The 57,671-nt window shown below is 63.4% G+C and carries 49 protein-coding genes (1 of these 49 running past the window's edge); 14 read left to right on the top strand and 35 right to left on the bottom strand.

Going from position 1 to position 57,671, the window contains the following annotated elements; translation table 11 throughout:
- A protein-coding gene (locus ROR02_RS03155) for an OmpP1/FadL family transporter (protein ID WP_147162554.1) crosses the window boundary here: on the bottom strand, window positions 1–1,225 show its 5' portion. It extends 59 nt beyond the left edge of the window; the window shows 1,225 of its 1,284 coding nt (coding positions 1–1,225); it begins with the start codon at window positions 1,223–1,225; its stop codon lies beyond the left edge, outside the window.
- A 355-nt stretch (window positions 1,226–1,580) separates the two neighbouring features.
- On the opposite strand from ROR02_RS03155, the gene ROR02_RS03150 reads away from it, so the two are divergent.
- Window positions 1,581–3,257: a putative transporter gene (locus ROR02_RS03150; RefSeq protein ID WP_147162553.1), complete on the top strand. Its 1,677-nt coding sequence runs from the start codon at window positions 1,581–1,583 to the stop codon at window positions 3,255–3,257.
- A 135-nt stretch (window positions 3,258–3,392) separates the two neighbouring features.
- Here ROR02_RS03150 and ROR02_RS03145 read toward each other — a convergent pair whose 3' ends face one another.
- The 12 genes from ROR02_RS03145 to ROR02_RS03090 all read right to left on the bottom strand — a co-directional run bounded on the left by ROR02_RS03145 (window position 3,393) and on the right by ROR02_RS03090 (window position 18,288).
- Complete coding sequence (locus tag ROR02_RS03145; RefSeq protein WP_147162552.1) at window positions 3,393–4,391, bottom strand: hypothetical protein; 999 nt, start codon at window positions 4,389–4,391, stop codon at window positions 3,393–3,395.
- Between the two features lie 40 nt (window positions 4,392–4,431).
- Window positions 4,432–5,976 (bottom strand): hypothetical protein, encoded by a 1,545-nt coding sequence (locus ROR02_RS03140; RefSeq protein WP_147162551.1) that lies wholly within the window; start codon window positions 5,974–5,976, stop codon window positions 4,432–4,434.
- A 163-nt stretch (window positions 5,977–6,139) separates the two neighbouring features.
- Complete coding sequence (locus ROR02_RS03135) at window positions 6,140–6,991, bottom strand: IS5 family transposase (RefSeq protein WP_147162565.1); 852 nt, start codon at window positions 6,989–6,991, stop codon at window positions 6,140–6,142.
- A 102-nt stretch (window positions 6,992–7,093) separates the two neighbouring features.
- Entirely contained in the window at window positions 7,094–7,438 is a 345-nt protein-coding gene (locus ROR02_RS17535; RefSeq protein WP_407672566.1) for a glycine zipper domain-containing protein, read from the bottom strand.
- Between the two features lie 132 nt (window positions 7,439–7,570).
- Window positions 7,571–7,906, bottom strand: a complete 336-nt coding sequence (locus tag ROR02_RS03125; RefSeq protein ID WP_147162549.1) for a hypothetical protein — start codon at window positions 7,904–7,906, stop codon at window positions 7,571–7,573.
- 66 nt (window positions 7,907–7,972) lie between these two features.
- The gene (locus tag ROR02_RS03120) at window positions 7,973–8,914 is read right to left on the bottom strand and encodes a helix-turn-helix transcriptional regulator (protein ID WP_170244929.1); all 942 of its coding nucleotides are present in this window, start codon (window positions 8,912–8,914) and stop codon (window positions 7,973–7,975) included.
- Between the two features lie 251 nt (window positions 8,915–9,165).
- Entirely contained in the window at window positions 9,166–10,002 is an 837-nt protein-coding gene (locus ROR02_RS03115; protein WP_170244928.1) for a GGDEF domain-containing protein, read from the bottom strand.
- 168 nt (window positions 10,003–10,170) lie between these two features.
- Window positions 10,171–12,282, bottom strand: coding sequence for an NAD-dependent DNA ligase LigA (gene ligA / locus ROR02_RS03110; RefSeq protein WP_147162546.1), 2,112 nt, complete (start codon window positions 12,280–12,282; stop codon window positions 10,171–10,173).
- 178 nt (window positions 12,283–12,460) lie between these two features.
- Window positions 12,461–14,143: a DNA repair protein RecN gene (gene recN, locus ROR02_RS03105; RefSeq protein ID WP_147162545.1), complete on the bottom strand. Its 1,683-nt coding sequence runs from the start codon at window positions 14,141–14,143 to the stop codon at window positions 12,461–12,463.
- 119 nt (window positions 14,144–14,262) lie between these two features.
- Entirely contained in the window at window positions 14,263–15,090 is an 828-nt protein-coding gene (locus tag ROR02_RS03100) for an outer membrane protein assembly factor BamD (protein WP_147162544.1), read from the bottom strand.
- A gap of 244 nt (window positions 15,091–15,334) precedes the next feature.
- Window positions 15,335–17,461: a putative bifunctional diguanylate cyclase/phosphodiesterase gene (locus tag ROR02_RS17350; RefSeq protein WP_281290993.1), complete on the bottom strand. Its 2,127-nt coding sequence runs from the start codon at window positions 17,459–17,461 to the stop codon at window positions 15,335–15,337.
- A gap of 92 nt (window positions 17,462–17,553) precedes the next feature.
- Window positions 17,554–18,288: a substrate-binding periplasmic protein gene (locus tag ROR02_RS03090; protein WP_170244927.1), complete on the bottom strand. Its 735-nt coding sequence runs from the start codon at window positions 18,286–18,288 to the stop codon at window positions 17,554–17,556.
- A 367-nt stretch (window positions 18,289–18,655) separates the two neighbouring features.
- On the opposite strand from ROR02_RS03090, the gene ROR02_RS03085 reads away from it, so the two are divergent.
- Window positions 18,656–20,209, top strand: a complete 1,554-nt coding sequence (locus tag ROR02_RS03085) for a methyl-accepting chemotaxis protein (protein ID WP_147162542.1) — start codon at window positions 18,656–18,658, stop codon at window positions 20,207–20,209.
- A 75-nt stretch (window positions 20,210–20,284) separates the two neighbouring features.
- On the opposite strand, the gene ROR02_RS03080 is transcribed toward ROR02_RS03085, so the two are convergent.
- Both ROR02_RS03080 and rlmN read right to left on the bottom strand, forming a co-directional pair.
- Window positions 20,285–21,736 carry a short-chain fatty acyl-CoA regulator family protein gene (locus ROR02_RS03080; protein ID WP_246135374.1) on the bottom strand — a complete coding sequence of 484 codons (1,452 nt, stop codon included), beginning with the start codon at window positions 21,734–21,736 and terminating at the stop codon, window positions 20,285–20,287.
- 33 nt (window positions 21,737–21,769) lie between these two features.
- Entirely contained in the window at window positions 21,770–22,930 is a 1,161-nt protein-coding gene (rlmN, locus tag ROR02_RS03075; RefSeq protein ID WP_147162541.1) for a 23S rRNA (adenine(2503)-C(2))-methyltransferase RlmN, read from the bottom strand.
- A gap of 366 nt (window positions 22,931–23,296) precedes the next feature.
- Between rlmN and ROR02_RS03070 the strand changes: the two genes are divergently transcribed.
- Entirely contained in the window at window positions 23,297–24,121 is an 825-nt protein-coding gene (locus ROR02_RS03070) for an OmpA family protein (RefSeq protein WP_147162540.1), read from the top strand.
- Window positions 24,122–24,336: 215 nt separating this feature from the next.
- Here ROR02_RS03070 and ROR02_RS03065 read toward each other — a convergent pair whose 3' ends face one another.
- The 3 genes from ROR02_RS03065 to ROR02_RS03055 all read right to left on the bottom strand — a co-directional run bounded on the left by ROR02_RS03065 (window position 24,337) and on the right by ROR02_RS03055 (window position 28,443).
- The gene (locus tag ROR02_RS03065) at window positions 24,337–25,329 is read right to left on the bottom strand and encodes a hypothetical protein (protein ID WP_147162539.1); all 993 of its coding nucleotides are present in this window, start codon (window positions 25,327–25,329) and stop codon (window positions 24,337–24,339) included.
- 254 nt (window positions 25,330–25,583) lie between these two features.
- A complete protein-coding gene (locus tag ROR02_RS03060; RefSeq protein WP_147162538.1) occupies window positions 25,584–26,795 on the bottom strand; it encodes an MFS transporter in 1,212 nt (403 codons plus the stop codon).
- Window positions 26,796–27,078: 283 nt separating this feature from the next.
- Window positions 27,079–28,443, bottom strand: coding sequence for a glutamine synthetase family protein (locus tag ROR02_RS03055; protein WP_147162537.1), 1,365 nt, complete (start codon window positions 28,441–28,443; stop codon window positions 27,079–27,081).
- Between the two features lie 508 nt (window positions 28,444–28,951).
- Between ROR02_RS03055 and ROR02_RS03050 the strand changes: the two genes are divergently transcribed.
- Window positions 28,952–29,185 (top strand): hypothetical protein, encoded by a 234-nt coding sequence (locus ROR02_RS03050; RefSeq protein ID WP_147162536.1) that lies wholly within the window; start codon window positions 28,952–28,954, stop codon window positions 29,183–29,185.
- Between the two features lie 155 nt (window positions 29,186–29,340).
- The gene (locus tag ROR02_RS03045) at window positions 29,341–29,955 is read left to right on the top strand and encodes a bacteriohemerythrin (RefSeq protein ID WP_147162535.1); all 615 of its coding nucleotides are present in this window, start codon (window positions 29,341–29,343) and stop codon (window positions 29,953–29,955) included.
- A gap of 29 nt (window positions 29,956–29,984) precedes the next feature.
- On the opposite strand, the gene ROR02_RS03040 is transcribed toward ROR02_RS03045, so the two are convergent.
- From ROR02_RS03040 to ROR02_RS03015, 6 genes are all read right to left on the bottom strand, one after another.
- Complete coding sequence (locus tag ROR02_RS03040) at window positions 29,985–30,821, bottom strand: MBL fold metallo-hydrolase (protein WP_147162534.1); 837 nt, start codon at window positions 30,819–30,821, stop codon at window positions 29,985–29,987.
- Between the two features lie 121 nt (window positions 30,822–30,942).
- Window positions 30,943–31,698 carry an SAM hydrolase/SAM-dependent halogenase family protein gene (locus ROR02_RS03035; protein WP_147162533.1) on the bottom strand — a complete coding sequence of 252 codons (756 nt, stop codon included), beginning with the start codon at window positions 31,696–31,698 and terminating at the stop codon, window positions 30,943–30,945.
- 252 nt (window positions 31,699–31,950) lie between these two features.
- The gene (locus ROR02_RS03030; protein WP_147162532.1) at window positions 31,951–32,838 is read right to left on the bottom strand and encodes an alpha/beta fold hydrolase; all 888 of its coding nucleotides are present in this window, start codon (window positions 32,836–32,838) and stop codon (window positions 31,951–31,953) included.
- A gap of 163 nt (window positions 32,839–33,001) precedes the next feature.
- Window positions 33,002–33,568 carry a DUF4276 family protein gene (locus ROR02_RS03025; protein ID WP_147162531.1) on the bottom strand — a complete coding sequence of 189 codons (567 nt, stop codon included), beginning with the start codon at window positions 33,566–33,568 and terminating at the stop codon, window positions 33,002–33,004.
- On the bottom strand, window positions 33,565–34,746 hold the full coding sequence (locus ROR02_RS03020; protein WP_218032753.1) for an AAA family ATPase: 1,182 nt from the start codon (window positions 34,744–34,746) through the stop codon (window positions 33,565–33,567). Before ROR02_RS03020 ends, ROR02_RS03025 begins: the two co-directional genes overlap by 4 nt.
- Before the next feature lie 176 nt (window positions 34,747–34,922).
- The gene (locus ROR02_RS03015; RefSeq protein ID WP_147162530.1) at window positions 34,923–36,350 is read right to left on the bottom strand and encodes a type 2 periplasmic-binding domain-containing protein; all 1,428 of its coding nucleotides are present in this window, start codon (window positions 36,348–36,350) and stop codon (window positions 34,923–34,925) included.
- 270 nt (window positions 36,351–36,620) lie between these two features.
- On the opposite strand from ROR02_RS03015, the gene ROR02_RS03010 reads away from it, so the two are divergent.
- Together ROR02_RS03010 and ROR02_RS03005 are read left to right on the top strand one after the other, a co-directional pair.
- Window positions 36,621–38,117, top strand: a complete 1,497-nt coding sequence (locus ROR02_RS03010; protein WP_147162529.1) for an aldehyde dehydrogenase family protein — start codon at window positions 36,621–36,623, stop codon at window positions 38,115–38,117.
- An 85-nt stretch (window positions 38,118–38,202) separates the two neighbouring features.
- A complete protein-coding gene (locus ROR02_RS03005) occupies window positions 38,203–40,701 on the top strand; it encodes a penicillin acylase family protein (RefSeq protein WP_147162528.1) in 2,499 nt (832 codons plus the stop codon).
- A 221-nt stretch (window positions 40,702–40,922) separates the two neighbouring features.
- Here the strand turns inward: ROR02_RS03005 and ROR02_RS03000 are convergent, their stop codons facing one another.
- The gene (locus ROR02_RS03000) at window positions 40,923–41,405 is read right to left on the bottom strand and encodes a flavin reductase family protein (protein ID WP_147162527.1); all 483 of its coding nucleotides are present in this window, start codon (window positions 41,403–41,405) and stop codon (window positions 40,923–40,925) included.
- A 193-nt stretch (window positions 41,406–41,598) separates the two neighbouring features.
- Here ROR02_RS03000 and motA point away from each other — a divergent pair, with 193 nt between their 5' ends.
- The 7 genes from motA to siaD all read left to right on the top strand — a co-directional run bounded on the left by motA (window position 41,599) and on the right by siaD (window position 48,809).
- Window positions 41,599–42,456: a flagellar motor stator protein MotA gene (gene motA / locus ROR02_RS02995; protein ID WP_147162526.1), complete on the top strand. Its 858-nt coding sequence runs from the start codon at window positions 41,599–41,601 to the stop codon at window positions 42,454–42,456.
- Window positions 42,457–42,535: 79 nt separating this feature from the next.
- Entirely contained in the window at window positions 42,536–43,636 is a 1,101-nt protein-coding gene (locus ROR02_RS02990) for a flagellar motor protein MotB (protein ID WP_147162525.1), read from the top strand.
- Window positions 43,637–44,063: 427 nt separating this feature from the next.
- Complete coding sequence (locus tag ROR02_RS02985; RefSeq protein ID WP_147162524.1) at window positions 44,064–44,843, top strand: arginyltransferase; 780 nt, start codon at window positions 44,064–44,066, stop codon at window positions 44,841–44,843.
- A gap of 143 nt (window positions 44,844–44,986) precedes the next feature.
- Window positions 44,987–47,017 carry a biofilm regulation protein phosphatase SiaA gene (siaA, locus tag ROR02_RS02980; RefSeq protein WP_147162523.1) on the top strand — a complete coding sequence of 677 codons (2,031 nt, stop codon included), beginning with the start codon at window positions 44,987–44,989 and terminating at the stop codon, window positions 47,015–47,017.
- A gap of 75 nt (window positions 47,018–47,092) precedes the next feature.
- Window positions 47,093–47,653, top strand: a complete 561-nt coding sequence (gene siaB, locus ROR02_RS02975; protein ID WP_147162522.1) for a biofilm regulation protein kinase SiaB — start codon at window positions 47,093–47,095, stop codon at window positions 47,651–47,653.
- Between the two features lie 8 nt (window positions 47,654–47,661).
- Entirely contained in the window at window positions 47,662–48,048 is a 387-nt protein-coding gene (gene siaC, locus ROR02_RS02970) for a biofilm regulation phosphoprotein SiaC (protein ID WP_147162521.1), read from the top strand.
- Window positions 48,045–48,809, top strand: a complete 765-nt coding sequence (gene siaD, locus ROR02_RS02965) for a biofilm regulation diguanylate cyclase SiaD (protein ID WP_246135373.1) — start codon at window positions 48,045–48,047, stop codon at window positions 48,807–48,809. Before siaC ends, siaD begins: the two co-directional genes overlap by 4 nt.
- Before the next feature lie 358 nt (window positions 48,810–49,167).
- Here siaD and ROR02_RS02960 read toward each other — a convergent pair whose 3' ends face one another.
- The 10 genes from ROR02_RS02960 to ROR02_RS02915 all read right to left on the bottom strand — a co-directional run.
- Window positions 49,168–49,821: a non-canonical purine NTP pyrophosphatase gene (locus ROR02_RS02960; RefSeq protein WP_147162520.1), complete on the bottom strand. Its 654-nt coding sequence runs from the start codon at window positions 49,819–49,821 to the stop codon at window positions 49,168–49,170.
- Window positions 49,818–50,573 (bottom strand): SIR2 family protein, encoded by a 756-nt coding sequence (locus ROR02_RS02955; protein WP_147162519.1) that lies wholly within the window; start codon window positions 50,571–50,573, stop codon window positions 49,818–49,820. Before ROR02_RS02955 ends, ROR02_RS02960 begins: the two co-directional genes overlap by 4 nt.
- A 77-nt stretch (window positions 50,574–50,650) precedes the next feature.
- Complete coding sequence (locus tag ROR02_RS02950) at window positions 50,651–51,199, bottom strand: class I SAM-dependent methyltransferase (protein ID WP_218032752.1); 549 nt, start codon at window positions 51,197–51,199, stop codon at window positions 50,651–50,653.
- A gap of 62 nt (window positions 51,200–51,261) precedes the next feature.
- A complete protein-coding gene (locus ROR02_RS02945) occupies window positions 51,262–52,833 on the bottom strand; it encodes an HTH domain-containing protein (protein WP_170244926.1) in 1,572 nt (523 codons plus the stop codon).
- A 281-nt stretch (window positions 52,834–53,114) separates the two neighbouring features.
- On the bottom strand, window positions 53,115–53,459 hold the full coding sequence (locus tag ROR02_RS02940; protein WP_246135372.1) for a tyrosine-type recombinase/integrase: 345 nt from the start codon (window positions 53,457–53,459) through the stop codon (window positions 53,115–53,117).
- Window positions 53,460–53,512: 53 nt separating this feature from the next.
- Entirely contained in the window at window positions 53,513–53,842 is a 330-nt protein-coding gene (locus tag ROR02_RS02935; RefSeq protein ID WP_246135371.1) for a helix-turn-helix domain-containing protein, read from the bottom strand.
- Window positions 53,766–54,050 (bottom strand): type II toxin-antitoxin system RelE/ParE family toxin, encoded by a 285-nt coding sequence (locus tag ROR02_RS17530; RefSeq protein ID WP_147162559.1) that lies wholly within the window; start codon window positions 54,048–54,050, stop codon window positions 53,766–53,768. The genes ROR02_RS02935 and ROR02_RS17530 overlap by 77 nt, the downstream gene beginning before the upstream one ends.
- Before the next feature lie 168 nt (window positions 54,051–54,218).
- A complete protein-coding gene (gene serA, locus ROR02_RS02925) occupies window positions 54,219–55,796 on the bottom strand; it encodes a phosphoglycerate dehydrogenase (protein ID WP_147162515.1) in 1,578 nt (525 codons plus the stop codon).
- Window positions 55,797–55,834: 38 nt separating this feature from the next.
- Window positions 55,835–57,004, bottom strand: coding sequence for a phosphoserine transaminase (locus ROR02_RS02920; RefSeq protein ID WP_147162514.1), 1,170 nt, complete (start codon window positions 57,002–57,004; stop codon window positions 55,835–55,837).
- A gap of 85 nt (window positions 57,005–57,089) precedes the next feature.
- A partial coding sequence (locus ROR02_RS02915; RefSeq protein ID WP_147162513.1) for a murein hydrolase activator EnvC family protein occupies window positions 57,090–57,671 on the bottom strand: 582 nt, incomplete at its 5' end.

The following is a 57,671-nucleotide window of genomic DNA, read 5'->3' as shown; positions in this document are numbered from 1 at the left end:
GCAAGGTGCCGCCGGCGGCGGTGGTTTCGTTGATCGACACCGAATCGGCGAACAGGTGGGCGTACCCGGCGTTGACCTTGATCCCCCCCTCGGTTTCGTAGGAATAACCCAGGGCCACCCAATAGCGATCGCTGTCGGGAATGCGGGCGGTGCGGTATTTATCGTAAACCGGGGCCTGGTCGTAGGCGGCGCCGAAGCGCACCTTGTGGTTCTTCTTCTCGCCCAAAGCCACTTCGGTGCCCAGCGAGAAGAACCAGGTGTCATGCCACTTTTCAGTGGTCACGCTGGCGTCGCGGCCGTCTTCGTACTTGATGCGCAGTTCGTCGAACGTCGACCAGTTGGTCCAGGCGATATCCGACATCACCGCCCACCCGGGCATGATTTCGTGATACAGGCCCAGCGAGACGGTATCGGGGGTCGTCAGGTCCGCCGTCACCTCGCCATTGCGCAAGGTCGGCACCAGGGCGGACACGGCGGCCGGCACCCGGTACTTGGCGTCGCCTTGCAAGGTGTAGCTCATCTGCGAACGCCAGTTGAGGCCGGCGCGGGTAGTGGGCGTGAACTCGTAAAGCAGGCCCAGGTCGACACCGGCGCTCACGTCGTGGCCCTTGACCGTGACCCGGCCATCGGACATCCCCAGGGCCGACAGGTTCAGGGCCTGCGACAAGGTGGCTTCGGTGTAGGCAACCTGGACGCCGCCGCCCACCGACAGCTTGTCGTTCACCCGGTAGGCAATGGACGGGGTCAGGTTCAGGTTGGTGACGCTGCTTTCAAGGGCGTGGTAGCGGCCCACCCAGTCCTTTTCGTACTGGGAACGCAACCCGAACGGGGCGGTCAGTCCCAGGCCGAAGCGCAGGTCCGGCCTGGCATCCCACATCAGGAAGGCCGAACCGACCATGGCATCCTCGATCGCGTCGCCGCCCTGAACGCCGGTGGTGGCCACGCCGCCCCGGCTGGCCGAACCGCTGAACTGGGCCGAGGGGGAAATCCACGTCGACGAGCCCCCCGACTGGCTGCCATTCAGGCGCGTCATGCCCGCCGGGTTGTAGAAAATCGTTGAAAGGGTGTCGGCCCGCGCCGTCGATCCGGCAAAGGCGGTGCCCAGCCCTTCCGCGCTTTGCTCGCGCAACTGAAAACCCGAGGCCTGCGCCTCGCCGCCCGGAATCAACCCCACGGCGATGGCCAGGGCGCCCGCCCCAAGCCCCTGATAGCCCACTTTTTTCATGAACATTCCTCTCCCACGCTCGGCCGTCCTGGCCTTTAATCACCCTATTATCCGCACTGCCATACAACCCTTCTTAACATTGTTGGAAGTGACACGAAACGGACATAATCCGCCTGTCCGACCAAAGGTCGGACAGTCACGCCACCATCACCTGACAGGCGAGCCGTTGTAGGGTACACCGGGATCGCCAAAGGACGAGCATCACACGCAAATCGAGAATAACACCCAAAATCATCTGCAACTATTGCTCCCTCTTGCGCTCCCACCACCCGGCGCGCTGTTGTGTCGGCTCGTCCATGGGAGGATCTGGTCCCCTCCCATGGCTCCCATCTCCTTCGTGTATCGAGGAGGGCTCATGCTCGACCTGTTCAACGGTCTTCCCGAAATCGCCCGCCTGATGATCACGCTCAGCGTCATCGCGGTGGCCGGCCTTGGTCTTGGACAAATCCGCGTGAAGGGGATCGGTCTGGGCATCGGGGGCGTGCTGTTCGCGGGCCTTGGCGTTGGCCACCTGGCGGCCACGGCCGGCGTTGGGTTCAGCGCCCCGGTCCTGGGCTTCGTGCGCGAGTTCGGATTAATTTTGTTTGTGTACACCATCGGCGTGCAGGTCGGCCCCGGCTTCGTGGCCGCCTTTCGCCGCGAGGGCCTGGGCCTCAACCTGATGGCCGTGGCCATCGTCGTTCTGGGCGCGCTGACCACCGTGGTCTTGCACCTAGCCACCGGCTTTTCCCTGCCGGCCCTGCTGGGCGTGTTCTCGGGCGCGGTCACCAACACGCCGGCCCTGGGCGCGACCCAGGAAATCCTGGCCGGGGTCCATGCCACCGCCGAGCAGCAGATGCTGCCCAGCCTGGGCTATGCCGTGGCGTATCCCTTCGGCATCGCGGGCATTTTGATTGCGATGATCCTGGTTCGTGTTGTCCTGCGCCTGGACACGAACCGGGAAGCCGAGGCGTTCGAGCGCCAGCGTCAGGCGGAAAACGCGGCCCTGGAAACCATGGACGTGGCCATCCGCAACGCCAACCTGGATGGCGCCACCTTGCACGAGATCGGGCTGGCCGGCGAAGGGGGCGTGATGGCCTCGCGCCTGCTGCGCAACGATCACCTGGAGGTGCCCCACCCCGGCACCCGCATCCAGACGGGCGACGTGCTCCACCTGGTCGGGCCCCGCCCCGAGCTCGACCGCCTGAAGCTGTTCCTGGGCCAGGAGATTGCCACGCCGGTGACCACCAAGGGCACGGATGTGCGCTGGGAACGGCTGGTGGTGACCAACGACACCGTGCTGGGCAAATCGATTGGCCAGTTGAACCTGGCCGACGCCTACGACGTGGTGGTCAGTCGGGTGAACCGGGCCGGCATCGAACTGGTGCCCCACCCGGCCCTGGCCTTGCAGTTTGGCGACATCTTGAACGTGATCGGCAAGCCCGAGAACCTGGCCCGCGCCACCACCGTTCTGGGCAACTCGCACCGGCGCTTGCAGCAGGCTGATTTCGCGCCGGTGTTCATTGGCATCCTGCTTGGCGTGATCGTGGGCTCGATTCCGCTGTTCCTGCCCGGCATGCCGGCCCCCCTCAAGCTGGGGCTGGCGGGCGGGCCCTTGATCGTCGCCATCGTTTTGTCGCGGATCGGGCGGATTGGCCCCCTGGTCTGGTTCATGCCCCCGGCCGCCAACCTTGCCTTGCGCGAGGTCGGCATTGTCTTGTTCCTGGCCGTGGTCGGCCTGACCTCGGGGGGGCATTTCCTGGATACCCTGGTCAATGGCGACGGGCTGGCCTGGATGGCCTGCGGGGTCGTCATCACCCTGGTGCCGTTGCTGGTGGTGGGCTTTTTCGCGCGGCTGGTCGGGAAGCTGAACTACCTGAGCGTATGCGGCCTGCTGGCGGGCAGCATGACCGACCCCCCGGCACTCGCCTTCGCCAACGCGCTCAGCCCCTCGGAAGCCCCGGCCCTGTCCTACGCCGCCGTCTACCCCCTGGTCATGTGCCTGCGCATCCTGGTCCCCCAGATCCTCGTCCTGGCTCTGTGGCCGGGCTGAGGAGGCTTCTCTTGGAGATTCTTACGCCTCTCTCTCCCCAGGGGGGAGAGAGAGGCCAACCAAAAAGGAGCGCACCTCCGAATCTATAATTTGCACAAAAAACGGTATACTATAACACATCCACACCACAAAGGTTCATTTCTCCAAGCACTCTTTGACACCATTAAAATTAAAAAGGACACCTTCGGCTAGAGAACCATCTTCGCTCAGGATTGGGGTATCGATAACCAGTTTAGTCAATTGAGCATATTTGACTGCCATAAAAATAGAATCTTTCGCGCCATTCGGATACGTCGAATAATCAACACCAAAAATCTTCGTTAATTCGCGTAATGCAACGTTTGAATCATAAAGTCTCGACCTCAAATCCTCAAGAAGCTTCCATCCAACATCGGTAACTTCCAAAATAGCCTTAAGCTTTTCCAAAACAACCTTGACTTCAGCCTCGAAGGTTCTTGCTTTCTCCAGATTAGCACGCGCTTCGTCAAGCTTTTTCGACGCTTGAGCCCCCAGAATGCTACCAAGCACAAGAAGCGCCGGACCCGCAACCAAGCTGCCGAGGACCAGAGTCCCTCCGGCGATGCCGTAACCTCCAGCAGCAAGCGTACCGCCTCCCAGCCAAGCGAGAGTGGCGTTCGTAGCAGCAGCGCCGCTAAGAGTGCCGATCGCTGTTCCAGTGCCAGCGGATGCCAACATCATCGTGCCGCCATAGGCACCAAACGCTGTGATCGCTCCGGCGCCTGCGCCCGCAGCCGCACTCACCGCAAAATCATCAGCAAACGAACACGAATGCTTGAGAGACTGAAGAGATACTTCCGTGAAATCCCCGACGTTAAGACGCTCCAACTCAGGGCTATGTTCAATTGAAACATTTTTCAAGCGGGAAAAAATTGATATAAAATCCCTAATTTCTTTGTCAATTATGCTTAATTTCTTTTCACCATAACTTTTAAGACCATAATTACAGGCGTTTCGCCCACTATCACGCGCCTCCTCTGCATTCTTTACTAATTCTTCCGCATTGTTATTAATTTCATCTGCGTCACTGTTGTTTACGGCAGCTTCAATGGTCTTACCCACACCAAACAACCCGCCTAACACTGTAGGAATAAGAACAATCAGTGGAAAGGGCATGACATACCTCCCAAGTTGCAGTTTTATAGAGAATTCATAGTCAAAGGACCAAATCTCCATCCGTGGTCATAAAAACGTCGAATTCATTTTTGTTTGCGAATTGTAAATTCTTGCCCATGCACGCGGCCAGATCACCCGCAACTAAGGCAAAATCATCCATCCTCCCATCCCCGGCGGCAGCATCCATTTTTGAAATGCACTCTGTCAGTTCGCTTCTTCCTTTCTCAAGCCACGCCACAAACGACGCCCGAAATTGAAGGCGATAGGCCTCCATGCTCGCACGGGCTTCCTCGCAAAGAGCCTTGGTACGGAGATATTCCGCGCGTGCGACTTTCGCCTCTTTGAAAGCGGTAAGAGAAACGCCGTAAAGCATTGAACTAAGAGTATAGCCGACCATACCCCCGATGAGGCCGCCGACGACAGGGATCGGTATGGCAATCTGCCCAAGAGTGGCACCAAGACCACCAGCCAACATCCCACTGCCCTTTTCACCAATCACTTCCAGGAATTCGACTCCGTCTATTTCTCCTCTTGCATAACGAGCCACAGCATCTGCCAATTCCAGACAAATTGCCACTACCATAGAAGGAAGAGACGTCTTTGAAAGAGCTCTCACGCATTTTATACTAGATTGCTGCATCAAACCTTTCACCACCGATCCTGCAAATGCGGTTCCATACCCAACGGCTGCTGCTTTTCCGGCGCCTACGGCAGTATCCAAAAGAGCCTGCTTCAATTCCTTATCGTCCTGACATACGGCGATCATGTTCGTTACCATCGAGATCGCACCGCCAATCACGACGCCACATTTAGCCCCTTCAACCCCAGCCCCATGGCTGGTTTTTCCAATATCCATAGCCGTGGCGAGCGCCGGATGCTCTTTGTAAAAGCGTGCCTGTTTGGTTGTAATACCGCTATCGCGGATATTTCCCCGCACTTTCTCGTAATTCTCTGCTTCCGTGCGCTTACGGTTCGCAAGTTCTGTGTCTCCTTTGGCTTCCAATACGTCAGCTTGCTGACGTAACACTTGTGACTGCTTCGTACAGTGTTCCCGAGCCTTTTCAACTTGATCAGTCGGGAGGTCAAGTTTCGCTTCTAGGTACCTCGATAAATCATTCCCACCTCCATCGCGACCTTTGGCAATTTTATCCAAAAGACGGTCGCTATTTTTAACAAATTTCATTTGAGAACCAGAACCAGGAACAACAAAACCATTACTATCAATTTCTACATGATCATATACCGGATGGTTATTGCCAAATTCAACAGGCATATCATCCGTCCTAATAAACCTATTTTCATTTCCTTTTATAATATTATCTGCATTTCTATTTGCAGTTACAGCAACTTCCGCAGAAAATCCCGCTTGCTGACAAGCAGCTATTTCATTTGGAGTAGAGTAATTATTTATTTTTTTATGGCAACGACTCAAATTTTTTCCTAATTCATTATCAATTCCTGTGTAGGCTTTTACATACTCGGCGCTGGCACTTCCATATCTATTTACTGTTTCAACGCTGGCCGATCCGATCGCGACATTTCGTATTAATGACGCTTTTTCTTCTTTTTTTGTCTCATCAACCATAATTAACACCTCATTAGCTGAAAAACACAAATACCGGTAAAATCACCAAAGCAATTTTTTTGGTACGCAAAAAATAGAAAGATACAAGTTTTTCATCGCATAAAAATTATCCATTTTCTTATACAAAAATTAAAGAGGGCGACCCGCATTTTTAGAGCTTGGCTCATAATCGGATAGGTAGAATTATTGCCTTTCCTTTCCTTTCCTGTCTCCTGGTGATGAGTTTGATACTGGCAGCGAAAATCCAAGCCATAGCGGTGTCGGCTCTTTTTTCGAAGTCCTTTGCAAGGCGCCGATTCCGGCCCAGCCAAGCGAAAGTCCGTTCCACGACCCAGCGCTTGGGCAGAACAACGAAGCCCTGGGCGGTATCGGATCGTTTGATGATCTCCACGGTCCACTCGCCGATGGCGGCCAGAGAGGTCTTCAGCTTGTCTCCCGCATAGCCGCCATCGGCAAAGACATGACGCAACCACGGGAACGCGGTACGGATCGAGGCCAGCACCAGAGGAGCACTATCGCGGTCTTGGATATCGGTGCCATGAACGACGACACCGACGAGTAACCCATTGGTATCCGTGACAATATGACGTTTGCGACCCTTCACTTTCTTGCCTGCGTCATGTCTTCGCACGCTACCGGCCTCCGTGGTCCTGACCGACTGGCTGTCGATCACCCCGGCGCCGGGACTGGCCTCCCGGCCCATCTCTTCACGGGCGCGCATCAGCAAAAGACGGTTGATCTGCTTCCATGTCCCATCGCGACACCACGTGTAAAAATAACGCTGCACCGTCGAGCGTGGCGGAAAGCTGTCTGGCAACATCCGCCATTGACAGCCAGATTCCAGCACATAAAAAATCGCTTCCACCACCGACTGCAGCTCCACCCGACGAGGCCGCCCCCGGGATGATGGACCGGGGAGGATCGGACCGAGAACCTCCCACTCTTTGCTCATTAGAACACTCGCATACGTCAGCTTATCCCGCCGATACTGCCCACGGGTGATGTCAGTCCACATATCCTTGAGATCCATTCAGGTCTTCGCAAATCGAATGCATCACAAGCGACTGAAATCACCCAACTTATTCATGGGCCAAACCCTAAAAAATATTCCAGATTATCACTTCATCATACACCCACATTTTTTGCATTTGATTACATTTTCAGTTTCCGCATCATCCAATGCCTCACCAATTAACCCTCCAATAAGCCCTCCGATGAGAGTGCCAACCAAGGTCCCAACTCCTGGAACAGGAATAAGTGTCCCCAGAGCAGCACCGACACCCGCTCCTCGTACCGGACCCCACTTTTCACTCACCACGTGTCCTATGGCGGCCCCGGCGGCGGCCCCGGCGGCGGCCCCGACGCCGGTTTCGACGACTACTTTATTCTCCGCACCACACTCTGGACATATTAGCGTTTTTGAAGACGTTCCCTGTGAAACAGGGATTGTAGGCGGCGTCATGATTGACATACCCAAACCCTCCGAATTACACTTTCGAACCACAAGGGAAATCAGCTTTACACAAACACTAAAATAAACAACCTTTAACTCGGTTGAGTTGCGAAGGATTAATCTCACGGCACAATAATTATATTATCCAGATATTTCACCTCCACATTTGTTGCACCGAAAATTTCCCTTTGCTTCATCTAGTTGCTCTCCTAACTTATTCCCTGCGGCACCCCCAGCCGCACCACCAACCAGCGCCCCCAAAAGCCCCCCCAGAATACCGCCGAATACGGTACCGACAACCGGGACAACCGAACCGATGCTGGCTCCAAGAGCAGCGCCGCCAGTTGCAGCTCCGTAGCCGGCCGCCGCCCCAATTCCGGTACCGGCAAGTGTGCCAACTTTCTTTCCCGTTTTCTCTAGAACCATATATTCGGAAGTACCGCATTTAGGGCATTTTGGCTTTTCAACGTCAGACATCGTCGATCTCCGTACATATAAGCAACACATTTCAAATAATAAAAAAAACGGTCAAAAAGAGCAAAACTATCCCCCTTCGATGCGGGCCAGCCCGCCGAAGCTCCATACCCAGGCGTTCAGCTCCTTTTCGCTGGTGGTGCTGAGTGACAGGACGAGGCTGCCGTCTTCGTGCTCTTCGATATTCTGGTCGCTGCTCCACTTGCGATCGCGGACGTAGTCGGCCGCGCTGGGGGCGACATGGATCCGAACCCACCTTGGTTCGTGCCAGTTCAAGCCGAAGGCGCTGTCTTCAAGATCGGCGGCATCGAAGGTAAAGTATTCGCCGGTTGGCCTGACTTCGGTAAGGCGGTGAACCGAAAAGGTGGTGGGGCGATCCTTCAGGAGCGATCCCTCGGCAAGGCGGTAGCCTTGCACATACAACGTGCCGCTCATGGCAAGCAGCCGGCCCGGGGCGTGGCGGTAGAGCCTTGGGATTGAGCCACCGGCCGGGTGATAGCCGATCTCGCAGACCTGACGCTTGGCAATGGCTTGGCGCAACGTGCCCAGAAGGGGCAGATGGTCGGTGTAGTCGATGTATCCCTTGGGCCGGAAGCTGAGGGGCGCCCCGTTGCCCGCCATGCGATTGGGTTCACCCAGGTGCAGGGCCAGGGTTGTCATGCTTTGGTGAATGCGATCGGCCACGCTTGAAGGAAGGAAGCGACCGGCAAGGTCCCGACACAGGGCCAGGTACTCCAGCTCCTCGAATGAGAACCCCAGTGTTTTTTCCTGGCTTTTCGACTTCAAGCAATAATAGAGACGCCGATCCTCCTTTCCCCTTAAAATTTCGACATCCGCCCCAAGATGAAATTCGATAACGCCAATCAGCCGCGACACGGTTTGCGAAGAGCAATCAAGATCGCGGGCAAGATCAGCCTGAAACAGTTTCTTGCCTGCAAGAAGCGTGAGCCGCTGGTACAAGACCAGGAGCTTGTCGCGCCCCGTTGCACGATCGTTTCTTTTTTTGCCCATCGCTTCCTTGCCCCTGACGACGCTGCGCCTTGGATACTGGAAACAACTAGAGTCCAATTTTAAACAAGAACCTGGCGAATAACAATAGGGATTGCTCATCGTGCCTGGCGAAATCCATAGGTGCTGAAGTTTCGACTCGGAAAGAAATTTTGCCGGTTCTCGACGGCCCCGTGAAATCCCGTCTGAGAAGGCGAAACGCTTCCTGGTTTTTCTCTCCTGACGCTTCCCTCCGGCTTCGGAAGAAAGCGGCTCTATGGCGCCGAAGACCGCAGGATCGGGCGATATCCCCCCAGATAGTGACGGCCCTTGGAAAAAATCGGTTCACCCCCCTGCCCCGGCCGGCCCACCACGATCTCGGGACGGGCGGCCTTGCGATGCGCGGCATCACGCGTGCCGTCGGGGCGCCCTCGCCGTTTTTCCTGGTACATGGCCATGTCGGCGGATCGAAGAAGCGTGTCCGCCTGATCCCCGTGGTCCGGGAAACGAGCCGTGCCCACGCTGATCGAGACACGATGCGCCCTGCCGTCGATTTCGAGGGGATCGTGAAAGCCGGCCAGAAGCCGTTGGGCCAGATCTTCCAGCCCATGGTCCGTGTCGGATTCGACGACAACCGCGAATTCGTCGCCCCCCAGACGGGCCACGAGGTCGGCCCGGCGCAACAGCTGACCCAGCCGGGCGGCCACGCCTTGCAACACCGCGTCTCCGAAAGCGTGGCCATGCGTGTCGTTGGCGATCTTGAAGTCGTTCAAATCAATAAACGCGACTCCAAGACGCTTGCCCGCCCGTCGAGCGCGTTCCAGGGCGGCTTCGAAATGCGTATCGAAGGCACGCCGGTTCAACAAACCGGTCAACGGGTCGCGCAGGACCGCGTCGGAAAGGATTTCCTCCACCCGCCGCCGGCGCCGTTCCTCGACCGACAGAACAAGCTTGAGGGCCAGCGCAACCCCGCTCACGTAAACCCCATCGATGAACAGATCGATCGGGAAGAATCCGGAAGCGAACAATCCGGCGCACAGAAGGTCCGTCACCCCGATCCACATCAGGGAACCGACCAGGAAAACCAGGGAAATCTTGCTTGAACAGGACATTGTGCCCCCTCGACCCAACCGCTCTTGCAGCGCTTTCGCTCCGGGCATCGCAGCGATGGGTCGAACCGTACCCCGTCATCCCCCCACATTTTGACAGGTCAACGCGTATTTGTAAAAGAAACGCGGGGTGCGCCCGAAAAACGGGAACCGTCCCCCGGGCGCCCCGGGTCATCCCCCCCCGGCGCACAGCTCCAAAAAGGCGGCCTCGTCCAGCACGGTGACGCCGAGCGCCGCCGCCTTGGTCGCCTTGGAACCGGCATCGGCGCCCGCCACCAGGTAATCGGTGCGCGCCGAGACCGAGCCCGTGACCTTGGCACCCGCCGCCTGGGCGCGGGTCTTGGCTTCTGCCCGACTCAGGGTTTCCAGCGTCCCGGTGAACACCACCGTCTTGCCGGCCAGGGGACCAGTGGACTCTTCCGGGGCCTCGACATCAAGCACGCGCACCCCGGTGGCCAGCAGGGCGTCCAGGACCTGGACGTTGTGCGGTTCGGCGAAGAACTCGACCAGATCGCGGGCCATCGACGGACCAATCCCCTCGATCCCCACCAGGGTGGCGAAGGCCGGGTGGGTTTCGTCGCCGGCCTCGGTCATCGCCTGGCGCCAGGCCTCCAGGCTGCCGTAATGGCGGGCCAGCAGCCGGGCCGTGGCCTCGCCGACTTGCGGAATGCCCAGGGCGTAGATGAACCGCTCCAGGCTGACCCCGGCGCGGCGCGCGTTCAGGGCCGCGAACAGGTTGGCCACCGATTTGGGGCCCCAGCCGTCGCGGTTTTGCAGGCGGGTCAGGCGTCCCGGAGCCTGGTCGCGTTCTTCCAGGGTGAACAGGTCGGCCGGCGACGTGATCAGGCCTTCCTTGAAAAAAGCCTCCAGCGAGCGCTCGCCCAGGCCCTCGACATCAAAGGCCCCCCGCGAAACGAAGTGCTTCAGCCGTTCCACCGCCTGGGCCGGGCAGATCAGGCCGCCCGTGCACCGGCGCGCCACCTCGCCCTCGCGGCGCACCGCGTGACTGTCGCAGGCCGGGCAGCGGTCGGGGAACGCGTAGGGATCCGCGTCGGCCGGGCGCCGCGCCGGATCGACCGCCACCACCTGCGGAATCACGTCGCCGGCCCGGCGCACCTGGACCCAGTCCCCCACCCGCACGTCCTTGCGCCGGATCTCGTCTTCGTTGTGCAAGGTGGCGCGGCTGACCACCACGCCGCCCACGGTCACCGGCTCCAGCTCGGCCACCGGGGTCAGGGCCCCGGTGCGGCCCACCTGCACCCGGATCGCGTTGACCCGGGTCGTGGCCAGCTCGGCCGGGAACTTGCGCGCGATGGCCCAGCGGGGCGCGCGACTCAGGGTGCCCAGACGCTGCTGCCAGTCCAGGCGATCGACCTTGAACACCACCCCATCAATGTCGTGGTCCAGGTCCGCGCGCACGGCGGCGATGGTCGCGGTGTAGGCGATCAGATCCTCGACCGAGGCACAGGCCTGCGTTTGCGGATGCACGGGAAAGCCCCAGGCCCGCAACCGCTCCAGGAAGGCACCGTGGGTTTCAAAAGGAGAGGCCAGCCCCTCGATCTCGCCCCAGGCATAGGCGTACAGGCTCAAGGGGCGCTGGGCGGTGATGGCCGGATCCAGCTGGCGCAGCGAGCCGGCGGCGGCGTTGCGGGGGTTGGCGAACACCTTGCGCCCCCGGGCGGTCTGCTCCTCGTTCAGGCGCGCGAAGTCGGCCTTGCGCATGAACACCTCGCCGCGCACCTCCAGCACCGCCGGCGGGGCGTCGTCGTTCAGGCGCGACGGCAGGTCGGCCAGGGTGGCCAGGTTGCGGGTGATGTCCTCGCCGGTGGTGCCGTCGCCCCGGGTGGCGGCGCGAACAAACACCCCGTTTTCGTAGCGGGCCGAGAACGACAGGCCGTCGATCTTGGGTTCGGCCCGGTAGGCCAGGGCGTCGTCGTCCTTCAAGCGCAGGAAGCGGCGCACGCGGGCGTCGAACTCGCGTACCTCGTCGTCGTCGAAGGCATTGGCCAGCGACAGCATCGGCACCGCGTGACGCACCTGGGCAAAGCCCTCGACCGGGGCCGCGCCGACCCGGGCCGACGGGCTGTCGGCGCGAACCAGATCGGGAAAGCGCGCCTCCAGCGCCTGGTTGCGCGCGCGCAAGGCGTCGTACTCGGCGTCGGTGAGGTCCGGTTCGTCGTCCTGGTAGTACAAACGGTCGTGGTGGGCGATGGCGGCCGCCAGCTCGGCCAGTTCCGCCGCCGCCTCCTCGCGCGACAAGGTTTCCACGGGTTTCGCGCTCATGGTCTCTCCGCAACGGCAAGATCTCAAAACCGGGGAGGCGCGGCCTCCCCAGACCCCTCGATTCATGAGGGGGGTATCCGACGTTCCGCCTGTCAGGATCCAGAAAAATTTAAGTGGGGTCTGGGGAGGCTACGCCTCCCCGGCCTTCTCTTTCCAGCGAAGCACCCGCGGCACGGGATTACCCGCCGTTCCCCGCCAGCAAGGCGGCGGCGGCGGCGCGGGCGGGCTCGGTGATCTCGGCGCCCGCCAGCATGCGGGCGATTTCCTCAATGCGGGCGGGCGGGTCCAGGGTGCTCACGGTGGTGCCGGGCAGGCCCTCGTCGTGGGCCACCTTGCTCACCCGGAAATGCCGTTCGCCCCGGGCGGCGACCTGGGGCGAATGGGTGACGACCAGGACCTGGACCACGCGGCCCAGGCGCGCGAGGCGCTCGCCCACGGCCGCCGCCGTCGCGCCTCCCAGCCCCGCGTCGACTTCGTCGAAGATCAAGGTGGACACGGTGCCATCGGCGGCCAGGACTACCTTGAGAGCCAGCATGAAGCGCGACAGCTCGCCGCCGCTCGCGATCTTGTGCAACGGGCCGGGATCGGCGCCCGGGTTGGTCGCGACCAGGAAGGTCACCCGATCCAGCCCGCGCGGCCCCCACTGGCTTTCGGGGAGTTCCTCCAAGGTGGTGCAAAAGCGGGCCTTGTCCAGGCGCAGGGGGGCCAGTTCCGCCGCCACCGCCTTGTCCAGGGCCCTGGCCGCGCGCGCGCGCTCGGCCGACAGGGCGCGGGCCCGGGTTTCGTAGGCGGCGCGGGCCTCGCGCTCGGCCCGGGCCAGGGCATCCAGGCGCGAGGTGTCGCCATCCAGGGCGGCCAGGGCGCGGCGGGTGTCTTCCAGAAGCTCGGGCAGCGTGTCCACCACGCAGCCGCGCTTGCGGGCCTCGCCGCGCAGGGCGAACAGGCGTTCCTCCACCGATTCCAGGCGCGAGGGATCCAGGTCCAGGCGCCCGATCAGCGCTTCGAGGGAGGAGCGCGCTTCCTCCAGCTCAACCGCCGACCGTTCCAGGCCCTGGACGATGCCCTCGACCGCCGGCCCGGCCAGGGGCGCGATGCGATCAAGCAGGCGCCCGCTCTGGCGCAGGGCCCCGCCCACGTCGGTGGGGGTGCTGAGCGCCGCCAGCGCGCTGTTCAAGCCTTCCATCAGCTTTTCGGCGTTCATCAGCAAGGCGCGCTCCTCGGCCAGGGTCGCCTCCTCGCCCACCTGGGGGGCCAGGGCCTCCAGGTCCTCGACGGTGGCGCGCAACAGGTCTTCCTCGGCCCGGGCGCGGGCCAGGCTCTCCTCGGCGGCGCGGCGTGCCTTGACGGCCTCGTGCCATGTGGCATGGGCCCGGGCCGTGGCGGCCAGGGCCTCGCCGAGCGACTCCCCGAAGGCATCCAGAACCGCGCCGTGAGTCCCCGGATCAAGCAGGCCCTGGGTGTCGAACTGGCCATGAATCTCGACCAGGGCACGCCCCAGCGTGCGCAACAGGCCGACACTGGCCGCCTGGTCGTTGACATAGGCCCGGCCGCGCCCGTCGGCGTTCACCACCCGGCGCAGCACCACGGGCTCGTCGGGATCGGCTTCCAGCCCGGCCTCGGCCAGCAGGGCCCGGGCCGGATGATCGGGCGGGGCCGCGAACCCGGCGGTCACCGACAGGCGGGCCGCCCCCTTGCGCACCAGGCCGCTGTCGGCCCGTCCGCCCAGGGCCAGCCCCAGGCTATCGAGCAGGATCGATTTGCCCGCGCCGGTTTCGCCGGTCAGAACGCCCAATCCGGGGCCAAAGGTCAGATCGAGGCTTTCGATCAGAACCACGTCGCGGATCGACAGGAAGCTGAGCATGGATGCCCCGGAAGTCTAAAGCATTTTCAGCCGAAACGGGCAGCGTTTCGGCTGTTGGAAAATGCGACACCTCAACAAGTCAGAGCGCATTCATGGATCCTTTTTGATCGGAATGCGCTCTAGAACCAGCCGGTCAGGGCGTCGTACCAGGACGTATCCTTCTCGTCGCCCTGGTCGGGTTTCTTGCCGGTGACCAGCGCATAGGCATCCACGTACCAGTCGCTGCCCGGGAAGTTGTGCCCCAGCACGGCGGCGGCGCGTTTCGCCTCGTCGGTCAGCCCCAGAATGGTGTTGATCTCGACCAGACGGTAGAGCGCCTCGGGCACGTGGGTGGTCTGGTCATAGGAGTTGATGACGGCGGTGAACCGGTTGAGGGCGGCCAGGTACTGGTGGCCCTTCAGGTAATAGCGCCCCACGCTCATTTCCTTGCCGGCCAGGTGATCGCGGGCCAGGTCGATCTTCAAGCGGGCGTCGCGGGCGTAGGGCGACTCCGGGAAGCGGGTCACGACATCGGACAGATAGGTCATGGCCTGACGGGTAATCTGCTGGTCGCGGCGCACGTCGGAAATCTGCTCATAATAGCACAGTCCCCGCAGATAATAGGCATAGGCGATATCGCGGTTGCCGGGGTGCAGGTCGATGAAGCGGTTGAGGGCCACGGCGGCGTCGTCGTAGGCGCCGTTTTCGTACAGGGCATAGGCCGCCATGATCTGGGCCTTGGTCGCCCACACCGAATAGGGATGCTGGCGTTCCACTTCGTCGAACGCCTTGGACGCGGCTTCGTAATTGCCCTGATTGAGCTTATCGACGGCGTCGTTGTACAGCTCCTCGACCGGCCGTTCGACATAGGCGGGCTTGTCGGTGCTGCACGCGCCAAGCCCAAGGGCGGTGGCCAGGGCCAGGGGGGCCACGAGCGAGCGCAAGGAAAACCTCCGGTCGGAAATCATGGATGCGGGTCCTGGGGCGAGAGCGCGAAAAACCAAGCCAAGGCAAGACGCAAAACGAAAACCCGTCCAAAACGGATGATCGGATCGGCACGGCCCGAGCGGGCCCGGACTATATCATGGCCGGCTCGGGATCGGGCAAGCGAAGAAGCCGCGCGGACGGGGCTGTTCCCGGCGGAAGAGGGAAAAGATCCTTCCCTCCTGGAGCCGCGCCCCCCTGGAGGCACGCGGGCGGAGCGAAAAAGACTCAGGCGGCCTCGGCGCGCCAGGTCCGGCAGAACGGCAAGAAGGCCTCCTCGGGCAAGGGGCGGCTGACCAGGTAGCCCTGGACCATGTGACAGCCATTGTCGCGCAGCCAGTCGAACTGTTCGCGGGTTTCAATGCCCTCGGCGACGGTCCGCAATCCCAGCTGTCCGGAAAGGCCAATGATCATGCGCGGAATCGAGGTATCGCCGGGCAGATCGCTCACGAAGCTGCGATCGATCTTCAAAACATCGATGGGCAGGTTCTTGAGGTACGCCAGCGACGAATAGCCGGTTCCGAAGTCATCAACCGAGAGACGCACGCCCAACGCCTTGATCTCGCGCAACAACTGCGCCGACACATTGAACTGGCTCATGATGGCGCTTTCGGTGATTTCCAGCTCCAGAAGATCCAGATCCACCCGGTTGGCGCGCAGCACCGCCATGAAGTCGTCCAGAAAGGACGGCTCGCTCAACTGGCGGGCCGAGACGTTGACCGCCATCGACAAGGGGCCGAACTGGGTTTTCCATTGCGCCTGCACCCGGCACGCCTCGCGCAGGACCCAAAGGCCGATGTCGTAGATCAGGCCGGTTTCCTCGGCGATGGGAATGAAGCGGCCCGGGGCCACCAGTTCGCCCCCGTGGCGCCAGCGCACCAGGGCCTCGCAGCCCGCGACCCGGCCGCTGCCCAGATCGACCTTGGGCTGGAAGTGCAAGACGAACTCGCCCCGGTCCACGGCGGCGCGCAAAGACCCCTCGGTTCGCAGCCGGATCAGGGCGTTTTCGGTCATCGCGCGTTCAAAAAAGGCCCACTGCCCGGGCCCCGCGGCCTTGGCGGCGTACATGGCGGTATCGGCATTGCGCAGCAGATCCTGGCCGCCGGCGCCATCCTGGGGATGGCAGGCGATGCCAACCGAGGTGCTGGGGTGGACCACCGTCCCCGCGACCTCGACCGGACGCTTCACGGCGGCGATGACACGTCGCGCGAGACGGGCCAGATCCTCGATACTCCGGCGGCCTTCGACGATGATCACGAATTCGTCGCCGCCCAGCCGTCCGGCGGTGCCCACGCCCACCAGAACGCTGCCCAGGCGCCGGGCGACCTCCTGCAGCACCTCGTCGCCGGCCTCGTGGCCCAGGCTGTCGTTCACGTGCTTGAACATGTCGAGATCAAGGAACATCACCGCCACGTGCCCCTCCTCAAGGGGCGCGTCGGCCAGGGCGCGGTCGATGATTTCCAAGATCAGGCTGCGGTTGGGCAATCCGGTCAGGGCGTCGCGGGTGGCCATGTGACGCAAGGCGGCCTGCACCACCGCGAGACGCTCCAGCAGCGCGTTGAGGCGCCGGACCATGCGGCCGAACTCGTTGCGACGATGGACCTCGGGCACCCCCAGCGGGCGCGCGGCCGGATCCTCGGGATCGATGCGCTCGACCGCGCGCGCGGCCGCCACCAGATGACGGGCCAGGAAGCCGTGCATGACCAGGCTGGTGGCGCCCGCCACCACCACGATGACGAACAGCATGCCCAGGGTCTGGTCGGCCAGGCGTCCGGCAATGCCCTTGATGAACAGCCGGGCGTCGTAGGTCAGGTAGACGTGTCCGATCACCTGGACCAGCAAGGCGTCCCGGGCGTCCAGTCGGGACGCCCCGGGCGCGCCGCCGCCGTGACCGTGAAACACGGCCCCCGCCGCTCCCGCCGGCACGGCATGGCTTGCCAGCCCCTCGGGACGAGGCCGCGCTCGGGTCAGGTCCACCCTCTGGTCCACGACCGGATGCATCAGGTGGTACAGAAGGGACTCCCATCCCGAGAACGAGTTTTTTCCCTCGTCGCGGCCGATGCTGGCAAACACCTTTTGGGACTCATCGACCACCAGGATCGCGCTCACCGGCTTGGCCCGCACGGTGTCCTCCAGCAAGGCGTGGGCCGTGGGCTCGTCCAGGTTCCAAAGCGCGTTGGACAGGGCCGAGCGCAAGGACAGGGCCGTGGTGGTGCGCAAGGTGGCGAAGTCGCGCTCGGCGGCCGACAGCAGCCACCACGACTGAACCAGCAAGAACACCATGCCCGCGATCAGGGCCACGGCGATCACCCGTGTCGTTTGCTGCAAGGCCATGTGCGGCCCGTGAATGAACACGCGCGAGCCCTCCTGTCGCGCCCCCGGTGGCGTACCGTGCGGTTCCGTGGGGGTTACCTCGATTCCATTCACGGTTTTTCCCAGTGCCTTCCTTATTGCACGGCCATGACAGCGGGCAGCGTGATTTTCTTCAACCCTTCGTTGAAGATTGAACGAGCCATACTGCCAGTTTCCGTTTTCTGGAAACAAACGTACAGCTTTTTCTTATCCAGAAGATGCGGACTCATCTGGACGCTACCCTTGAGTTCCGGATTCTGGTCCACCAGCCAGGTCATGACGTTGGCGTCGATTTCGGCCGCGTCGATCCGTCCCGCCGCCACCTTGCGGATATTGGTCAGGTCGTCGGTGACGGCCTCCAGAACCAGGGTGCCCGCCCGGGCGCGCTCGGCCAGCCCTGGCGTGGTAACGTATCCGGACACCACGCCGATATGCCGGCCCTTGAGATCGTCCAAGGTGGTCCAGGCCAGCGGCGCCCTGGTCGATTCGACCAGGCCCAAGGGCCCCGACCCGGCCGGGTCGGAAAACGCGCAGGCGCCGGCCGCCAGGTCGTCGGAATGGTACTCGGGAAAATAGCCCACGTATCCCTCGCCCAGTCCCGTCTGGACGGCTCGCTTCCATGGGTAGAATTCCACCTCCAAGGCATGGCCCATGGCCGCGAAAGCCTCCCTGGCGACCTTGACGCTGTACCCCTGGTCGGGAAGCGTTGCCCCGGAATAAGGCGGCCAGTCGAGGCTGGTCAGCCTGAAGGTTTCGGCCCGGGCCGTCGCGTGCGTCTGCCCCAGGACCAGAAGCGCCAGCGCGAGGCCAGCAATCCCCTGACGGATCATTGTCGTGTACCCCCTTGCCATGAGAAGGCCCGCCCCCCGCGCTCCCGGCACGACATCCGGACGCGACGCGCCCGGATACCGTCTTGGGCGAGGTGTTTCCCCACGCGGGACGTGGCTTTTCGTTTTCCGTCATGGGTCAGCGCGCGCCCCGGGTCCAGGGACACTTTTATGTAATATCAAAGTCTAGAAATACGCATCAAAAATCCATCCTGGATTTCAATTTCCTTTTGATAATGAAACGGTCCACTTTTTCCTAATTTGTCATAAATAGACGACAGGCACGGTGATAAACGACAGACCAATCGGCGGAAAGGAGCCTCTTGTTTCGGCCCGGAACCACCAGAGCGGGAGAGCGAAGGAATACACCATGAAGTTTCGTAGCGTCAAATGGCCGATCGTGCTTGCGGCCAGTGCTCTTGCCTTGCTCTTCATGGCCATGCTGGGCGCCGGCCTGCTTTCGGTGGTGTGGCACGACCAGGTGGACAACCTGACCACCCGGGCCCGGCAAATGGGAACCATGACCGCGGAAATGGTCTCGGCGCCGCTTTGGAACATGGATCAGGGGGAAGTCGAACGCCTGCTGGGCCTGCTGAAGGACGATCCCGATTTTCACGACGCCGAGATCCGCGACAAGGGGCAGGTTCTGGCCCGGCTTGATCAAGGAGAGGCCTTGAAGGAGGCCCCGGACGTTGTGCGCCTGGACGTGCCCATTCACGGGCCCCAGGGTAAAACCCAGATCGGGTTGCTGGCCATCGGGTTCTCAACCGAACGGGCCTGGGCCCAGACCGAACGCATGGCGGGGATCGGGGGCCTCCTGACCCTGGGGCTCGCGGTGGTGCTGGCGGGGGTGGTGTGGCTGGTGATGAGCCGGATCGTGCGCCCGCTGGCCGACCTGACCGGGGTCATGGACCGCCTGACCCACGACGACCTCGACGGGACCATCCCCCACGGCGCGCGCCTCGACGAACTGGGCAAGGTGGCCCATGTGCTGGCCGCCTTCCAGCAAACGGCCCGCGACCGCCGCGCCCTGGAAGCCGAGCGCCAGGCCCTGCGCGACCAGGAAGCCCAGGCACGACGCGGCCACCTGGAAGCCCTGGCCGCCCACCTGGACGAGGCGGTCGGGGCCATCGTCACCGCGCTTGACGGCATGGCCACCGACCTCGATGGCGCGGCGGCCCGCATGGGCACCGCCTCGGACCACACCGCCGACCTGACCCGAACCATTTCCCAGGCGTCGGAAGAATCGTCGTCCAGCAGCCAGACGGTCGCGGTGGCGGTCGAGGAACTGACGGCCTCGATTCACGAAATCAGCCGCCAGGTGACCCAGGCGGTGGAAACCACCTCGCAGGCGGTGGCCCACTCGGCCAACACCCAAGACGCCCTGCGCGCCCTGGAAAGCAGCGTGTCGCGCATTGGAGAAATCACCAAGCTGATCGACGACATCGCGAGTCAGACCAACCTGCTGGCGCTCAACGCCACCATCGAGGCGGCACGGGCAGGCGAGGCCGGCAAGGGTTTCGCGGTGGTGGCGAGCGAGGTCAAGAACCTGGCCAGCCAGACCATCCGCGCCACCGAGGAAATCGGGCGCAGCATCGTGGAAGTGGGCCAGGTATCGGAAACGGTGGTCTCGTCCACCACCCATATCACGCGCTCGGTCGAGGCCATCAATCAGATGACCAGCGGCATCGCCTCGGCGGTGGAAGAGCAGTCGGTGACAACCCGGGACATCTCGGCCAACGTCTCGCGCGTGGCCGAGGGCGCGACCGAGGTCAGCCGCACCATCGCCGCCGCCAACACCGAGGCCGACGCGGTGCGCCTCGCGGCCCGCGACGTCATGAGCCTCGCGCACCGGGTCAAGAGCAGCGCCGCCACCTTGCGCACCACGGTCGAGAAGGTGCTGAGCGATCTGAGAGCCGGGTGAACGACGCGGGGCGGCCGGGTCGCCGGAAAACGGGCCCCGACGCCCGCCCGATGGCCCGGCCCTCCCCCTTGGGCGTCAAAGAGCCGCGTAGGGTTCGAAGCGACGGCGGTTTTCGTCCACCAGGACCGTTCGCCCGGCCGGAGGAAAGGCGCGTTGCGGGCAGTCGGCCCGTTCGCACACCTTGCACCCGGCCCCGATGGGGGTTGCCACCTCGGGGTCGCCCAGATCCAGACCCCGGGCGTACACCAGCCGCCCGGCCTGATGCAGATCGCAGCCCAGTCCGATGGCAAAGGTCTTGCCGGGCGCCCGGAAGCCGCCCTGGCGGTGGGTCACGGTGCGCGCGATCCACAGATAAGCGCGGCCGTCGGGCATGCGCGCGATCTGGGTCAGGACCCGGCCGGGCTGGGCAAAGGCTTCGTACACCGTCCACAGCGGGCAGGTGCCGCCCACCCGCGAGAAGTGGAAGTCGGTGGCCGACTGGCGCTTGGAAATGTTGCCGGCCCGGTCCACGCGCACGAAAATGAAGGGGACCCCGGGCGCGCCCGGCCGCTGCAAGGTGGACAGGCGGTGGCAGACGGTTTCAAAGCCCACGCCAAACGCCTCGCCCAGCAGTTCGATATCGTAGCGCAGACGTTCGGCCGCCTCCAGGAACGCCCCGTAGGGGAGCACCACGGCTCCGGCGAAATAGGCGGCAAGCCCGATCCGGGCCAGGGCCCGGGCCGGGGCGCTGCCCAGAAGCGGCGCCTCGATCAGGCGGGCCAGCAGCCCGGCGTGCTCCAGGAAGGCCAGTTGCGCCGCCATCTGGAACTGGCGCTGCCCCTCGTTCAGGCCCGGGGCCAGGCCCAGCACGCGCGAGGCCGGATCGAAGCGGCGCAACAGCCCCGGCGCGACCTCGGCCGCGTCCAGCGGCCGCACCCGCACCCCGTGGTCGTCGCGCAACAGGCGCTCCAGGCCCACGGACCGGGCTTCAAGGACCAGGCGGCCGTCGAGGTACAAACGCTCGGCGGCGTCGTCCAGTTCGGCGATATGGTTGTGGCGATCGTAAAAGAAGTCGCGCACCTCGTCGTAAGGCATGAGGAGGGGCGCGCCCCCGGCCAGGGGAAGAGGCACCGTTCCCTCGCCCCGGCCGTCTCCCCAGGCGCTCAGAACCTCGGCCCGCTCGGTGGCGGCGCGGGCACGCCGGTGCAAGGCCAGCAGCGCCTGACCAAGGGCCGGACGGGTGGAAGCCAGATCCTGAAGGTCGGCGGTCGTGATTTCGGGCCCCACCCCGGCATCGGCCAGGGCCTCGCGCAGATCGGCGATCAGCCTCCCCTCTTCCTCGTGGGAGACCACCCGCAGATCAACCCCCAAAACGGCGTTGATGCGCAGCGCCACGGCCGCGCTCAACGGACGCTGGTCGCGTTCGATCTGGTTCAGGTAGCTGGCCGAGATCCCCAGGCGCCGCGCCAGGGCCGCCTGGGAAAGCCCGCGATCCTCGCGCAGGTGACGCAGACGCTCGCCCAGGAAAGCCGGGCTTTTCACGCCCACGCCCCGGCCCCCGCCCCGCTCCCCAAGGTAGGATCAGGCGTCGGGGGCGTGATCATCCCCGATCCCCTGGGCGAGACGGGCCTTGTGCCGGCTCAGGCGCTCGCGCTCGGAGTCGCTGCGCAGCTGGCCGCAGGCGGCCAGGATATCGCGTCCGCGCGGCAGACGGATGGGCGCCGAATAGCCGGCGTCGTTGAGCAGGCGCGAAAAATGCTCCAGGCGCGCGACCGAAGGCGTTTCATAGGGCGAGCCCGGCCAGGGGTTGAACGCGATCAGGTTGAACTTGCACGGAATCCCCTCGACCAGACGGATCAGGGCGCGGGCATCCTCGTCGGAGTCATTCACCCCCTTGAGCAGCAGGTATTCAAAGGTGATCCGCCGGGCGTTGTTGGCGCCGGGATAGTTCCGGCACGCGGCCATCAGCTCGGCCAGGGGATACTTGCGATTGATCGGCATGATCTGGTCGCGCACCGCGTCGGTGGGAGCGTGCAGGCTGACCGCCAGCTTGACCCCCAATTCCTCGCCGCAGCGCTCGATCATGGGCACCACGCCCGCCGTCGACAAGGTGATGCGCCGGCGCGACAAGGCGATGCCCTCGCCATCCATGATGATTTTCAGCGCGCCCGCCACGTTGTCGTAATTGTACAGGGGCTCCCCCATGCCCATGACCACGATATTCGACAGCATGCGCGATTCATCGATGGGCGACGGCCATTCCCCGAACGTGTCGCGGGCCACCATCACCTGGCCCACCACCTCGGCGGCGCTCAGGTTGCGCACCAGCAACTGGGTTCCGGTATGGCAGAACCGGCAGGTCAGGGTGCACCCCACCTGCGACGAAATGCACAAGGCCCCCCGGTCATCCTCGGGGATGTACACCATCTCCGCCTCGTTGCCGTCGGCGAAGCGCAGCAGCCATTTGATGGTGCCGTCTTCCGAGGTCTGGGTGCGCACGATCTCGGGGCGCGCCAGCGTGCACTGGGCCTTCAAACGCTCGCGCAAGGGAGCGCCAAGACTGGTCATCCGGTCGAAATCGGTTTCGCCCCGGTGATAAATCCAGTGCCAGAGCTGTTTGGCACGAAACGGACGTTCCCCCCAGCCTGTCAACAGATCGGCAAGCTGGTCGCGCGACAGACCGACAAGGTTCACCCGTTCGAGGTTTTGCGGTATAAGGCTGTCTGGCGTGCAGTGTGTCATGGATATGATACGAGGGTTAGGCGATTGAGGGACCCTCTTTCTTCTTGACCGCTTCCAGGCCACGGAAAAAGAAAAAGGCGGGGCAGCTTGGCATGGATGCGTGGTTCGACCAAGGGGCTTCGATGGAACGGCAAGGGCGGAACCGATCCCGGCCCCGGAAACAGGCCACTCCACGGAGAGCCGTCGATCCAGGAGGATCCTGCGGCCTTACCCCGGAAAGAGCAAGTGCCGGCGGAACAGTCAGGTTCCCCTGGGTCAATCAGGTTAAATTTTGGTGACTATCTTTGTCAAGAGTGGGGGATCGCGTTGTCTTGCGAGGATTCGGCGAGACCAGGGGCGGCAACCCTTAACAGAGGAAATATAGCCATGCTAAAAAAGGTTGCTGTCAGCATCGCTGCGGCAGGGGTTCTGGCGTCTTGCGCCGATACCTGGGATTACAAGACGGTCGGCACCATGACGCCGGCGGGCTCGGCCTTCGACGCCGCGTTGCAAAAAGAGTACGTCGCCCTTGCCGCCTATGAAGAAAGCGGCGGAGACTGGAGCTCGGTGGCCTATTACACGGCCAAGGCCCGCGCCGCTACCCTGGGCAAAACCCCGACGCCCACCTTGCTGGCTGAACGCGACCTGAAAACGGCCCAGGCCGCGATCGAACCGGCCCGGGCCGACCTGATGCGGGCCCTGGAGGGCGACGCCCCCAAGGCCAATCCGCTGATGGCCGCAAAGGCGCAGGCCAGCTTTGACTGCTGGGCCGAGGAGGCGGAGGAAGACCGCCAGCCCGAGCGCATTGCCGAGTGCAAGCAGAATTTCGAAATCGCCCTGCGCGCCCTGGGCACGCCGCCGGCGGCCCCCGCCGACACGGGGATGCCCTTCGTCGTGCATTTCACCTTGGGCGGGACCACCCTTGACCACGAGGCCGCCGGCGAGCTGGACACCATTGCCCGCGCCTTCGCCAAGGCCATGCCGGCGCGCGTCCTGGTGGTGGGCCACACCGACACCACGGGATCGGCCGACGCCAACATCATGCTTTCCCAGCGTCGGGCCGAGGCCGTGGCCCGGGCCCTGGCGATCCGGGGCGTGCCCTCCGACGTCATGACCCTGGAAGCCTATGGCGAGGAGCGGCTGGCCGTTCCCACCCCCGACAACGTGACCGAGGTTCGCAATCGCCGGACCGAAATTTCGTTCGAGAACTGATCGTTCTTTCGACAACGAAACAAGAACAAAAACGGGCCGATGCCTTGCGGGAGCGGCCCGTTTCCTTTTTTGGCCGGATGAGAGTCCATCAACTTCAGACAGAATCCGGCAAGTTCTTCATCCATTTGCTTGAGTTTGTCTTTTCGGGAAATGCGGTGTCCACTTTTCCCTGACAAACGCGAACGCGCCCTCCCCTCGCCGTTGCGATTCCGGCCTCAGGGGGGCGCCTTGACGCACGGCCCGTTGGCCAGTTCAGCCACCCAGGCCAGAACCACGCGCGACACCGAGCGCGGCGTGCTGCGCACCGAACGGGCCTCGCGTCCCTCGAACCCCTTGACCGGCGCGTCGGTGAAGCTGGCGTAGAAATACACCCGTGTGTCGCCACTGGACGGGGGCATGAACTCCAGGCGCGGCTGGCCGTTGTTCTCCGACACATCGCCAAAGACGACGCCAAACCCACCGTCAAGCCCGTACAAGCTGGGCACGCGTCGCGCGCGCCGGCCGTTGTAGCAAACGTCCTGCTCCGAAACCGCCTGAAGCACGGACTCCACGCTGGGGTCGGCGACAACCTCGGCCAGCCCCTGGATGCCGGCGGTGGTGGCGGTGGCCGGCGGCGGCGGCGCCCCGGTGACGGCCTGCTGTTCCTCGGGCGGCGCGACCAGCTTGCGCCCCAAGACGGTTTGCCCCTGCACTTCGTGCTCGACCACGGTTTTCTGCTTGAGGGCATCAACCTGGGTCAGGGGCGGGGCCGTGGCCCGCTCCGGGGTGCTCATCGAGGTTTCGGCCGCCTTGAACAGGTCGACGATAACGTCCTTGGTCAGGAACCAGCCGCCCACGCCCACGACCAGCAAGACGGCGAACACCGCGCACCCCTTCAATTCCCGGTTTTCGTCCTCGGGTCGGAAGGGCGTGCTTTTCGCCGCGCGGCGGGAGCGGCCTTGCGGCTCGCCCCCCCCCTTGAGCGGAATGTCGTCGTCGAACGGCAGGCGGTCGACCGGCTGGCGCAGAAAGCTGCTTTTGCTTTGAAAAGGCTCCTGCGCCCGAGGCGGGACCCGAACCGGGCCGCCCCCGATCGAGACGTCCTCCAGCTGATCGTCCCACGCCGGAACGCCGGAAGCCCCGCCCGTTTCTTCCGACGCATCCGCCGGCAAGGGGGCCCCGTCCGGCGCGGCCCCACCAGGCAGGGGCGTGCCGGGCTCGCGTTCCATGGGCAGCGATCCCGCTTCCCTTGCCGCGTTTTCCCCCCCGCCGGGACGACGGGACTCCGGTCCCGGACCGGTGGGTTCCCCGGGTGCGCGACGCTTTTCCTCATCGGCCATGACGAGGCTCCTGCTGGGTGAGCGTTTGGTCCGGTCCTGCCCCGCCCGTCATGCGTTCTCTTCCTTGTTCCGCCTTTTACTCCCGACCACGCCCCGGCTCAAAGGTATGCGAGGGCGCACGCTCAAGACAAGCCCCGCCGGCGTCATTCGGCGGGAACAGGCGTCGGAGTCGAGGTGTTCTTGCGGTCAGACGGCAAGGAAAGAAGCAGAACCGAAACGATCAACGCCAGCCCCCCCAGAATAAGGAACAGCAACGTGAAATCCCCGGTGGTCCCCCGGATCACCGAAACCAGGGGTACCCCCAGACCACTTACCCCGAACGACAGCACGAATTTCAATCCATAGGCGGTGGAACGCCAGCGAGCCGGTGTATAGCGGGCCAGCAGGCTGTTTTCGGCCGGCAGGGCGCCAATGTTGCCGCACACCGCGATCATCATGGCCATGCCCAAGGGCAGGCCGCCCAGCATCGCCACCGCGACCAGGGCCGGCGCCTGGATCAGGTACATGGCGATGTAAACAGCCTTGAGGGCGTAGCGGTCGGCCAGATGGCCCGCCCCGATCTGCAAAATCCCGGCCAGGCCATAGACCAGCATGACCGCGCTGCCAATGCCCAGGGCCCCCTCGCCCAGCAGGCTGCCCATGCGTTCCTCGAACAGCTTGGGCATGGCGGCCTGGGTGGACTGGTATATCAGACCGCCGCAGAGCATGACCCCGGCCAGGACCACGTACACGCGCACGGCGTCGCGACGGTCGGGTGGCGGCTCGGGGTTGGCCTCGGGGGCTTTTTCGCTCACCCATCCCCGCGCGAGGCTGAGCAGGAAGACAAGCCCGGTCAGCACGCACAGCGCCCCCGGCACCAGGAACGCCGCCCGCCATCCGAACGAATCGATCAGCGCCCCGGCCCCGAGCGCGGCCACGGCCGGACCAAAGCCGCCAAAGGCGCCATTGATCCCCAGGGCACGGCCGCGATTGACGGCGGAATGCACCAGCCAGGCAATGCCCACCGGGTGGTAAATGCTGCCGAACAAACCCAGGACGCCCAGCGCAAGGGCCATCTCCACCGGAGAACCGGAAAGGCCGGCCCAGATGGCCCCGCCCCCGGTTCCCAGGAAAAACAGCGTCATCATGCCGGTGGCGCTCCAGCGATCGCCCAGCCACCCCGTGAAGGGGGCGGCAATGCCAAACAAAAGTTTGCCGCCCACGATCAAGGTCAGGGCGGTTTCGTAGCTGATGCCGAACACCGTGGGCAACGACAGGGCGACAACGAAGAACACCGGCTCGAAGACATGACTGAAGGCATGGCCGATGCAAGAAAATCCAAGCGCGAGACGCCCCTGGGTGCCGTGGGTACTCATGGCCGCGGGCTCCGGACAAAGGGATTGAGGAAACCAAGGCAACACCACGCGTCGCGCCCCGAAAAAGGGCCGCGCCCGTCTTGCCCCGGCTGGAGCAAGGAGAGCGTTCGCGGACCGGGCCTACTCGTGCCGTGGCAGGGCTCGAAAACGGGGGAGGCCGGAAAACCGGCGAACCGCCCCCGTTCGGGTTTGTCGGGGAAAAGCGGACACCGCTTTTCCCGGAAAGACAACCTCAGGCAAAGGGATCCAGGGCCTGCCCGCCCTCACCTTAAGTTGTTTAACGCTATACATTCAGCAAAAGATATTCGCGCTCCCAGCTGGAGACCACATGCTGATAGGCATCCCACTCGGCCCATTTGACCGACATCAGCACGCGCACGAAATCCTGTCCCAGGAGATCGTGCAATTGCCGGGCCCGTCCGAAGCGTTCGATGGCGTCGGGCAGATGGCGCGGCAGGTTATGGGCGCGGGTGTAGGCGCTGCCGGTGATCGGCGCCGAGGGTTCCAGTTCCTCGACCATGCCAAGGTAGCCACACGCGAGGGACGCGGCAATCGAGAGGTAAGGATTCGCATCGGCCCCCGAAAGGCGGTTCTCCACCCGGCGCGCCTCGGGCAGGGCGTAGGGCACGCGCAAGGAGACGGTCCGGTTATCCAGCCCCCAGTGCATGTTGATGGGGGCGCTTTGATCGGGCAGGAACCGGCGATAGCTGTTGACGTTGGGGGCCAGCATCAGAAGGCACTGGGGCAGATACTTCTGCAAGCCGCCGATATGCCAGCGGAACAGATTGGAATCCTGTCCGTCATCCGACGCGAAGATGTTGCGCCCGGTTTCCCCGTCCTCGACGCTCTGGTGCAGGTGCATGGCGCTGCCCGGCTGGCCGGGCAAGGGCTTGGCCATGAAGGTTGCATACACGTTGTGCCGCAGGGCCGCCTGGCGCACCGTGCGCTTGAACAAGAAAACCTGATCGGCCAGTTCAAGCGCGTCGCCGTGATTGAAATTGATCTCCATCTGGGCGGTGCCGGATTCGTGATGGAGCGTGTCCACATCCAGGTTTTGGGCCTCGGCGTAGTCGTAGACGTCCTCGAACAACGGATCGAATTCGTTAACCGCGTCGATGCCATAGGCCTGCCGCCCGGTTTCGGCCCGCCCCGAGCGTCCGGCGGGGGGCTCCAGGGGGTAATCAGGGTCGTTGTTGATGCGAACCAGATAAAACTCCACCTCCGGCGCGACCACGGGGCGCCATCCCTTGTCCTCGTACAACTTCAAGATGGTGCGCAGCACCTGACGGGGGGCGCAGCCCACCACCGAACCGTCGCGATACAGGCAATCATTGATCACCTGGGCGGTCGGCTCCTCGTACCACGGCACGATGCGCACGGTCCGGGGATCGGGGCGCAGGAAAATATCGGAATCGGCGATATCGATCGGATCGTCCTCGGGATAATCCCCGGTCACGGTCTGGGTGAAGACCGATTCCGGCAGCCGCAAGCCGCGATCGCGCAGGCCCGACAGGAACTTATGGGCGGGCAGGATCTTGCCGCGCGCAATGCCCGAGGTGTCGGGCACGAGGCACTCCACTTCGGTGATGCCCCGTTCGCGGGCCCAGTGTTCCAGGTCGTCAAGGGTTTGGGGTTCGGCGGTTCTCATGGATCCGGGTCACACTAAAGAAACGGTCCGACGGCGCGGGCCGGACCGGCGAGGGCACGACCAACCGCGCGGCACAGCTTGCCTGGGGCGGATTTTCCGCCCTTGTCGCGTCGGTCGCAAGGCGTCCCTTGTCCCTGTCCTCGCGGGACATCGCCCGGGGAAAAGCGCCGTCCGGCCCCTTGCCCCCCACAAGGCGGGAAGAGTCGCGACGCCGTTGCTCCCGGGGTCCCTGGTTCAGGGGTAGCAGATCACAGGGGGGGCGTGCAATCGCAAGCCCGGGCATGGGGCTCACGCGAAAAAGGATCCCTTGAAAACGAAAGGGGAATACATCCCATGGCCCCTTCAAGGGGTGGCATTCCCAAGCACCCAAGAGGGATGCAATCGCGCGGGCTTCATGGCATAGTCGGACCAGCGGTCGGGGGCTTTTTCTTTCAGCACGGCGGAAAAAGCATGGAGATCCGCACAATCAGCTCGTGCTGCAGGCAGTGGGGGCGCGACGGAGACACCCATGGCGGGAAAGCAGTATTCCCCGGCTCAGCTGGCCAAGCATCAAGAAAAAATGGCCCGTTTTCGGATGCAGCGGCGCCGCCTGGAAGAACAGCGACGCCAGCGCCGCCGAAGAGAAATGATCAGAAGCATCAAGTTATTTTTTATTATCACCGCCTTGCTGATAACAGGAATCGCGACTTTTATTCTGTTGAATGGGGCATGGACCCTGGTTGATCCCATCCTTAAACGCTAGGGTGCCGCGCGTTAAACCGGATCCGGGCATAATGATTTGAGTTTTTGTTTTTGCGTTCGACCTATCCGAAAAACGATTCCCGTTTTTCGGGCCTCATTCTCATCTTGCGTCCCAGAAAGCGGGACCCAGTTGGATGCGCGACGGTGGAGGACTCCATGACAGGCGTGGCATGGTCAGACCGGTACGTAACCGGTATCAAGGCGATCGACAAGGATCATCACAGCCTTTTCGAACTGCTGGCTTCCCTGGTCGAGCACCGCAAGGCCCGATCGGGGCCCTCGGCCGTGGCCGCCACCTTGCATGCCCTGGAAGTGTACGCCGCCGAGCATTTCGAGCGTGAGGAACGTTTCATGCTCAGCGCCCATTTCCCCGGTTTTGAAACCCACCGCCGGGCCCACGATGAATTCCGCACCCTGGTCCAGGCCCTGGCCCGCCAGTACCGGCGCGAGCCCGCCTCGATCGATCTGGACAAGGTGAGCCAGTTCCTCGCGCACTGGATCGGCTCTCACATCCTGGTCGAGGACATGGCCTATGTCCCCTACCTGAACGGCACCGTGTCGGCCGAAGTCGACGACACCGACACGCCGCCGATGCCGATCGAAATCGTCTTGCGGGTCCCGCCCGGCAAGCACGAGGTCATCAAGCGCTTTGCCGCCTTGATGCGCGACGGCGGCGAGGTCGCCGATACCCTGGAAAACACCCTCAACGCCCTGGAGCACCACCGCGAGCAGGTCCTGGATCACCGGGTGCGCGCCCTGTTCGGAACGTAAAAGCCCGGCCCCTGGAAAAAGACCGGGGGTCAACGCGGCGGCAAAATCAGCTCCATGCCATCCCGGGCCACCAGACACCCGTCCCATGTGTTTTGCGCTGTCTTTTCCAGATCGGACATGAAGTCGTCGTGATGATCGGGATCATGGTGGAAAAGAACCAAGTGGCGCGCCCGGGCGCGCTGGCACAGGTTGACCCCCTCCTCCCAGGTGGAATGCCCCCATCCGACATGGGCCGGATATTCGGCTTCGGTATACGTGCTGTCGTAGATCACGTAATCGGCGCCGTCGATCAGGCCCAGGATGTTTTCGTCGGGGCGGCCGGGGGTATGTTCGGTATCGGTGACGTAGCAGAGCGAATACCCGCCCGCTTCCAGCCGATAGCCCGTTGCCCCGTTGGGATGGTTCAAGGGCGCGGTGCGGACCCGGATGCCGTCGCCCAGATCAAAGGATTCGCCGGCCTGAAAATCGGTGAAGGACTTTTGGGAATGCAGGTTTTCCAGGGGGACCGGAAACATGGGGTCCGACATCTGGCTGGCCAGCAGGTGACGAATCCCCCCGTTGCCCACCAGATGCCCGGCATAGACATCAAGTTTCACCTTCGGATTATAGGCTGGCCCGAAGAACGGAAAGCCGAAAATATGATCCCAATGGGTGTGGGTCATGAGCAAGGTGTAATGATCGACCTGCCGGTTCGCGGGATCGGCCCCCAGATTGCGAATGCCTGTTCCCGCGTCCAGGATAATGTGACGATCCCCCAACGTGACTTCGACGCAACTGGTGTTGCCGCCGTAGATGACATGCCGGGCCGACGGGCAGGCAATGCTGCCCCGCACACCCCAGAACTTGATCTTGCATGACGTCGTCACCCGACCAGCTCCTTTCGAGACCGCCCGGCACCAGCGGCGTTTCGTTCGTCCTCGCTCTCAGCCCTCAAAAAAAAGGCATGGGAACATCATAACTTTTCCTCTGCCCCTATAACACCCGTTTTCATCCGTCCGAAGGAAGAGGATCGCCCGAGGAGATCACCTGAAGGACCGTGCCGGGTTCCAGGGAAAGCGTCTGGTCGGCCCGCCCCTGGTTCACGGCGATTTCGATCATATCGTTTGCGTTACGATAGAACAAGGCTTCGCCCCTCCTGACATCGCCAAAAGTGCGAGCCCGGGTCACCACCTGCCCCCTGACGTGCAACGTGGCCCCGGCGGGCAGCCGATCCGCCCGCACTCCGGTGATCGCGTTCCCATAGGCATCGATATAGACGACCCAGGGAGGATCGTCGGGAAGATCCGGGCGATCGAGTCGGGCGGGATCCACCGGGATTGCCCCGCCGGGCAGGCTCCCTTGCGCCAGGGCGGCGGCGGCCGGGGCGAAAACATCGCGTCCATGGAACGACGGGCTGGCCGTTTCGGGAACCGGCAGCCGCCAGGCCGCCCGTTCCGTGGAGCGTCGGAGCACCAGCGCGAAAATCCCGTTGTCGGGGCCCACGTACCAGCGCCCGCCGGCTCGCAACACGATGGCGTCACGCGCCCCGCCCACGCCCGGATCGACCACCGCGATCACCACCGACTCGGGGGGCAGGCTGGCGGCGTAGGCCGGAATCAGGGCCGCCGCCAGAAGGGGCTGGAAAGGGGGCAGGTCGGTGATGAGGTCAACGCAAGGGATTCCAGGGGCATCGACCGCCAGACGCACGTGCATCTGCCCCATGTACAGCCCCCCCGATCCGAAATCGGTCATGAGTCCGATCATTCCGGCTTTTCCCATCCTCGTGCCCCCCGTTCTCCCCCGCGTTTCTTGAAAGGCCCCGGTAAAACGCGCGACGGATCACCGTGCGCGCCTCTCCTTGCGCCCTGTTTGCCGCGCGAAACGGCCCATCAAGCCGGGATCCCCATCGTTCGGGCGATCGCCTGGGTGGAGAGGGTTCAGGAAACCACGCCTCTTCCTAAGAAGGTCTTACGTCGGCAAGGAAGAAAACTCGACTCCACGCCCCGGGGCCGGCCCTCAGGGCTCCCCCAAAAACCGGGCGATGGCTTCGATCTGATCGGGCGCCATCAGGCCGGGGGCATGGCCGGCGTCCGGGACCTCGACCACCGTGCACCCGGAGGGATGCGCGGCCATGCGCGCCGTCGTTTCGGCCGACAGAAGGTCGGACCGGGCGCCGCGCAGGACCAGGACCGGGCAGCGGATCGCCTCCCAGATCGGCCACAGCTCCACGTCTCCCTCGGGCATCGCCAGCAACGAGGTCAAGATCGCGGGATCACAGGCGAAACCCAGGGAGCCATCCGGACGCACCCGGTGCCCGTGTTCGGTCATGTGGCGCCACGCCGCGTCGTCCAGAGCCCCGAATCCGGCATGAACCAGACGCAAGGCGGCTTCCACCTCGGCCATCGAGCCGAACACCGGATCCTGGCCCACGTAGCCGCGCAGGCGGGACAAGGCCGCTCCTTCGATCCGGGGCCCCACGTCGTTGAGCACCAGCCGGCGAATGGGCGAGCCCGGAACCGCCGCCAGCCCCATGCCGATCAGCCCCCCCATCGAGGTTCCCACCCAGTCCACCGTGGCGGCTCCGGTCCGCGCGAGCAGCGTGGTCAGGTCGGCGCCGTAGGCCACGGTATCGTAGCCCGTGGGGTCGGCCAGCCAGTCCGAGCGGCCGCGCCCCGGCATGTCGGGGCAATAGACCGTGCGCCCCCGCGCCCCCAGCCCCTGGGCCAAGCGGTCGAAATCCCGGCCGTTGCGGGTCAGGCCGTGGACACAGATCACCGGACAGGCCGCCTCCTCCGCCTCCCGGCCCGGGCTGGCGGGCTCCCAGCGGACATAGGCCAACCGCCGGAATCCCTCCGGTCGCAAGATCGCCACGCTCGCCTCGCTCATGCGCACGGCCAAGGTCATGGGGTCTCTCCTTCTTCAGTGGCCTTTTTCGGCGGTGTCTTCAGGCTTTCGATGCGGGTGCGAGGATGGCATCCAACCAGAATGCAACACCCGTGCCGCCCCGCCGCAATGAACCCGTCGCGGATCGGTGGTGAACGGGGATCGCCATGGCACTCACCTGTCGTCAGAGTTCGGGTAACGAGAGGTGGGCTACTCTGGCCAATCCCTCGATGAATACGCGAAAGCTGGAAGATATGTTTCTTGTATACGACAGATGCTTCGCAACAGCCCGAGCCCCGGATACTTTCTGGAACGCGGGGCACAGATACATGACTTCGTTCACTGGATCTTGAATGGCATCGGGGGTTCTGAATTTACGGCGTCCCCTGATTTTTCCCAGGTCGGGCTTCTTGAACGCCTCGGCGAGAGCATCGGGATCCCCAAGATACCATGCCTCCAGTTCGTGGCAGGCAATCCGCACCAACGCATCCGGTCGGCCGGCATCCTGGCAGAGCCGCACCAGGCTGGCTTTCAGTGTCCGACAGTCGTCGGTATCCTTGTCTCGCAGGATGACAAAACAATCCTCCGGGTCTTTCCATCCTCGCAGCTTACGCGGAATACTTTTTTCCAGATCTTGCTTTCCTTCATGCTGAATACAAAGAAATTTCAGATCGGGAAAAAATCGAGGAAGAAGGATATCGAGAAATTCTTTCTCGGATTTTCCTTCCAGCATGAAAATCACCCGGTTCATCGGGGATGGGCTCCCGTGAACAAACCTTGCTTCCACAAGGCTCCAAGAAGGTCTCCCTGCTCAAAAAGAGAATTCAACAAAGGGTCATCGGAAGCCCGCCGGATATCCGTGAATCCGTTTTCCTTGACAAGCCAAAAGACTTCGTCGGGTTTGCAGGCATTGACCAGATCCGGAGAGTGGGTCGAAATAAAAACCTGTCCACCCCGATCCGAGTAAGAGCGGAATTCCTCAAGAAGCTCGATCATCAGGTCCGGATAAAGCTGGTTTTCGGGTTCCTCGATCGCCAGCAAGGGAAATGGCTTCGGATCAAACAGCATCACCAGATAGGCAAACATCTTGATGGTGCCGTCCGAAACGTAGCGGGCAATGAATGGGTCCTTGAAACTCCCATCCTGGAAACGCAAAACCAGCCGCCCGTCCTCGGTTGGCTTGGCTTCCACGTCGGTGACACCGGGAACCCGTGCCTTCATGGCCTCCAGGATCTTAGTGAACTGTGCCGGGTGGTGTTCATAAAGATAATAGGCAACCTGAGCGACGTTGTCCCCTCGCGAAGACAAATGCTCCGCCTCGCCCGCATCAATGCTGGGACGGGCTTCGGCAATGTGAAAATCCGAAATGTACCAGTTTTCGATCAGGCTGCGAAAATCGGCGACGATGCGAAATTCGCGAAACTGCCCCAGGCCCTTGATGGCGAGAATGCTGGGATCATCCAGAACGTATTCCTTGCGTTCCTCGATCGCCCCTTCAACACCATACGCGACCTCGTTGGTGATGGCGGTGCCTTGCCCACGGGAAAAATCAATGAAATGCCACGGCTTTCCCAAATTTCCCCGGCGAAATTTCAGGATTTCCCGCTCCACGACCGGCTTGCCGTTTTCGTTGGCGATTTTCAAGACGTAGGTTGCCAGCCGCCCCCCGCTTTCCCGAAACTTGACGGTCAGGGTAATCGGCCCCCGCTCGCCCCGGCTGACCAGTTCCTTGAAACCACCGCGCCGGTGCACCGCCGTCGCCACGTTTTGGGTCAGGGCATCCTTCAAAAAATTAAAAACATCAAAAAGCGTACTCTTGCCGGTGCCATTACCCCCGACCACGACCATCATGGGAGACAATTTATTCAGCTTGACATGACGGAATAGACGAAAATTCTGAATTTCCAGGGATTCAATCAACATGGCCATGTTTTTTTCTCTCGCCCGGAAAAATCATGATCCAGCCACCGTTTTTCCTGCCCGTTTCCTGCCCGCTGTCACGGGGAAAAAAGCCCTCCTCTTTTTTACATACTGCACTTCCGCCGTGTTCACAATGGGACGAGGACATATCGGAACGGGTGCCGCCTCCTTTCCTGCCAGGGGGGTTATCGGGGGGCGGATTCGGATCGCGGCGGCGGCGGCACGGCCGAAGGCTGAGTGTCCGGGGCAACGGCGCCCGGAGTCTCCGCCTTCGGCTCGGAAACGGCCGGGGAAACCTCGGCGGGAGGTTCGGACGGGGATCGGGCCTGGGGGGCGACAGGCACGAAATCAGAAGCGTTCGGAGTGGCGTCGCCCCCTGGCCCGGGCGAGGAGTCCGGCGCGGACGACACGACGGGAGAAGCCACCGGCGCCGGGGCGGGCGCGGACAGGGGTTCGGACGGCCCGGCGGCGCCTGCCGGAGCGGCCCCCGACGCGGACGGCTCCGGGGTCGGGCGCGGTTCCCCGCCCGACGCGGGCGGGAGCGTTGCCGCGACCGGAGCCGGGACCACGGGGGCGGGCTCGACCGGGGACGGCTCGACCGGAGCCGACGCGACCGGGGCCGACGCCCCCGGGGCGGGCTCGGCCGGGGACGGCGCGACCGGCGGGGCGGGCGGGATCCAGGCGCGGGCCTCCTCGGGCGTGAAGAACTCAACGCGCGCTCCCTCGCGGGCGGCGGTCGCGAGGCGCGCCTCGGACGCGGCCAGGGCACGGCTCAGGGCCACGCGGGCGTAGGTCTCGGCCGACCGGGCGGCTTCCATCACCGCCGCTTGCTGGCGCTCGGAAAGGCCCGCCCAGGTTTTTTCGCTCATCAGCACCGGATGGTATTCGAACCACGGGGCGGCCGGCCCGGGCAGGGTCACGCAAGCCGAGGCCGGCAGGGGCAGCCCCCCCAGGATATCGAGTTCCGCCACCGCCTCGACCGCCGCCGGCTCGCGCGAGGGGCCGGAAACCGGGGCCTTGTCCGCCTCCTGGAGCACGGCGCCGTGCGCCCGGGCCACCCCGCCCAGCGGCCGCCCGCCGGGATCGAAGCGTTTGCCCGCCAGATCGGCCGGCCGGTGCGCGCATGACCCGTCGCGGGCAATGAGCGCGCCGGGCAGCCACAAATCGGCGAGGACGCGCACCCCATGGCGGGCCAGGGTCTCGCGCACCGTGCGCATCAGGGGACCCTGAGCCAGGCCATAGGCGTCCTCCAGGGTGGTTGCCAGCCCCGGACGGGCGGGCCTGGCGAACACCGGATCAACCCCGCGCAAGGTGGTGAGCGGCAGGCTCGCGACCTCCAGGGTTCCCGACATCAGGCCAATCCACATTTCGGCCGGGGTGAACAACCGCCCGCGCCCATAAATCTTGAGGCGTAGCGACGGCTCGCGGGCCGCCAGTTCCCGCGCCAGCACCTCCAGCATGCGGTGCCGGGTCTCGCGCAGACCTTCTTCGTAGCCATGCGCCGCCTTCAAGGTATGGGCCATGAGAGGCAGCGGGAAGCCCGTCCACCCCAGTCCCAGCCCGAGCAGCATCCCCAAGGCCTGAAGGCCCGCCTGGGTTGGTCCGTGTCGCATGATGGTTCGTGAACTCCCCTGACGGCGGTCGCTTCCTTGATCCGTGGCGTTCCCAATACCCGGCCCACCATACGCCCGCAACCCCCGCCGGAGCCACCCGTTTCCCCGGCCGGCCGGCCCCGTGGCGGGACCCGCCAGGATGATTGTCGCGCCTTTCGGGGGCGGTTAAGGTGTTGGCGGGTCCTGGCCCCTCCGGCCAGGGACAACGGATCCAGCCAACGCGATCCGGCCTTGCCATAAATCCTTGTAGATTCGGGGAGTGTTTGGTCCATGCCGATACCCAGCCTTGAGCCGACCCTTGATCCCGGCGCCCTGGCCCGGGCCCTGTCGGGCCTTCACCTGATCGACGGAGCGCTGGTCGCGCCGGCGGGCGGACGCGTTTTCGACGTGGTCAACCCGGCCACCGGCGCGGTCATCGCCACCGCCGCCGACGGCGACGCCGCCGACGTGGACCGGGCGGTCGCCGCCGCCCGCGCCGCGCAACCGGCCTGGGCCGCCCGCCCGGCCCGCGAGCGCGGCAAGCTGCTGGCCGAATGCGGCCGGCGCCTGGGGGCCCATGTCGAGGAACTGGGCCGGCTGATCGCCCTGGAAACCGGCAAGGCCCTGCGCACCGAAAGCCGGGTCGAGGCCTCGGTGCTGGCCGACATGTTCGTGTTCTTCGGCGGGCTGGGATCGGAACTGAAGGGCGAAACCGTGCCCTTCCACCCCGACATGCTCACCGTGACGGTGCGCGAGCCCCTGGGCGTGGTCGGAGCCATCATTCCCTGGAACGTGCCCTTGCTCCTGATGGCGATGAAGATCGCCCCGGCCCTGGTCGCCGGCAACACCGTTGTCATCAAGTCGGCCGAGGAAGCGCCGCTCACCGTCTTGCGCGTGTGCCAGATCCTGGCCGACGTGCTGCCGGCCGGCGTGTGCAACATCCTGGCGGGCGACGGCCCCGGGTGCGGCGCGCCCCTGGTCACCCACCCTGACGTGAAGAAGGTAACCTTCACCGGATCGGTGGAAACCGGGCGCATCGTGTACAAGGCCGCCGCCGACAAGCTCATTCCCGTGACCTTGGAACTGGGCGGCAAAAGCCCGATGATCATCCTGCCCGACGCCGACCTGGATCGGGCCGTGGCCGGCGCGGTTTCCGGCATGCGCTTCACCCGCCAGGGGCAAAGCTGCACCGCGTCCAGCCGCATCTATGTCCACGACAGCCTGTACGACGCGTTTTTCGAGCGGGTGCGCGAACGGGTCGATGCCCTGGTCATGGGCGATCCCCTCGACGAGCGCACCGACATCGGCACCGTGATCTCGCCCGAGCAGTTCGCCAAGGTGCGGGACTTCATCGAAAAGGGCCGGGCGAGCGGCGCCACCGCCACCGAGTGCTCGGCGCTGCCCACCGATCCCGCCTTGCGCAAGGGCCTGTTCCTGCGCCCCGTGGTGTTCACCGACATCGGCCCCGACGCGCCGCCCGCGCGCGAGGAAATCTTCGGCCCCGTCGTGTGCCTGTTCCGCTGGACCGACTTCGACGCCGTGATCGAGGCCGCCAACGACAGCCCCTACGGCCTGGCCGCCACCGTGTGGACCAACGACCTGGCCAAGGCCATGGAGGCCACCCGCCGCCTTGAGGCCGGCTTCGTCCAGGTCAACCAGAACCTGGTGGTGCAGCCCAACCTGTCCTATGGGGGCGTCAAGACCTCGGGCCTGGGCAAGGAAGCCACCTTGGAATCCATGCTGGAGCACTTCACCCACAAGAAGACCATCATCTTCAACATGACCTGACGACCCCGGGGGCCGGCCGGACCGGCCCCTTCCCTTCCTTGCGTTCCCCGGGCCCGGGGGGCGAAGCCGTCGGGAGGCCCCGCGCATGCGCATCCTGGCCTTGATCCTCGCGGTCCTGTTCGCGCTGCTGTTCGCCCTTTGGGTGGCGCTCAGTTCCTCGATGCCGCTGACCAGTGGCGCGGTCGCGGTCCCGGTCGGGGGCGCCCTGCCCGCCGTCACGCCGGCGGACGGCCCTCCCCTGCCCGCTCCCGGCCTTGAGGGCGGCGTGACCATCACCCGCGACCGCTACGGGATTCCCACCATTCGCGCCATCAGCGCGCGCGACGCCGCCTTTGGCCTTGGCTTCGTGCACGCCCAGGACCGGTTGTGGCAGATGGAATCCATGCGCCGCCTGGGCCAGGGCCGGCTGGCCGAGCTGCTGGGCGCGCCGGTGCTGCCGCTTGACCGCTTCACCCGCGCCCTGGGCCTGGTTCCCCTGGCCGAGGCCGCCTTCCAGCGCCTGCCCGCCGCCACCCGGGCCCGGTTCGAGGCCTACGCCGCCGGCGTCAACCACGCGGTGCGCACCCACACCGGCGCCCTGCCGCCCGAGTTCCTGGTCTTGCTTCACCGTCCCGAACCCTGGCGCCCGGTCGATTCCTTGCTGTGGGGCCGGCTGATGGGGCTGTGGCTGTCGGCGGACTGGACCGAGGAACTGGTGCGCGCGGCCATGCTCGACGTGCTGGACGCGCGTCACCTGCGTTCGCTGTGGCCGGCCCTTGCCGACACCGACCTCGACGCCGCCCGCGCCCTTTTTTCCGCGCCCCAGGCCCGGGCCGCGCTGGACGCCCTGCCGGCGGCGCTCGCGCCCACCCTGGCGTCCAACGCCTGGGCGGTGGGGGGCGCGCTCGGCGCCACCGGGGGCCCCCTGCTGGCCGGAGATCCGCACCTGGGCTTCCAGGCCCCGATCCAGTGGTACCTCGCGCGCCTGGAAACACCCGAGGGCAGCTGGACGGGGGCCACCACCCCCGGGGTGCCGCTGGTGATCATCGGGCACGGCGATCATGTGGCCTGGAGCTTCACGACCACCCACGCCGACACCGCCGACCTGTTCGTGGAACAGCCGGTCAACGCCCGGGGCGAGGCCGACCCCGGGGGGGATCACGTGCTCACGCCCCAGGGCCCGCGCCCCTTCAAGACGCGCACGGAAATCCTCAAGGTCCGCTTTGGCGACCCCGAAACCCTGGTGGTTCGTGAAACCGAGCACGGCCCCGTTGTCTCCGACGTGCTGCTGGGGCGCCTGGGAACCCTGGCCCGGGAGCGCTCGGACCGGACCGGGCGGGTGCTGACCCTGGCAACCCCGGTGCTGGCCGCCGACGACGACACCGCCCTGGCCCTGGACCGCCTGGGTCGGGCCCGGTCGGCCGCCGAGGTTCTTGAGGCCCTGCACGATTTCGGAGCCCCCTCGCAAACCCTGGTCTTCGCCACCCGCGACGGTGCAATCGGGCGGGTTTCGCCGGGCCGCATCCCGCTGCGGGCCCAGGGGCCGGCCCGCCTGCCCACCCCGGGCTGGGAAGAAGCCCACCAATGGACCGGGTACGCCCCCTTCGAGGCCCTGCCCCAGGCCCTCGATCCTCCGGAAGGGTTCGTTTTCAACACCAACAGCCGGCTTGTGCCCCGCGATCCGGCCTTGTTCCTGGCCGATGAGTGGCCGGGCGAGGCCCGCGCGGCCCGGCTGGAACGCCTGCTCGCCCACAAGGCCCCCCACGCCGCCGCCGACATGACCACCCTCCAGATGGACACGGTGTCGGTGGCCGCTGCCCGGCTGCTGCCGATCTTGCTGGATTTCCCCGAGGCCATGCGGGCCTCGGATCCGGCGCTGGCCCGGGCCTGGGCCCTCCTCGCCGATCCCGGATGGCAGTTCGACATGGCCGCGCCCCGTCCCGAGCCCCTGGTGTGGGCCGCGTGGCTGCAAGCCCTGGTCAAGGCCCTGTACGCCGACGAAATGGGCCCGGCCTGGCCCCTGTGGGCGCGGGTCGATCCTCCGGGGATTGCCCGCGCCCTGACCCGGGACACCTTCTGGTGCGACGACGTCGCCACGCCCGAAACCGAAACCTGCGACGCGCTGAAGGCCCGGACCCTGGCCCAGGCCGTTCAGACCGTTTTCGGCGCGACAGGCGACGGGGCCGCGCCTCCTCCCCCGGCCCCGCCCGCGTTCAACCGCGCCTGGGGCAGCGAGCACAGGGCCCGTTTTAAAAATCCATTCTGGAGCCAGATTCCAGTTCCGGGCCTGGACGCGCTGACCACCCTTGAAGTCCCCACCGGCGGCGATGACTTCACGCTGTCGCGCGGGTCATGGACCCTGGAGGGGCCCGACGCCTTCACCCACCACCATGGCGCGGGAATGCGGCTGGTGGTGGACCTCGCCACCCCCGACGAGGCCGGGTTCATCCTGGCCACGGGCCAGTCCGGACACCCCTTGTCGCCCCACTACGCCGACATGCTGCCCTTGTGGCAGGCCGGTCGCCTGATCGCCGTGAATGGCAAGGACGCCTCGGGGGGAACGCTGGTGCTGGCGCCCACCGGGCTGGCGCCGCCCGGAAGGTGATCGCATGCCACGCCCACCGGAAGGAACCAGGACCCCGGCCCGGCCTCGCGAAACGGCTGGCGGGCTCCGGACGGAAGTGAGGCCCGATGCTCCAACCCTTTGTTTTCACGAGAGTCCATCCGCTTGGGAGGCAAGCGGATGGACTGCGCGTCCCTTGGTCTGGGGTTGTTTTTTGGGGAAAAACGGTGTTCCCTTAATCCCCTGAGGGTCGTTGCCCAGGGTCAACCCAGGGGGTGAACACCATGATAAGCCCCCTGGCAATGAACCAGCGGGCGCTTTTCGTCGGCGTGGGTCGCGGCCTCGACGGCGCAGATCACGATGTCGTGATCCCCCCCCTCGGCCACGGAAACCACCCGACAGTCCAGGCGCGCCAGACCTCCCGCCGGGGCCGGAATACCCTGGGGTGTCGGATCAAGGTCGAGTCCCGCGAACCGGTCTTCGCTTTTTGACGCGAAACGCGAAGACAACGAGGCTTGTTCCTCTGAAAGGATCGAAATACACACATTTCCATGGGTCAGGGCCGCCCGATGGCTACTGTTCCGGTTCAGGCAGAACAAAACGAGCGGCGGATCAAGGGAAAGCGAGCAAAAGGCGCTGATGGTCACCCCAACGGGGCTGCCATCGTCGGCAAGGGCTGTTACAATGGTCACTCCGGAAGCGAAACAACCCAACGTCTTGCGGAACGCAACGGCATCAAGGGACATGGGGGAGGCTCCTGTTCCGAAGGGTGGGGGGGAAAACCTGACCGCACCCGGGGGCGCACGGAGCACCTTTCGGTGGTGATCGTTCAGGGTCAAGCTCTTTTTCCACTGGAGAACCAGGGCAAGGCGCTGTACTAAAGATGACACCGTGCCCATATACGGCCGTGGTTCCGGTTTTGGTTTCTATGGAGCGGCAATGCTCATCCTCATTGGCACCGTGATCGTTATTGGCAGCGTGATGGGCGGCTACCTGCTGGGCGGCGGTCACATCGGCGTCCTCTGGCAGCCCTTCGAGTTCATGATCATCCTGGGGGCCGCATTCGGGGCGTTTGTCATCAGCAACCCCAAGTCCACCTTGATGGGGACCGTGAAGTCGATGGGGCCCATGATGAAAGGCCCCCGGCACAACAAGAAGAGTTACCTTGAGTTACTCTCCTTGCTGTACACCCTTTTCAGACTGGCCAAGACCAAGGGCGATCTTGCCTTGGAAAGCCATGTTGAAAAGCCCGAGGAAAGCCCCATCTTCCAAAAGTTCCCCAACGTTGCCCACGACCATCACAACGTTGAGTTCCTGTGCGATTATCTCCGATTGCTTACTCTGGGCACTAATAACGCCCACGAAATGGAAACGATCATCGAAGCGGAGATCGAAAGCCACCATGCCGAAAATCACGCGGTCTCGAAGGCCGTGAACGACATGGCGGACGGCATGCCGGCCCTTGGTATCGTCGCGGCGGTGCTGGGCGTGATTCACACCATGGGATCGATCACCGAACCGCCCGAGGTGCTGGGTCATCTGATCGGCGCGGCGCTGGTGGGCACGTTCTGCGGTGTGTTGTTCTCCTACGGCTTTTTCGCGCCGTTCTCGCGGGCCATCGAAACGGCCCACGATTCCGATACCCAGTATCTGCACTGCATGAAGGCGGCCATCCTGGCTCACATGCAAGGGTACGCCCCCCAGGTGTCGATCGAGTTCGCCCGCAAGACCCTGCCGCCCACGGTCAAGCCCACCTTCGCCGAGGTGGAGGAAACGGTGACAAACCTGTCGGATTAGTCGCCTCGTGACGCGGGCAAGGCAAACGGCGCCACGCCGGCCTTGACCCGCTCCTTTTCCGTTCAAGGAGAGTACCGCCGTGGCGGATCAACCCATCATCATCAAGCGCGTGAAGAAGGGAGGACACGCCGCCCACGGTGGCGCGTGGAAGGTGGCGTATGCCGACTTCGTGACGGCGATGATGGCCTTTTTCCTGCTGCTGTGGCTGCTCAATTCGGTGACCGAAGAGCAGCTGGTGGGGATTTCCAACTACTTCGCGCCCACGGCCGTTTCCCAGACCCCGAGCGGCGCCGGTGGCGTGCTGGGCGGGCAGGTTCTGGGCGAAGGGGCGATGCAGTCGAAATCCAGTTCGCCCAGCGTCCAGCTGACCTTGCCGCCGCCGACCATCGGCACCGGGGGCAACGAGTTCACCGACGCGAACGAAGGCCAGGAAAAGACCCAGACCGACGCCGACACGCCCCGGCGGGGCCAGCCCGACGCCGATCCGGGGGAAGGCCCCGGTGGCTCGACCCAAGGCGAGGGAGGCCAGGGCGCGCAGGGGCAGCAAGGCGCGGCGGGCAGTGCCGCCGACGCGGCCGCCGAGCAGCGGCAAAACGCCGAGTTCCAAAAGGCGGCGGCGGAAATTCGCCAGTCCCTTCAGGCCGTGCCGGCCCTCAAGGCGCTGGCCAACAACCTGATCATCGACAATACCCCCGAGGGACTGCGCATCCAGCTGGTGGACCAGGATGGGCTCTCGATGTTCCCCAGCGGCTCCAGCCGGCTTTTGCCCCATACCCGCGACCTGATGGCCCTGGTGACCAAGGCGATCGAGGACGTGCCCAACAAGGTTTCAATCGCCGGCCATACCGATGCCACCCCTTACGCGGATCCCTCGGGGTATAGCAACTGGGAGCTTTCGGCCGATCGGGCCCTGGCCAGCCGCCGGGCCCTGCTCGCCTCCGGCCTGGGCGAAGGGCGCATTGACAGGGTGGAAGGCAAGGCGGCCACCGATCCCTTGATGCCCGAGGATCCGGCCGACCCCCGCAATCGCCGCATTACCATTACCCTGCTTCGGGATCGGTCGTTGTACGAGAACAAGGGCGCCGGTGACGGATCGGGGGCCGGAGGTGGACCGGGGGGCGGCGCCCCCGCCGCGCGTCCCCCCAGCATTTTTAGCGTGCCCAATTCCAACCAGCTCTGATCTTGGGCCTTGGCGCGAGACCCGGGACGGGAGAACCGCTTTTTCGGTCTTGCTCCAGTGCCCGCGCCCCGTGACGGGCCCACGACGGGGGGCTGAGAGGGATCTTCGCGGATCCCCTCCCCTCTTCCCGACAGGCCTTTTGCCCACGGCATAAAGGCGCTAGAGTAAGATCCGGAAGGCGCGAACCGCTTTTTTGGATAAGTCGGGGGCAAAAACAAAGGGTTAGAGTATCGTGCCTGGATCCGGTGGAACGCGCGGCGCTCTAAAATGAATGAGTTAAGGGCATGTGGGGGAAACAAGCGTGGCACCAGGAAAGGCCGGGTCGCCTTTCCGAAAGCCGGATGCATCAAACAGCAAGAAAAATGGAACACGTCCCGACCCGGTCTTGTTGAATAACACGTGTTCCAGGCGAAAGAGTCGAACCGACATGAACCAGGGACAACTCCACCGTCCCCATTTCTTTTTCACGACGGCTCCCATGCCCTGCCCTTATCTTGAAGGGCCGATGGAACGCAAGCTTCTCACCGATCTCACCGGTCCCGAGGCGGAACCGCTGCATGAAGCGTTGTCCCGGGCCGGGTTCCGCCGCAGCCACACCATCGCCTACGCGCCCGTGTGCCCGGACTGCCAGGCGTGCGTGCCGGTGCGCATTCGCGTGCGCGACTTTCACCCCGGCCGCACCTTCCGCAAGCTCTGGACCGCCAACGCCGGGTTGACCGGCGCCCTGACCCCGGCGCGGGCCAACGTGGAACAATTCCATCTGTTTTCCCATTACCAGCAGGCCCGCCACGGCGACAGCGACATGGCCCTGATGGGCTTTTTCGATTACCGCTCGATGATCGAGGACAGCCCGATCCGCACCTCGCTGGTGGAATTCCGCGATCCCTCGGGGCTGTTGCGCGCGGCCTGCCTGCTTGACCATCTGTCCGACGGCCTGTCGGCGGTCTATTCGTTTTTCGACACCACCTTGCCCGCCCAGCGCAGCCTGGGAACCTGGATCGTGCTGTGGCTGATCGAGGAAACCAGACGCCAGGGCCTGGACTACGTGTATCTGGGCTACTGGATCGCCAAAAGTCCCAAGATGGCCTACAAGGAGCGCTTCCACCCCCTGGAAGCCTTCGGGCGCCAGGGCTGGGTCCCCTTCGATGAGCTTGAGTCCTCCCCGGATTCCACTCCAAGGGGAAACGCCGGGGCAAGCCCGGCATGACCCCGCGCCCCGGCCCGTGACCCTCGGGCTCATGCCGGGGCAAGGGGGCAGCGGTTCGTGAAAAGGCGCTTGCGCGGCCGGACAAACCCGCCATCCTTGGGGCCCTGTTTTCCAGATCCGGGCCGGGAAAGGGACCTTCTCCCATGCCGCATGCGACGTCACGAAGGCCCTTCCGGTGGGGGCTGCGCGCCAAAAGCGTGGCCCTGGTGCTTGGCATCACCGTTGTGTCCCTTGCCGTGCTGGGGATCGGGGGCCGGATCTTGCTGGGCGACATCCAAAACGACCTGGGCGCGTCCCTGGCCCGCGACACCGCCTTGCGCACCCAGCACCGCACCATGTCCGAGGTCGGGCTGGAGGTAGCCCTGGCCCGGCGTTTCGCGGACTCCGGGCTGGTGCGCGACTGGCTGGCGGACGAGGACAATCCGGCCAAACGCGCCCGTTTCCTGGAAGAGGCGGAAAAATTCCGGGGCGCTTTCTCCAGTCACGGCTATTTCGTGGCGGTGGCCCAAAGCCGGCATTTCTATTACGCGAGCCCCGAGGCGCCCTCGCCTCGGGTAACCTACACGGTGCAGGACGGCGTTCCCGAAAATTCCTGGTATTTCACCACATTGGCCCAAGCGGATGGCATCTGGATCAATGTCGACCACGACAAGACCCTGGGGGTGACCAATGTCTGGATCAACATCGCGGTCCGCGATGGCCAGGATCGGGTGCTGGGAATCGTGGGGACCGGAATCCGTCTGGATGCGTTTCTAACCCGCCTTCTGGGCGGCGGGGAAACGGGTGTCACCACCATGATCCTGGATGAACGGGGCGCGGTGGTGGCGCATCCCGACACGCGCCGGATCGCCTTCGACCTCGCCGCCCGGCCCGAGGCCGAAAACACCGTGTTTCGTCTGGCCGACGACGACGGGTCGCGCGCGCGGCTGGCGGCGCTGCTGCGGGTCGCGCCCGAGCAGACCCACCTTCCCAGCACCCGGGTTTCGCTGGAAGGCCATTCCCACCTGGTGGCGACGGCCTCGGTTCCAACCCTGGGCTGGGTGGTGCTGTCGGCGGTGGACATGCGCCAGAAGGCATTGCTCACCCCCGATCGCCTGGTGCTGGCGGCGGCCATCATTTCCCTTGTCGTCCTGGCCACGGCCGGCCTGACCGCGCTGGGCTTCGATGCCCTGATCGTGCGCCCGCTGGTCCGGTTGAGCGGATCCATCGAGGCGGTTCGCACCGGAACCTACCGGGGTACCGCGCTTCCCTCCCGGCGCGACGAACTGGGCGCGCTGACCCGGGCCTTCGATGCCATGGCCCGGCAGGTTCAGGCCAACGCCGAGCACCTGGAACACCTGGTGGCGGCGCGCACCGACGAGCTGGCGGCGGTCAATGACCGCCTGCAAGACACCCACCAGCGCCTGACCGATTCCATTCGCTATGCCAGCCTGCTGCAAAAGGCGATCTTGCCCGATTCCCGGCTGGACCACGATCTGCCCGGGCGGGTTTTCGTGCTGTGGCGCCCGCGCGATGTCGTGGGGGGTGACTTTTATGTGTATCGCGGTGACGATCAGTCTTTTTTGCTGGGGGTGGTGGATTGCGCCGGGCACGGGGTTCCGGGGGCGTGCATGACCATGCTGGCCCATGCCGCCCTTGATATGGCCCTGCGCGAAGCCCCGTGGTCGGATCCCGCCGCCGTGCTGGCGCGGGTGGATGCCATTGCCCGCGCCATGCTGCCCGGGACGGCGGGCGAGCTTCGCCTGGCCACCACCATGGACATGGGGCTGGCGCACGTGGACCGGCGGACCGGGGTGGTCACCTTTGCCGGCGCCCGCATGCCCTTGCTTTGGAGCGACGGCGCCAACACGGGCCAGCTTCCCGCCGGGCGGCGCGGCCTGAACGACCGCAAGCCCGGGACCTATGTCAATGCCCACATCCCCCTGGCCGCCGGGCGGACGTTCTACCTGGTTTCCGACGGCCTGTTCGACCAGTCGGGGGGGCCGCGCGGCTTCGGCTTTGGCCAGCACCGGTTCATCGACTGGATGAAGGAAAACGCCCGCCTCCCCCTGGACGACCAGAAGCACCGCCTTGAAGCCACCCTTGACCGGTACCAGGGCGACGGGGCCCAACGCGACGACATCACCGTTCTGGCATTCCGGTTTGACGAGGGGGCCCGTGCTCTCCATCTTTGACGCCAGGGGATCGAACGAGCATCCTTTCGGCACGAGATCACGCCGATCGTCGGAACCGCGCAACGAGGCAAGGGCATGACACCTGACGCATCCGCCACCGAATCGCCCGCCGATCTCCTGGCCTTGCGCGAAATTTTTCAGCGCGACAAAATCATGCTGTGCTTCAATGGTCCGATCACGGCCACGCTGATCGAGGAAATCGGCACCGCCTTGCGCGCGCACATGGAACGCATGGAAGAATCAAGATCTGCAGTTTCAGATGTTTTTTCCGTTTATATTGAGATGACCCAAAACATTCGCCGCTATGTACACGCGCACGATACCCTGGCCCTGGAAACCGCGAGCCTGTTTGTCTCGCGCGACGAGCAGGGGCACTATATCGTCACCGCCGGCAACGTGGTCATGCCCGACGACGGCGCCGCGCTGATGACCCGGATCAACACCCTGGCGGCGATGGACAAGGCGGAACTGAAGGCCGCGTTCAAGGCGCAACTGCGCCAGCCCCGCGCCGAGCTGGAGGGCAGCGCCGGCCTCGGGCTCATCGACATGGCCCGCAAGGCCACCCGTCCGCTGGCCGCCACGCTGTCGCGCCTTGACGAGCGGCACTGTTTTTTTTGCCTGCGCGTTGTCTTGTAGGATAGCCGATGAACGTTTTTGAAATCGCCCAGACCCAGGCCACCCCCCTCATCCACGCCGACCCCGAGGGGGGCGTAATCACCATGCGCGGCGATTCGTATCCGGAAAATTCGTTCGATCTGTTCCAGCCGCTGATCGAATGGGTGGAGGCCTACCTGGCCGAGGGCGACCGGCCGCTGCGCCTGGATCTGGAGCTTCTGTACCTCAACACCAGCTCGATCCGCGCCTTGATGGATATCCTGGAGCAGTTGGAAGACGCCCACCAGGCGGGCCGCACCGTGGTTGCCTGCTGGACCTACGACGCCGCCAACGAACGGGTGGGCGAGCTGGCCGAGGAGTTCAAGGAAGACTGCACGTTTCCGTTCGATATCGTTGCCCGGGCCACGCCCTCGTGACGGTGACGGAAAAGGACCTGGAAGCCCGCGTCGAGGCGGCGCTGGCCACCCCCGGACAGGAAGACCCCTGGCCGTTGCTGGCCGCCCTGTTCGACCGCTACCGCACCCAGCAGCGTCTTTTGGATCGCCTGACCCGGATTTCGGACCAGTACCAGCGCGCCGAGCGCGATCGCGGCCTGAGCTATGCCGACAACTACCAGCGCAAGGTGCGCCAGATCGAAAAGATCGTGCGCATCAGCGACCATTACCAGGCGATGCTGCGCTCGCTGAACGACCACCTGCGCATGATCTCCACCCACGACGACCTGACCGGCCTGCCCAACCGCCGCCTGATGCGCGAACGGCTGGCGCAGGAGCAAGCCCTGGCCAACCGCCAGGACAGCGCCTTTTCCATCGCGCTGGCCGACATCGACCGTTTCAAGAGCGTGAACGACACCTGGGGCCACACCATAGGCGACACGGTGCTGGCTCGCACGGCCAACGTGTTGCAAGACGCCTTGCGCGACTACGATGTGTGCGCGCGCTGGGGCGGCGAGGAGTTCTTGCTGCTGTTCCCCTCGTGCGCCCGGGCCGAGGCCCTGCGCCTGGCCGAACGCCTGCGCACCCGCGTCGCCGAGGACCCGGCCGAGCCGCCGGTAACGATCAGCCTGGGCGTAACCGAATACCGCCCCGGCGAATCCCTCGACGACACCTTGCGCCGCGCCGACGCCGCCCTCTACCAGGCCAAGGACGACGGCCGCAACCGGGTCGCGGTTGGGTAGAAACAGTCCGTGGGCGCCCCAACCAGCATCCCTACGCACTGTTTCCTCAACGAGAAAGCATCAAACACAAGCGCACCCAAAGCACCCGGCCTCGACCCAACGGAATCATCAAGCGCCTTCATCGTGCCTTGCTGGACGCAGATTTCTGCGTCGAAGGCCGGGAAACCTGGTTCGAAACCTAGAAAATGCTCCAGGCGCTAACTTTCCTAGACGACCGAATCGGGCCGAAAGCGGAACAACGGGTTTCCATTCCCCCTTCGGGACAGTTAACGTTCAGCGCGTCCATCGTGATGGATAAAGTCCGTCATCAGGCCAAAAGCACATCTACCAAAATCGACATAAAAACTGCACCAACCGCTCACGGCACGTTCGCAAACAGATTCCCTGATCCGTGCCTTCTCAGGTGCTCCACAAATTTGCGGAGCGCTTTGGCCGACTGAGAAACCGTCAGCTTTCGTAATAGACCGTCTTCCTCACCACACACCTCTGCGTATGTCTTTCCACCAAATTCGTCAGGACAAAATATTGTGTCCCAATAAAATTTTCTTTCCCCCTTTGGCTCATTTGCTAGACTTCCCTTCGTTTCACCCACGAATGTCCAAACTTTGACACCGTCGCAGTAACCGACAACCGCTTGCGCAACTGCCCTTTCCCCCCCTCTGCCAACTCTTTTAAGAAAGCCTCGATCCGATAACGAGTCCCACATCGGTTGGGTAAGACCTCCCGGAAAACCAAACGCAGATTCATCCTCCAAAATGAGGCCTGCATGCTCCACGATACAGGGGGTTAGAAGCTGACGATATGCGGATCTAACCTTGTGATCGACCATTTTTTCCAAAGAAATTTCTAAGGGTTCGTCAGTCGAAACATCCGCAAACTGAAAATCACAAACGTCTCTGATCAAAGGCGTTTCATCACCGCCCGATTGATCAAGTTTGGCACCTTGCAAAAGCTCGATTTCGTCGCGCTTAAACCTGCTTGATGTAGCGTAGTATACTGTGGGAGGCCTCATGAACACATTTCCATCAGCACGTTTGCGGTCGCCGCCGTGCGGTCGTTGCCATAGGTCGGAATTACAGTAACGTTCCTACGTTCAAATAACTTACACTCGAAATCTGACGGGTTATGAGAGATGATATAGGCTCTCTTTCCTGATGTGCTGTCGGGAAGCGTGTTGAGAGTGGCATTTATTAGCTCAAACAGAAGGGCTACGTTCATGTCGTTAAAACTGTACCCCACGAAGAGCAGGACGCGGTTCAGCAAGTCCGATCTCAACTTCCAGTCGAGAGGGCACTCAAACCGCATTCTTCGGTAGTAGTGTCGTTCGGAAAAAACCATCTCCTCAGGACGATTAAAATCGCCATGATACTTGACTACTTGAGAGACTTTTGGTCCCGAAACCATCTCCCTCTCAGATGTAATCGCTTGGACAGTCCGCCCCTTTAGCTTTAGGGCACGCTCGATAAAATCATCGTAATTTGTCGTGTAAAATAAGTTGCAACGATCCAAATCAGCCAGAACCTGATGCAGATGAGACTGGGAAAGCTCCCGGTCAGAGGGATCCATCCGCCGGACCAGCCAATTCGTAAGAGGGGAAAAACTGCCCATAGTCAGGCCAAAATACTCAAGGATTTGAAGGTCACTTCCCCGCATTCGCAGTAGATCTGGTTCAGGGTAATTCATGATCGTGCATGCTTCATTGACCATCTCGCGCCATGACGGCCCTGTAACGTCTTTCCCTCGAAACTGCCATTTGAAGGACATCGAAGCACCAGCTCCCACAAACGGGATGACCCTTCCTGTGCGATATAGGGATCTAAGCTCTTGCGGGCATGATTCCATTATTCAGGCTTTCGAACGATCATTCGGGTCAATGAATGATGGTGGTGTATTTCATTGTGCGGATGCGCTTCATATAAGACTGTATCAGTCGCGGTTTTGATTTCCCAGTCATCAAATGCTTCCAGAAACCACGAGTGTGGTAGCAAAAGTGGGGCGAAGCCAGGATGTGCCGACAAATCGTGAGATCGGTCATTGAATGCCACGACTATCGCCGTGCCTCCTGGTTTCGTTATCCGCTTGATCTCATGCACGAGTGATGTGGCGTCGCTCTCACGTTCCATGCAATGCAGCAGGCCGTAGGCAATTACGACGTCGTAAACGCTGTCCAACTGGGAACTTGCGAACGATTGCGCATCCGCGAGATGCCATTCGATCCTTGCGGTCGGAAACGCAACCCTTCCGTTGCCAATTGCTTTATTTGAGCAGTCAACGGCTACCACACGCGCCCCCGCTTGGGTAAACGCGTTGGCATTTTTGCCTTCTCCGCATCCTAGATCCAGAATTTCCAGACCGTCTACCGAGTGCTGCGAAAGAAATGTCGCTACCAAACTGCCAGGCCTCGTACCCCAGAAACAGGAAGTAGAAGAATATCCTTCATCGTAACCCCCATTTAGCATGTTTTCAGCCCCACCTTAGTCAACATTTCATCTATCGTTTTCTCGTACTCAGATAGTCCGATCCAATTGTAAAGAATTACATCCGCATCTTGGATTAAATACCTTACTTGCCCCTCTACCGGCGCATTATAGAGTTCAATGAACGCATCAAAATCGATTTTATCGTATCCATAGTCTTCTCGCATTCTAAACATTTCGAATGCCACATCTGGAGGGGTGTAGACATAAATTAAAGCTACTGGTGATGGCGACAGGTCACGTAATTCTGACAGTGTCTCAGGATGTCTGATGCCATCTACAACAATTCTATCATGATCTACAAGTTGGATGTCTTTAGCAAGAGCTGCCGCTAGAACCTTGGGGCCGTCAGGTTCGGAAATAAACTTGAGTGCTGCCTTTTGGAATGTGGCTCGATCTGATTGTGGGACAGGGGCGATACCCAGAAGGTGAGCAAGGACCCGGCCACTATTGATTTGTTTGTAGCCTGCATGTTCGATCAATGCTTTCGTCGTTGCAGACTTTCCCGATCCGATTGCTCCAACGACGCAGGTGACGTGTTTATTTCTGAAGACACTGCGCCGCTGTACCCGATAGCTTGGTACTGTCCGCAAAGCTTGCGGAAAATATTCTTTGATGCAGAGCTGGGACCAGTATTCAAAATCAGAAAGATTTAGCGGCTCACGGCTGGTGTCGATCCACCGCAAACGATTGATCGAAACTTCACCGCGCTGCGGCTGCTCCCATTTAGAGAAATCTTCCACCCAGTATCGCATTACGATTGCAAGATGACGAATGCCGACGGAGGACGAGTTGTCATTCAAAACGCCAAGCAACTCCAACTTGTCCGGGTCAATCTGCGGCCTGCCATTTGGGAGGGTTATCTCCTCGCTAAGTTCTCGGACTGCGCTGGCTCGTACCCCCAAATCTCTCTGCGTGAACAATGAGAGGTCTAAATCTGTGACATGTCCTCCAAACCCGACACATGTTGCTCCGCGAAGAAAAGATGCGGCGCGATTATATTGTCCACGAACAAAGGATAGAATTTTAGTCTCGTGTTGCACTATCGTATAAGTTATGAACTGCTTCAGATCATCACGTATCTCTGCCTCAGTTCGTGGGAGATACGTGACCAAATTCCGATCAAAAAGATTCTCAGGGGATTTGAATGGCCCCATACCTATGCCTTGGAAATCTAGAAACGGCCCATACTTGTCGCGATGTATTGCCAGCACTCTTTCGGAACTTGGCGGAGCGGTACGCCTGGGGGCAGTATAAACTGCCAAATTGCCGTGAACTTCGCTGCGTCTGTGCTGCTCCAAAAGGTCTCGCAAGAAAAATTTCCCGGCAGCAACTCGAACGAATTTTGAGCTGTCCCCATTTCGAAGAATTTCCATACTAAGCCTAGACTGCATGGACTTTTGTGGAGTCTTGCTAATCTCTTGATCATTGAACAGCTGGTCGTCCAAACCACGTGCTACGAGCTCAGCAGCGCGAAGTGGCCGGCCAGCCTTGCGCAATACAGTCTCAGCTACCCAAAGATATGTGGCTTCCTTTGCGTTAGACAAGTTCGTCTTTCTCTTCTGTCTTTTCGTTAATTTATGAAAAATTCCCACAAATCAGATCGGTAAATTAGGATGCCGAAAAGGGATGGTTCATGATCGACTTCAATGCGCCCCTTCGTCAATGGTTCACACTAAAACTCTATATCATCGCTGGAAGCGATGGGGGTCGGTCAGCCTTCGAAAATGAGCTTCACAAAGCGCAAAGTCTGAGATGGGCGCAAACCTGATAATGCTGGCTCCGGGCAAAACCCGTCGACGCTGAAATCGAGGAGTTCTTTCAAACTTCAGATTTCCGCGCCTTCGGCAAGCAGCAGAGCATCTTCTATATCGACGCCGAGATACCGGACAGTGCTCTCAATCTTCGTGTGACCAAGCAGGATCTGTACGGCACGCAGATTGCCTGTCTGCTTGTAGATGATGGACGCCTTGGTACGGCGCAGCGAATGTGTCCCATAGTCCTCCCGGCGCAACCCGATCCCGGTGACCCACTCGTCAACGAGACGAGCATCCTGCCGGGTGCTGATGTGCTTTGCGTGATCGACCCCGCTGGGAAACACGAAATCGTCAAGTGTCCCACCTCGACGTTCGAGCCCTGCGAGGATGTTACGCGCGGGGTCGAGAAGCTCCAATAGCCATTCTTCTCTTGGCCAACAGTGAGCGGAAGAATACTCCCCCTCAAGGCTCAGGCGATGGCCGACAGTCCTTTTTCGGCGACAAGGGACAACAGCTTGCACGCCGGGCCGGCAGGTCGCTTGTCGCCACGCTCCCATTGGCTTACCGAATCCTTGGTGACATTGAGATACAGGGCGAACACGGTCTGGCTGACCTGTTCACGTTCGCGTAGGGCACGGATCTCTTCGGCCGTGAACTTTCGAACCGGCGTCAGACAGGATTCGTCGAACCGGCGCATGGTGTGCTTGTCAATGAGCCCGGTTTCACGCAGGTCCAGCGCGGTCTCGTGGATTGCCGCCTTCACGTCGCTCTTGTAAACCCTCGTTCTGGCCATCGCCATGAACCTCCTGAAACTTTCCGCTCTCCACCAGATCCGCCAACTTCTGATCTGAGGCATTCAGCAGCACGGCGGCCAATTCCTTGAAATCGCGTTCGTCACTTTTATCGATGTTGTCTTGGTCGCTCTTCGCAAGACTACAGCGGACACAACCTTTTGATGCAACGTCCGTTGTCGAGAAAGAGCACCGCCCCGTTGACCGACCGAACAGAGCGCAAAGCCGTCCGCCTCCGGCTCAGCCTGATGGGGTTACGGGATGCTCTCCTTGAAAGCCGTCAGCGGGCCTCGACGCTCCCCCTCCCCCCCCAAATAAGCAACACGCCGGCCCCAGGGGAGCCGGCGTGCGGGCTTCAAGTGTTGGATGAAGGCGAAAGGACGCTTAGAACGCCAGCGCCTTGGCCATCACCACGTTGGGAAGAGCCGCGACCTTTTCCAGGAGGGGCGCGGTGATCTCGGTGTCCACGTTGACGAGACAAATGGCGCGACCGCCGACCGTCTCGCGGCCCAGGTGGAAGGAAGCGATGTTGACGCCGGCCTCGGACAGCACCGTTCCCACCCGGCCGATGAAGCCCGGCTTGTCCTCGTTGACCACGTACAACATGGTCGGGGCCAGTTCGGCCTCGACCGGGATGTCGTTGATCCGCACCAGGCGCGGCAGGGCGCCGCCGAACAGCGAGCCCTCGACGCTGCGGGTCTGGCGTTCGGTGGTCACCTGCACCCGGATCAGGCTGTGGAAGTTCGAGCTGTTTTCGCTCTTGGTCTCGCGCACCTCAATATCGCGCTCGCGCGCGATCAGGGGGGCGTTGATCATGTTCACCGATTCAAGCAGCGGCGACAGCAGGCCCTGCAAGACCACGGCGGTCAGCGGCTTGGTGTTCAGGTGCGCCACGTCGCCCAGGTATTCAATGGTCACGGCCTTCAGGCTGCTTTCCGTGATCTGGCCCGTGAAGCTGCCCAACTGCTCGCACAGCTTCATGTAGGGGCGCAGGCGCGGCGCCTCCTCGGCGGTGACGGCGGCCATGTTCAAGGCGTTGGTCACCGCGCCGGTCAGCAGGTAATCGCTGATCTGGTCGGCCACCTGCAACGCCACGTTCTCCTGGGCTTCGCTGGTCGAGGCGCCCAGGTGCGGCGTGCACACCACGTTGTCCATGCCAAACAGAATGTTTTCCTTGGCCGGCTCGGCGGTGAACACATCCAGGGCCGCCCCCGCGACGTGGCCGCTTTCCAGGGCCGCCTTCAAGGCCGCCTCGTCGATCAGGCCACCGCGCGCGCAGTTGATCAGACGCACGCCCTTTTTCATGCGGGCGATGGCGTCGGCGTTCAGGATGCCGCGCGTCTTCTCGGTCAGGGGCGTGTGCAAGGTGATGAAATCAGCCCGCGCGATCAGGTCGTCCAGCTCGACCTTCTCCACCCCCAGATCCAGCGCCCGTTCCGGCGACAGGTAGGGGTCGAACGCGATCACGCGCATGCGCAAGGCCACGGCGCGCTCGGCCACGATCGAGCCAATGTTGCCGCAGCCGATCAGGCCCAGCACCTTGTTGAACAGCTCCACGCCCATGAAGCGGTTCTTTTCCCACTTGCCGGCGTGGGTCGAGGCGTTGGCCAGCGGAATCTGCCGGGCCAGCGAGAACATCATGGCGATGGTGTGCTCGGCGGTGGTGATGGCGTTGCCGTAGGGCGTGTTCATCACCACCACGCCGCGCTGGGTGGCGGCCGGAATGTCGATGTTGTCCACGCCAATGCCGGCCCGGCCCACGACCTTGAGGTTCGTGGCCTTTTCCAGCACCGCCGCCGTCACCTTGGTTTCCGAGCGCACGGCAAGGCCGTCGTAGTCGCCGATGATCGCCATCAGCTCGTCGGGCTTCAGGCCGGTCTTCACGTCCACGTCAATGCCGCGGTCGGAGAAAATCTTCACCGCCGTCGGGCTCAACTTATCGCTAACAAGAACCTTGGGCATACGCCCCTCCTTCACCTCAACACGTCCTGGCGCCCCGATCAGCGGGCGAACTCGGCCTTCACCACGGCCTCGGCCCAATCGAGCCAGGGCAGCAGGGCGGCCATGTCGGCCTCTTCCACCGTGGCCCCGCCCCACAGACGCAAGCCGGCCGGCGCGTCGCGGTAGGACCCGATGTCATAGGCCACGCCCTCGGCATCCAGCACCGAGACCAGGCGCTTGGCGGCCTTGGCCTGGTCCTCGGCCGACAGGGCCACGAACCAGTCGGCGACCACCTTGAGGCAGATCGACGTGGAAGAACGGAAGGACGCGTCGGTGGCCAGGAAGTCCACCCACGCCGTGCGCGCGACCCACTCGCTGACCACGGCCAGGTTGGCCTGGGTGCGCTTGATCAGGCCGGGCAGACCGCCCACCGCCTCGGCCCACTTGAGGCCGTCAAGGGCATCCTCGACCACCAGCATGGAGGGCGTGTTGATGGTTTCACCCTTGAAGATGCCTTCGACCAGCTTGCCGCCCTTGGTCATGCGGAACAGCTTGGGCATCGGCCACTTCGGGGTGTAGCTTTCCAGACGCTCCACGGCGCGGGGCGACAGGATCAAAATGCCGTGCTGAGCCTCGCCGCCCAGGACCTTCTGCCAGGAGTAGGTCACGACGTCGAGCTTGTCCCAGGGCAGATCCATGGCAAACGCGGCCGAGGTCGCGTCGCAGATGGTCAGGCCCTCGCGGTCGGCGGCGATCCAGTCGCCGTTGGGCACGCACACGCCCGAGGTGGTGCCGTTCCAGGTGAAGACCACGTCGCGGCTGAAATCCACCTGCGCGAGGTCGGGCAGCGCGCCATAGGCCGCGTCAAGCACGCGAACGTCGGACAGCTTGAGCTGCTTGGTGACATCGGTCACCCATCCCGAGCCGAAGCTTTCCCACGCCAGCATGTCGACGCCACGCGGGCCCAGCAGGGACCACAGGGCCATTTCGACGGCGCCGGTATCCGACGCGGCAACGATGGCAATGCGATAGTCGGCGGGAAGCCCCAGCAGGGCGCGGCTGCGGTCCAGCACATCGGCCAGACGGGCCTTGCCGGGCTTGGCCCGGTGCGAGCGGCCCACCAGGGCATCGGCCAGCGCCGCCGGGGTCCACCCGGGACGCTTGGCGCACGGACCAGAGGAGAAGTTCGGATTGGCCGGCCGGGTGGCCGGCTTTTGCGCGTCGGACATCGGTTGTCTTCCTTCCTCACAGAAGGTCGCGACCCGTTGGGGGATCGTGGCCCGTCGCTGTCATAGGGCCGCAGCCGAGCGCCGGTCAACCGCCAACGGTGTCGGAGGACGCGATTTCCCCTTTTGATGCAACGCACAAAAGACCGGACGCCCCTTCGCGCCCCGCCGCGGCCCCGCCCAGATCCGCCACCTTCTGGCTTTTCAGGTAGGGCATGGGATCCACCGCCTTGCCGTTCTTGCGCACCTCGAAGTGCAGCTGCGGGCGCGAGACGCCGCCGCTCGATCCCACCTTGGCGATTTCCTGGCCCCGGCGCACCGTCTGCCCGCGCTCGACCAGCAAAACGGCGTTGTGGGCATAGGCCGTCATCAGGCCGCCTTCGTGCTTGATCAAGAGCAGGTTGCCAAAACCCCGGATTTCGTTGCCCGCGTAGGCGACCACCCCGTTTTCCGCCGCGCGCACCAGCGTGCCCTGGGCGGCCGCGATGTTGATGCCATCGTTGTGCATGCGCCCTTCGATCGGCCCGAAGCCCGACAGCACCGAGCCTTGCACCGGCCACTGGAGAATGCCGCCCCGTCCCGACGTGGTCGAGGCCGGCGGAGGCACCAGGGGGGCGGGCGCGGGCGCGGGCGCGGCCCCGGCGGGGGGCGCGGCCCCGGCGGAGGGCGC

It is taken from the genome of Pararhodospirillum oryzae (assembly GCF_007992075.1).
Taxonomy (GTDB): domain Bacteria; phylum Pseudomonadota; class Alphaproteobacteria; order Rhodospirillales; family Rhodospirillaceae; genus Pararhodospirillum; species Pararhodospirillum oryzae.
Note: the sequence above shows the minus strand (reverse complement) of the source record. Positions and strands in the feature narration are given on the sequence as shown.

Coding starts and splice junctions, on each gene's coding strand:
- ROR02_RS03035 (WP_147162533.1), bottom strand. CDS start 31,698: ATGATCGGACTCATGACCGATTTCGGATCGGGGGGGCTGTACATGGGG.
- ROR02_RS03030 (WP_147162532.1), bottom strand. CDS start 32,838: ATGACCTTGGCCGTGCGCATGAGCGAGGCGAGCGTGGCGATCTTGCGA.
- ROR02_RS02920 (WP_147162514.1), bottom strand. CDS start 57,004: ATGTCCGACGCGCAAAAGCCGGCCACCCGGCCGGCCAATCCGAACTTC.
- ROR02_RS02985 (WP_147162524.1), top strand. CDS start 44,064: ATGAACCAGGGACAACTCCACCGTCCCCATTTCTTTTTCACGACGGCT.
- siaA (WP_147162523.1), top strand. CDS start 44,987: ATGCCGCATGCGACGTCACGAAGGCCCTTCCGGTGGGGGCTGCGCGCC.
- rlmN (WP_147162541.1), bottom strand. CDS start 22,930: ATGACACACTGCACGCCAGACAGCCTTATACCGCAAAACCTCGAACGG.
- siaB (WP_147162522.1), top strand. CDS start 47,093: ATGACACCTGACGCATCCGCCACCGAATCGCCCGCCGATCTCCTGGCC.
- ROR02_RS03050 (WP_147162536.1), top strand. CDS start 28,952: ATGGCGGGAAAGCAGTATTCCCCGGCTCAGCTGGCCAAGCATCAAGAA.
- ROR02_RS03090 (WP_170244927.1), bottom strand. CDS start 18,288: ATGATCCGTCAGGGGATTGCTGGCCTCGCGCTGGCGCTTCTGGTCCTG.
- ROR02_RS03065 (WP_147162539.1), bottom strand. CDS start 25,329: ATGGAACGCGAGCCCGGCACGCCCCTGCCTGGTGGGGCCGCGCCGGAC.
- ROR02_RS03085 (WP_147162542.1), top strand. CDS start 18,656: ATGAAGTTTCGTAGCGTCAAATGGCCGATCGTGCTTGCGGCCAGTGCT.
- ROR02_RS03015 (WP_147162530.1), bottom strand. CDS start 36,350: ATGCGACACGGACCAACCCAGGCGGGCCTTCAGGCCTTGGGGATGCTG.
- ROR02_RS03070 (WP_147162540.1), top strand. CDS start 23,297: ATGCTAAAAAAGGTTGCTGTCAGCATCGCTGCGGCAGGGGTTCTGGCG.
- siaC (WP_147162521.1), top strand. CDS start 47,662: ATGAACGTTTTTGAAATCGCCCAGACCCAGGCCACCCCCCTCATCCAC.
- ROR02_RS03145 (WP_147162552.1), bottom strand. CDS start 4,391: ATGCCCTTTCCACTGATTGTTCTTATTCCTACAGTGTTAGGCGGGTTG.
- ROR02_RS03100 (WP_147162544.1), bottom strand. CDS start 15,090: ATGATTTCCGACCGGAGGTTTTCCTTGCGCTCGCTCGTGGCCCCCCTG.
- ROR02_RS02960 (WP_147162520.1), bottom strand. CDS start 49,821: ATGAGGCCTCCCACAGTATACTACGCTACATCAAGCAGGTTTAAGCGC.
- ROR02_RS03115 (WP_170244928.1), bottom strand. CDS start 10,002: ATGTCCTGTTCAAGCAAGATTTCCCTGGTTTTCCTGGTCGGTTCCCTG.
- ROR02_RS02935 (WP_246135371.1), bottom strand. CDS start 53,842: ATGGCGATGGCCAGAACGAGGGTTTACAAGAGCGACGTGAAGGCGGCA.
- ROR02_RS03000 (WP_147162527.1), bottom strand. CDS start 41,405: ATGTCCCTTGATGCCGTTGCGTTCCGCAAGACGTTGGGTTGTTTCGCT.
- ROR02_RS03140 (WP_147162551.1), bottom strand. CDS start 5,976: ATGGTTGATGAGACAAAAAAAGAAGAAAAAGCGTCATTAATACGAAAT.
- ROR02_RS03020 (WP_218032753.1), bottom strand. CDS start 34,746: ATGGCCATGTTGATTGAATCCCTGGAAATTCAGAATTTTCGTCTATTC.
- ROR02_RS03055 (WP_147162537.1), bottom strand. CDS start 28,443: ATGAGAACCGCCGAACCCCAAACCCTTGACGACCTGGAACACTGGGCC.
- ROR02_RS03005 (WP_147162528.1), top strand. CDS start 38,203: ATGCGCATCCTGGCCTTGATCCTCGCGGTCCTGTTCGCGCTGCTGTTC.
- ROR02_RS03010 (WP_147162529.1), top strand. CDS start 36,621: ATGCCGATACCCAGCCTTGAGCCGACCCTTGATCCCGGCGCCCTGGCC.
- recN (WP_147162545.1), bottom strand. CDS start 14,143: ATGCTCAGCTTCCTGTCGATCCGCGACGTGGTTCTGATCGAAAGCCTC.
- ROR02_RS03135 (WP_147162565.1), bottom strand. CDS start 6,991: ATGTGGACTGACATCACCCGTGGGCAGTATCGGCGGGATAAGCTGACG.
- ROR02_RS03045 (WP_147162535.1), top strand. CDS start 29,341: ATGACAGGCGTGGCATGGTCAGACCGGTACGTAACCGGTATCAAGGCG.
- ROR02_RS02955 (WP_147162519.1), bottom strand. CDS start 50,573: ATGTCCTTCAAATGGCAGTTTCGAGGGAAAGACGTTACAGGGCCGTCA.
- motA (WP_147162526.1), top strand. CDS start 41,599: ATGCTCATCCTCATTGGCACCGTGATCGTTATTGGCAGCGTGATGGGC.
- ROR02_RS03120 (WP_170244929.1), bottom strand. CDS start 8,914: ATGGGCAAAAAAAGAAACGATCGTGCAACGGGGCGCGACAAGCTCCTG.
- ROR02_RS17535 (WP_407672566.1), bottom strand. CDS start 7,438: ATGACGCCGCCTACAATCCCTGTTTCACAGGGAACGTCTTCAAAAACG.
- ligA (WP_147162546.1), bottom strand. CDS start 12,282: ATGAGCGCGAAACCCGTGGAAACCTTGTCGCGCGAGGAGGCGGCGGCG.
- ROR02_RS03150 (WP_147162553.1), top strand. CDS start 1,581: ATGCTCGACCTGTTCAACGGTCTTCCCGAAATCGCCCGCCTGATGATC.
- serA (WP_147162515.1), bottom strand. CDS start 55,796: ATGCCCAAGGTTCTTGTTAGCGATAAGTTGAGCCCGACGGCGGTGAAG.
- ROR02_RS03060 (WP_147162538.1), bottom strand. CDS start 26,795: ATGAGTACCCACGGCACCCAGGGGCGTCTCGCGCTTGGATTTTCTTGC.
- ROR02_RS03025 (WP_147162531.1), bottom strand. CDS start 33,568: ATGAACCGGGTGATTTTCATGCTGGAAGGAAAATCCGAGAAAGAATTT.
- ROR02_RS03125 (WP_147162549.1), bottom strand. CDS start 7,906: ATGTCTGACGTTGAAAAGCCAAAATGCCCTAAATGCGGTACTTCCGAA.